Raw genomic sequence first — 54,823 nt, 5'->3', positions numbered from 1 at the left:
GTCGGTAGGAGGCGACCAGCACCGCCAGCAGCACGGCGATCGCCGCGGTGACCGGCAGCGTGAAGCCCAGCCCGTACGACCCGGCGGCGGCCAGCACCAGCACGATCGACTCCGGCCCGTACGCGACCGAGGCCATGGCGTCCAGCGAGAGCGCGGCCAGCCCGCCGAGCGCGCTGAGCCGGTGCCGCTCGTCGCCCGCGCCGGTATCAGGCGGCGCGGGTTCGGCCGTGGCTGCCGGGGTGGTGGCGCTGGACATCGGACGGGACCTCCGCAGTCGGTAGTTGGTCCGATCCTGCGGTCCGCGCGCCCACCGCCCGGGGGCCCGTACGCGTTCCTGACGCCGCCGCGAGTGGCCTTGACACGCTCTTGACGGGGCCGTCACGCCGCGTCGGCCCCGTCCGGTGGCTGTTGGCGGGGGTGGGGCGAGCCGTTGTCCCGGCGGTCGCCGGCTGGGAAGACGATCAGCTCTGTCGAAGGACTCCCACCCCCGGGCAACCACTCTGCTGCCTGCAACCCGTAATTGCAAGCAATGTGCAATAAGTCCACCCGCCGCCCGACCCCGGGCCGGGCCCGCCCCGGGTCCACCCCGAGCCCGCCCCGAGCAGACAAAACAGCCCCCGATCCGCGTTTCCGCAGATCGGGGGCTGTTCTCTATCCTGTGGCTGGTGCAGGGTTCGAACCTGCGTAGCTTGCGCGACAGATTTACAGGCCGCTGACTGGGGCTGCGCTGACCAGGCGACTCCCGCTCGCGGACCGGACCTGTTCCGCCCCTGGTCCGGATCATGGTCTCGGCAACCCACTTCCAATCCACTTCCGCGAGCACCTGAGGGGCCGCGTCGGGCAGCGATCTCCGCTGCCCGACGCGGCCCTTCTGTGTTTCAGCTCACGCCCCGTCGGCCGGGCCGCCGACACCGAGGTCGAGCCGGGCCTGCGCGTGGTAGGCGTTCAGCAACCCGATCAGGGCTACTCCGTTCGAGACCTCGGTGCGTTCCCTGGCTGCCACCTCGGCCTCCCACAGCGCGACGTTCACCGCCCTTGCCGCCTCGACCGCGGCCGGACTGGCCAACAAGACGAGCGTCTCGAAGAGCGTCGACCGCTGGATCTCCGCCTGCTCCATCGTGGCCAGGAACTCCACCCGCTCCATCGACCCCGCCGCGGCTTCTGCCGCCCGCTTGGCGACTGCGGAGATCTCCTTCACACAGGTCGCGTACTGCACGTAGGTGTCGAGCTTCCGCTCATCCCACCGCGCGGCCATCAGCCGCCGATGCTTGGTCCGCTCCGCCCACCCGGTGGCCACGAACGAGGTGAGCGCCCCCAGTAGGACACCCACCAGCGTGACGATCTGAGTAATCACCACCCAGAACCTACCGGCGCCACACACCCCACAGAAGAGCACGGCCCTCGCGACAAGCTCGCTACGGAGGCGTCCCCGTTGCGGTGAGCACCCAAGTCGAACCGGCAACTAGCAGGTCAGTTTTCTACTGTTCGATAGCTTGCTGATTCCGGCGCTATCCGCTGGATGACCTGCACCATCACAGCCATGCATGGGATTCCAAAAAGCTCAGCCCCTCCGGCACGTGCTGGCGTAGCATGCGATACAGCCCCAGTGATGCTGTGAGTCGAATGATCAGAGAGGGGAATTCTTCGTGGCGGGACTCTCGCGAGCATCGGTGAAACTTTGGACTTCCATGAAGTCATTTGTTCCGTCCAGGATGGTTCAAAAGATCTCATTCGACAAGAATGCAAAATTTCCCGACTTGTCCGTAGATCTGGCTCCACTAACAATTGTTTGTGGGCCACACGGGTCCGGAAAGAGCACCATCCTCAGCTATATCGCAGAGGGGCTGCTGAGAGGAGCGACACACGAGGATCACCCTCCCTTCATGGGGGCGCGAAGAGCTCCTGGACCCAAGACTCTTGCCGGATCCTGCACTCTTGATCTGCATATCAACGGAGAGCACAAGGTCGTAGTTAGAGACTTGGAGAAGAGTGTCAAATACGGCGAATCGTGGCCAGATTTGGACCTATACCCGATCATTTATACACCCCTAGCAACCCCAGCTGATATTCACGTTTTCTTCCAGGATATGATTTCCGATTTCACGGAGTATCGGGAGGGTGGGGAAATTGTCCAAAAGCAGGCCGACCTGAGTGCACTTCGTGATATTTTGGGCATCTCATACGCCGAGGTCATTTATTTTCCCGTTCGGACGGACACGCACGGGCCTGTCGAGCCTTACGTAAAGGCACGCTCAGGAAGCAAGTGGATTAGCTCCTATGATATGAGCTATGGCGAGCTCTATGTACACAAGTTGCGCTGGGAGATGCAGTACTCCCGAGATTCCGTCTTCATTATCGACGAACCTGAGGCACATATCTCTCCGCGCGGGCAAGCCGCCCTTATGGATGAGATCGCGAGACTTGCCAGGGCATACGACACCCAAGTGATCATCGCCACCCATTCTCCAGACTTCATCCAGAGGGTTCCAGTGGAGTGGGTCCGCGCCTGCGTTCGATCACCATCCGGGTCTCTCATTTTCAAGCCAAGAAACCTCTCCGATATTAGAGAACTGTTGGGGCGCGAACCCCGCGTATCGGGACTTCTGCTCGTTGAAGATGAAGTCGCTGCTGCGACACTTCGAATGATTCTCAGCGCGGCGTCGTTCCCACGAATGAGCGAGCTGGAGATCGTCCCATCGGGGGCCTGGCAAGACCTAGTGCTAGCCGAATCAGCGCTGTCCAATGCGAAGCGCTTGCGCGTTGTAGCAGTCCTTGACGGCGACCAGCGAAATAATCCAAAAATTGCAAATCACCTAAGCTTCCTTCCGGGCGAGGAGGCACCGGAGAAAGTTTTTGTCGGCTACGCAATCGGCAGGCCGAGTGAGCTCGCCGAGCGTCTTGGGTGCGCCATCGAAGACGTCAATATTGCGATTTCCGAGACGATGGGACTCGAACATCATCTATGGCTTCGAGCGATTTCGCGACGGCTGGGTCGAGAGTGGTCACACTGCCTGAGAGTGGCATTTGAGATGTGGCACTCCGACCCCTTGAATTCTGGAAAGGCTGCCGATCTGAGCCGGGAAATTGCCCACAAGGTGTTTGGTTGACGCCGCCTCGGTTTCTTATTCGGCGTGAGCGACCAGCGCGTCAGCGATGAGATCCATGGATTTCACGACCACCACGGCCCCGACTGCGGCCAGCTTCGCATCCTTTCCGGGCTTGTTCGCGTAGCCGATCGTGGGAACACCAGCCGCTTCCCCAGCCTCAACGTCGCGGACCGCGTCACCGATGAAGACGCAGTGCTCCGGACCGACGCCTGTAGCCTCCATCGCGTCGAGCAGGAGGCGCGGGTTCGGCTTCATGGACGATGGGTCGCCCGGGGCGCGTCCGAAGACGCCAGCCACGTAGCCACCAAGGCCGCGCTCGGCGAGGTAGGTCTCGATAGCCGCGCCCGCGTTGTTGCTAACCACGGAGACCAGGCGGCCGGAGCCGGTGCAGGCACGGAGAACCGATTCTCCGCCCAGGGTCGGTCGGGCCAACCGGACCGCTTCGGTCTCCAGCGCGGCCAGCGCAGCATCCGCGCTCGCCGTGAGATCGGGCCGGGCGTCCGCGACCAGCCGGAGCAGGGCGAGCGGGTCGCTCTCCTCCTCGGCCCCGGCCGGGGCCTGCTCGCCCGCGGCAAGCAGGCCCTCACGGAGTCGGCGCGCAACCTCCGGGGCGGGGAGGCCGGCGAAGACCGAGCAGACCGGGCCGTCGAAGTCGAGGAGGATGTGCTTCACCGGCCGCAGCACGTCAGCGAGTTGCTGAGGGGTGGCGGTCATGACTGCCGCTCGTACGCAATCGTGCCCCACACGCTGTCGAACCACATCTGGGCCTGCTGGACGTACTGCGATCCGAGCGAAGCGTCGTCCGGCCCGGCGACGTGGTGGAACAGGGTGGTGTCCTTGCCGGTCACGTCGTAGAAGGTGTGGGCGTCGTCGTTGATCGTCACGGTGCGCTCGCGGAGCGGGTAGAAGCCGAAGAACGCCTCCGTCCGGTTCAGGATGTACAGCTTGAACAGGCTGGATGCCCGATGGACTTTGACCTGGACAGTCGCCTTCTGGACGAGGCCCAGCTCGGCCAGCATCTCCACCGAGTGCGCGATGCCGCCGGCGTTCGTCAGGGCGATGTTCCGCGCCCGCTCCCGAAGGGCGACCTCGTCCTGCAATCCGTCGACCAGGACCGGCACGGCCATCGGCGCCGTGGTGTCCGGCAGCAGCAGCCGGACCGTGATCGACTCGGGCGCGAACCGGCCGGAGCGGACCTTGTCGAGTGGCTCCTGCAGCGCGTTGTGCAGCGTTTCGCTGGAGAACCCGGCGAAGTCGAGGGTCACCTGCTGCTGCTCGAAGGCCGCTTCAAGGTGAGGCCGAAGCCCGACCGGCCGAGAGGTGCGCTCCCGCACGAACGAGCCGCTCCCCTGGCGGGTCACGATCAGCTCCTCGGTGCGAAGTTCGTCGAGCGCCCTGTCCACCGTGCCGCGCGCCACGCCGAAGTGCTTCGCCAACGCAGGGCCTGAGGGAAGTTTGTCGCCAGGCTGGAAGCCCGGCTGCTTCGTGAGGATCGAGGCCCGCAATGAGCCTTTGACCTGCTGATACGGAGGACGGGGGTCATTCGGATCCAGGGCCATGAACCCATGCTAGAGGAGGTGTCCAACACGAGCGAGAAACCCAACTCTCTTGACCTGCTTAAGCAGGTTCTCTATGTTGAGCATGTCGCACCGAGTGAGACAGGGGCGACACAGAGGGGCCTTCTTTGGGCTGCTCTGACCTGCACAAATGCGCCCATGAATGGCCGGCTACTGCCGGGTCTGGGGCGAAGGGGCCCGGGATAGATCGGGCCGAGGCACCCGGCGCCTTGGCAGTCCGGAGGGCAGCCGAAAGGCGCGCCGTCCACGCCTGAACGGGAGCACGCTCCCCAAGAGGACGGCACTTCGGGCCCTGCTCCGCTTCGGCGGGCGGGGCCCGAGCTGTGAACGAGTGACTTTGGCCCGGCCCTTCCGCTCGCGGTTGGGCCGCGGCCATGGCTACTCGTGCACCACGAGTAGCTGGGCCCGCATGAGTTGGGCCGCCGTGCTCCCGGCCAAGGAAACGCGCGGCGGCCCTCGGGCCCACCCCTACGAGAGAGGAGGTAGCCCCGTGAGGACGATTGTTGCAGGCCAGCTGGCCTTGGACGAGGACGAGTTCGCCGAGCTGGCGCTCGGTCTCGCCACGGACTCGGAGTTCACCCGGCTGTTCACCGGTGTACCCGGTGAGAGCACGGTCGAGCGCGAGGCCCGGATGGACGCCGCGTCGGACATCGTGGCGGACCTGCGCCGGGAGGACCCGGTGCTGGCCGCCTACGCCGAGCGCCTGCTGAGCATGGCGCCGGTGCCGCTGCGGCGCCCGGCCGTCATCCACCGCACCGCCGGCGCCGAGCAGGTGGCGGCGTGACCACCATCATCGGCTCGACCTGGCACCGGGACCCCGCGTTCGGCATGGTCACCCGTCACCCCATGCCGACGGTGGCCCTCCACACGACCACGTACCGCATCCTCGACCTGCCGGACGCGCTGCTGCGCGAGGAGATCGCGGTCCACGAGGCCGGCCACGCGGTCCTCGCGCTGCACCTCGGCATGCGGTTCACGGTCGTGGCGGTCGACGACGACCTCGGCCACGGCCCGGACACGCCCAGCGGTCGTATCGAGGTCCCCGGCGTCCTCACCGCACCGGCCGCCGACGTCATGCTGTTCGCCGCCGCCGGTGAGCGGGCCGAGGACCGGTGGCTGCGCGAGGCCGGCCTGTGGACCCCGGCGCGCGCGTGGGTGGTCGAGATCCTCGCCGAGGGCGACCGGGACGCCATCGCCGAGTACGCCCGCCGCCTGCACCCCAACGGCCTCACCTACGGCGTCAGCGACGACCCGAGCCGGGACCTGGCCGCCCTCCACGACCAGGCGGACGCCCTGCTCGACACGCTGTGGGACCGGGTGACGGCCCTCACCGCCACCCTGACCCAGCGCGGGCGGCTGACGGAGGAGCAGGCCGCCGAGGCCGCCGGCTTCTCCCCGGAGCGGGGGTGGCAGCGGTGAGCGACACCCTGAGCAGCACCGGCTGGCACTTCGACGCCGAGACCGGTCTGACCACCCGCAACGCCAAGCCGACGACGACCGCCGCGACGCCGCTGTTCGAGGTCCTCGCCCTGCCGGACGACCTGCTGCGGCAGGCCATCTCGGTGCACGAGGCCGGCCACGTCGCGGTCATGCTCCACCTCGGCATCCCGTTCAAGGGCGTCGCCATGCGGGACGACCTGCGCGCGGCCCTGAACGGCGGCAACACCGCCGAGGTCGACGTCACCAACGGCTTCTCGGTCCCGCTCGCCGGCGGCCTGGTCATGTTCGCCGTCGGCGAGCGAGCCCAGGACCGGTGGCTGCGCGAGACCGGCCGGTGGACCGCCACCCGGGGCTGGGCGGCCGAAGCGGGAGCCCTCGGCGACCGCCGCGAGATCTACCGGGCCGTCCGCGAGGCCTTCGGCAAGGACCTCACCTTCGGGGCCTCCGACGACCCGTGCCGGGACCTGGCCGCGCTGCACGACCACACCGACGCCCTCCTCGACACGCTCTGGGACCGGGTGATGGCCCTCGCCGAAGCCCTGGACCGGCGCGGGCGGCTGACCGCCGGGCAGGCCGCCGAAGCCGCCGGCCTCTCCCCGAAGGCGGTGTGGCAGCGGTGAGCGGGCTGAACGACTTCCGCGCCGAGCGGCGCGCCGACCAGCAGGCCGTCCGGGCCGAGGACCGGGCGGACCGGCGCGAGGAGCGCGAGCAGAAGCGGATGGACGCCGAGGCGGCCCGCCAGCGGCGCCAGGCCGACCAGCGCGCCGCCGAGCAGGCTCGGGAGCGGCGGCGGGCGGCGCGGGCCGCGCGGTTCGGCCGGGTGACCGGCTGGGTGACGGCGAACCCGGCGAGGGCGTTCGTCCGCTTGGTGCAGGCGTGCTCGATCGTGCCGGCCGTGGTCTCCCAGGTCACCGCGCTCGACCACGCGAACGTGATGCTGCTGCTCGCGGTGCTGCTGGCCGCGATGCTGGAGGGCGGCGCATGGGCGCTGGTCGCCATGGGGGCCCAGGCCGAGGGCGAGCGCTCCACCCACACCTACCGCCTCGGCGCCTGGGCCGCCGGTGCTGTTGCCGCCGGGATCAACTTCGCCCACGGCTGGACGCAGTACCCGCACCACCACTGGGTGGCGTTCGTCCTCGCGCTGTCCAGCGTCGGCGCCGTCTGGCTGACCGACCTCCAGACCCACGGCGGCCGCGGCCCGACCACCGCCGAGAAGAAGACGGCGAAGGAGCGGGCCGAGCACGCCCGCCGCCGGGCCGAGCACCACCCGAAGGTGCGGGCCGTCGCGGACCGGCTGCTGTCCGCCGCCGCCTACGGAGCGTTGTCGCCGGACGAGGCGTGGCGGATCGCATGGGAGTACGTCCACGGCGTCACCGTCCCCGGGCTGACGGCCGAGCTGCTGGCCCAGCGGCTCAACGCGAGGGCCCGGGTGGCGGAGCTGAGCGCGCTGCCGGCACCGGCCGACCTGTGGCCGGGAATGCCCGACGACCCGTTCCCCACCCTCACCCTCCCACTGCCCTCCGGACCGTCCGACGGCGTCTACCTCGACACCGTTCCCGACGCGCTCCGGAACGCTTCCCCGATCACGACGGAAGCGCTCGAAGCCCTTTACGGAAACGGGTCGGGCGTACCCGTACCGAAGCCCGAAGAGCCCCGCGAGGAACCCCCGGCCGAGGACGGCGGGAACGCTTCCGCCCCGGCCGGGGAACGGCCCCTCGACCCGGCCGACCTCGCCCGGGTGCGCGTGCTGGCCGCCGACCTCGCCGCCGACGGCGAGGAACTGTCGACCCGCAAGGTCCGCACGCTACTCGGCTGCCGCAACGAGACCGCCGTCCGCCTGCGCGCCGCCGTCGAGGCCGAGCGCAACCGCCCCGGCAAGGAGAACGCACAGTGACCACCGGCGCCGACACCCGCCACGACCTCGACAAGCCCGTCACCGACCGCTGAGGGAGCGCGTGATGCAGCTCTTCCGCCGAAGCCAGCAGCGCAGGGCCGCCGCCGTCCGCCGCGCCGACCGCGAGGTCCAGCGCCAGATCGACAGCCTCCGCACCAGCAAGAGCACCACGGCCTGGCACTCCGCCCCGGCCCCCCGCTCCTGGTGGCGCTCCTCCTGACCACCCCTCGGGCCCGGCTCCGGCCGGGCCCCTCGCCCAAGGAAGACTCCATGGCCTACACGCTGTGCCTGCTGTTCCTGGTGGTCGACGCCGTGATCGCCGCCCTGTGCATCCGCGAGCTCATCCGCCGGGGCGGGTGGGACCGATGACGATCCCCCCGCCGCCGTCCGAGCCGCCCACCGCCGGCATGCCCGCCCCCGGCCCCGAGCCCGTGGCCGAGTGGTGGCGCAAGTCCGGCCCCGTCGTCCCCCCTCCGGCTCAGCCCCCGACCCCGGGTCTGCCGGACACCACCGTCCACACCCCGATCCCGATCGCCGCCACCCCCGCCGGACCGCCCTCGATGGAGGCTGCCGCCGAGGCCTTCTGGGCCCCGGCCGGCAGGCTCTTCGCCGAGCAGGCCACGGCCATCGCCTCCCAGGTGGGAGAACAGATCGGCCAACTCCTCACCGAGACCGAGGCCCAGCGCACCGCCCGTCAGCAGGTCGAGTACGAGGAGATGCTCGCGGGCCAGCGGGCCCGGATGGACGCGGCGCTCGGCGCGGTCGGGGAGACCGCCCAGGAGCGCTCGGCTCGCCACCGCACCGAGGACATCCTCACCCCCAGTACGCCCGGCCACCGAGACGACCTCGTCGGCCTGGTCGACCTCCTCGCCGACCGGCTCTCCGAGACCCCGGAGGGCCGGGCCGCCCGCCTGGAGGCCCAGCGCGAGCTGGAGAAGCAGCGCGCTCGCGTCCGGGAGGACGCCGCCCGCGCCGCGGCCGGGGAGACCCCTGCCCAGCGCGACCTGCGCCACCGTCAGCAGAGGCTCGCCGACCAGCGCGAGGCCAAGGTCCGGGCCCGCCGCCAGTACCGCAAGGCCGCCCGTGCCACGGCCGGGTCCTCCGACCGCACCCGCCGCTTCCGCCGCTGGTGCGTCCTCACCGCCATCAGCGCGGTCGGCGGCTACGCGACCGGCCTGGTCGAGCTGATCACGCCGGGCGGGCCCTTCGTCGGCCTGCTGCTGGCCGGTGCCGGCTGGGCCCTCGACCTGCACCTGCGTGACCGGGGCCGCCTGCGCGTGAGCGAGGTCTGCCGCCCCGGGCCCCTCCTGATCCTGATCGCCGCGCGCATCCCGGTCGCCTCGGGCCTCGCCGTCGCCACCGGCATCGCCCCGCTCTTCGCCGCCCTCCCCCTCTTCTGACCCAAGGAGATACACACCATGAGCAGCCTCATTGCGCTGGGCACCGGCGGCGCCGCGACCCTGACCACCGTCTACCTCTACGCCGGTGTGCGCGGCAAGAACAAGATCAACGTGGCGGACGAGCACGTCCCGTACTGGTCGTTCGGCATCGGGCTCCTGGCCGCGAACGCCGGCGAGGCCTTCCAGCAGCTCGCGGGCATCGGCCAGCAGCTCAGCACCTCGTTCCAGGACAACGCGGCGCTGGGGGAATGGAAGACCGGCGCGACCGCCGGCCTCCTGACCATTGTGGTGTTCGGGTTCAAGGCCCGCCCCTGGAAGGACGCGATCTGCGGGGCCGTCGCCCCCAGCCTCTACGCGGCCGCCGGTGGCCTCTGGGCCCTGCCCGCCTCGATCTTCAGCGGCCTGCTCACCTCGTTCGTGAAGTGATGACCATGGAAAAGATCTTCCCGACCGAGAAGCTGATCCCGACCCTCCTGTGGCCGTTCACCGGCCTGGCCACCGGCACGCCCGTCCTCATCCGCAAGCTGACGGCCCCCCAGCGCGAGCGCCGCGCCGAGGCCGCCGAGCTCCAGACCCGGCAGGCCGAGCTCGACGCCCAGGCCGCGAAGGACGCCGAGGCCGCGTTCAAGAAGAAGCTCGCGGAGGCCGACCCCGCCAAGCGCCCCGCGATGCTCCAGGCCCGGGAAGCCGCCGCGGTCGCGGCCCGCCAGGTCGAGCTGGAGCTGGCCAAGGCCTCCCGCAAGGAGAAGCGGAGCCGGGCGGGTGACGCCGCCGGTGCCGCCGCCCTGGTCCTGATCGTCGGAGGACCGCTGGTCTGGTCCCTCGCCCGCCCCCTCATCGAGCCCGGCATCGGCCTCCTGATCGGAGCGTGGTGGATAGCCGCCCTAATCCACGCCCCCACCCCCGACAAGACCACCCCGGCCGAGGCCGACCAGGAGGACCAGGACCAGCCGGCGCCCCCCGCCACCGAGGCCACCGAGGAGGAGCCCGCCGAGAAGGACCGCCAGGAGACCCCCAAGGCGGCCGACCCAACCCCCGCCGACGCCCGCCACGCGGTGGCCCTCCTGGGGGCCGGCGGCACCCACGTCGCCCTCACCGCCGTGACCGCCCATCTCGCCGCCGCACACCCCCTCTGGAAGCGGTCCGGGAAGGCCGTCCGCGCCCTCCTCCACGAGGCCGGCATCGGGGTCCGAGGAGGGGTCCGCATCGAGGGCATCAGCGTGCCCGGCATCCACCACGACGACGTCCCCCCGCTCCCCTCCCCCTCCGACAGCACCCCTGAAGGCGTTGTTGTCGCAGGTCAGAGCAACAACAACAACCACAACAACGCCCAGCAGTAGTCCACCCAAGAGGGGTTCGTCATGCGCACCGACCCCGACAACCCCGCCCGAACGATCATCGTCGGCCGCACCAGCGCCGCCTGATCCACTACCACGAGAGGCACCTGCCATGACCGACCGCTGGCCCGACAAGACCGTCCCGGAGTTCACCACCGAGGAGCTGTGCGCCGCCATCAAGCAGCACCAGGACGACCCCGACCCCGTGACCCAGGGCATCGTCCGCAGCTGCATCCGGGAGTGGGAGCACCGCCACGGCGTCCCCCAGAGCTGACCCCACGCCCCGCTCCACCGGAGCCCCCGTCAGCGCCCGCCGACGGGGGCTGACGGGGGCTCCGGCACCGGCGGCCCGGACTGCCTCCCGTCTCCGTCCTGGCGCCTGCCACACGGCCTCGCCCAGGTCTACGTCACGTACGGCTCTCTGCCGCCCGCCGACCACGTCCCCTGCTCACCCTGCGCGCCCGCACCAGCCAGCGCACGCCCACGCCCCGGAAGCCTGAAAGGCCCACCATGGACGACGACTTCGACATGTGCGACTTCGCCGACTACCCGACCCGCGAGGAGGAGAAGGCGCACGAGATCGCCCTCGACCTCGCCGACGAACAGCGCCACGCCGAGAAGGACGAGGCCACCGGACCGACGCCCGGCCACACCGAGCTGTGCGAGGGCTGCCGAGGCTCCGGCACCGGTTACGAGGACGAGGTCTGGGACAACGAGGCCCAGGACGTGGTCGTCGTCGACTACGGGGACTGCCCCGAATGCGGCGGCTGCGGCTACTACGACTGCAACGGCACCTGCGAGCCCCAGTACGCCGACGAGCACTGACCCGGCCTGCCCGACCGGCCGTGCCGCCCGGGACCACCGCCGCAGCCAGCGGCCGGGGCCCGGACGGCGCGGGGGACCGGCAGACCGCTCCCGCACAGCACGAAGCCCCCCACCAACCATCGATCCGCCAAGACAGGCGGTTGGTGCGGGGCCGTGCATCCCTCATCAGAGATGGGACCCAGCATGCCCCAGTTCGACCACTCCACGCTCGTCATCGTGGATAACCTCGCCGACCGGCGGGACGCCAGCGACGGCCACTCCCGCTACGGCGCCTACATCGCCCACCACGCCGACCTGTTCCACGAGGATGGCGAGCCGCTCCGCCAGGTCGAGTTCGCCGCCGCCGCGTGGCGCACCGCCACCAGCCCCGTCATGGCCCCGGCCTACGCGGCCGTCCGGCCCGACATCGACCGGGTCGAGGTGTACGTCGACCACGACGGCGGCGTTCAGTTCTGCGCGAAGGTCGGCCTGCGGCACAACGCGCTCGCCAACCTGCCCACCAGGTACCCGCTGGACTGGGAGCGCGCCCCGTGGTCCCGCCCCGGCGAGTCGTGGCCCGCGCTGGTCACCCCGGAGCGCGCCGACCGCCCCGCTGTCCTGGTGACCGCCTCCGTGCTCCTGCCGATCCCCGCCACCATCCTCGCCGCCCCCACCACGGCCCGGCCCGGCCGCACGCTCACCAACGAGGCCAAGGCCGTCGTCGCGGCCCTGGCCGAGCACGCCAACCGCAACCTCGCCCCGCTCGTCACCGAGCTGCTGGGCAGGGCGAAGTGACCCGGGTCCCGCCGCTGGCCTGCGCCGACCTGTGGCGGGCCGTCCTCGCGGCAGCGGCCGGCCGCTGCCAGTGCCGGGGAACCTGCGGGAAGACCCACGACAAGGACGGCGGGCGCTGCCCCGCCGTTCACGGCACCTACCAGGCCAAGCAGGGCCGGGGCTGGGTGCGCCTGCTCGCCGCCCCGGCCGACCCCGCCGCGCTGCTGCTGCCCCCGCACCAGGCCGCCGCGCTGCCCAACCAGGCGCTGGCCGCCTGGTGCCGGCACTGCCACGACGCCACCCTCCGCGCCGTCAAGGCTCAGCACGCCACCGCCGCCCCGGCCGTCGAGCCGGACGCCCTCTTCGACTGACCTGCCCCCTTCGGGCGGTCCGCGCCCGAAGGCCCCGCCGGGGCTCGGGCCGCCCGCTCCTCACGAAAGGAGCCCACAGTGAGCACCGAGTACGCCGCCGTGATCCCGTTCCGGCCCGAGCCCTCCGAAGTCAAGGCCGCCGAGCAGGCCGTCATCGGCGCCGCCCTGCTCGACCCCGCCCAGATCCCCGCGCTCGCCGCCCAGCTCGGCGACCCGGGCGTGTTCTACCACCTCGCACACGAGACGGTCTGGCGCGCCATCACCCGCATGGCGGCCAGCGGCGAGCGGCCGGTCGACCCGATGCTGCTGGCCGAAGTCCTGCGCGGCCAGGGCGACCTGGGCCGCATCGGCGGGCCCGGCTACCTGCACACCTGCATCCAGGCCACTCCCACCGCCGCGAACGGCGAGTACTACGCCGAGATCGTGCGTGTGGCCGCCGAGCGCCGCCGTATCAACACCGCCACCAGCCGCCTCGCCCACATGGCCGGCGACGACCAGACCGACCTCGACGCCGTCCGCACCGCCGCGCTCGCCGCCCTCGCGGACCTCGCCTCCGGCGAGACCTGGCTCGACCCCGTTCCGCTCGGCTCGCACGGCGCCCTGCCCACGTTCCCCGTCAAGGCCCTGCCCGGATGGGTGGGCGCGTACGTGGAGGCGGTGGCGGAGTTCACCCAGACCCCGGCCGACATGGCCGCCACCATGTCCCTGGCCGCGCTGTCCACCGCCGCCGGCGGCCGGGTGAACGTGGAGATCCGGCCCGGCTGGCGCGAGCAGTCGAACCTCTACCTGGTGTGCGCGATGCCGCCGGCCAGCCGCAAGTCCGACGTGTTCGCGTTCATGACCGGCCCCGTCTACCGGATCGAGGACGAGCTGCGGGCCGAGGCCCGGGCCCGGATCATCGAGGCCGAGACCGCCAAGGAGACCGCGCTCGCTGAGGTCGAGGCGCTCATGGCCAAGGCCCGCAAGAACCCGGACCTCGACCGCGCCCACCTGGTGGCCGAGATCTCCGGCGCCCGGATGCTGGCCGACGAGATCGTCGTTCCGCCGAGCCCGCGGCTGACCCTGTCCGGGGACATCACCCCCGAGACCGTCACCCACCAGCTCGGCGTCCACCGCTGCCTGGCCGCGCTCTCCCCCGAGGGCGACCTCTTCGACAGCATCGTCGGCCGCTACAGCAGCAAGCCCAACCTCGGAGTCTTCCTCCAGGCCCACAAGGGCGAGCGGCTCCAGGCCGACCGGATCACCCGCGAGCAGCCCACCGTCGACAAGCCCGCGCTCACCATCGGGGTCACCCCGCAGCCCGCCGTCCTCCAGGAACTCGGCGCCGCCCCCGGCGCCCGCGACCGCGGCCTGCTCGCCCGCTTCCTGTACTCCCTCCCGCCGTCCAACCTCGGCTACCGCAAGATCCGCACCACCCCCGTCCCCGAACCGGTCGCCACCACCTACGACGTCCGCCTGTCCGCGCTCCTCCGAGCCCTCACCGCCCTGGACGAGCCGATCGTCGTCACGATGACCGAGGCCGCCGACCTCGCCGTAGAGAAGCTCCAGGAGAAGTTCGAGGTCCAGCTCCGCCCGGACGAGCCGCTCGCCCACATCAAGGACTGGGCCGGCAAGCTCGTCGGCCACATCGCCCGCATCGCGGTCCTCCTCCACCTCGCCGACCAAGTCGGCGGTGACTGGCGTGCGCCCGTCGAGGCGGGCACCGTCGACCGCGCCGCCGAGATCGCCGAGTACTACACCGCCCACACCCTCGCCGTCTTCGACCTCATCGCGGCTGACCCCGCCACCGAGGACGCCCACGCCCTCCTCCAGTGGCTCCAGCGGCCGAAGAAGGACGGCACCCACCGCACCCACATCAAGGCCCACGACGCCGTCGCGTCGTCCCGGCGGTTCAAGAAGGTCGTCGATGTCGAACCCGCGCTCGCCCTCCTCGAACAGCACGGCTGGCTCCGCACCGACCAGCCCCCTGCCAGCAGCCAACGCGGCCGGCCTCAGGCTGTCACCTACCGCGTCCACCCGGCCCTGAGCACCCCCGCGGACGCGAACCCGCTCACGTAACCGTCAGGAACGTCAGGACAAAGCCCTGACCTGGCGATACGCCGCCGGACGAGCGGTCAGGGCACGTCAGGGCTGTCAGGGATAGCCGAGATCCCCTGACAGCCCTGACAACCCCTGACGCCCGATCAGGAGCCGTATCGGCAGGTCAGCGAGTTCCCCTGACATGCCTGACGCCTTCCGCCCTCCATCGCCGCCCGCGAGAGGGCCCGCAACACTTCGCAGCCACCCTCCCCACCCCCAGCAGGAGACTTCGCCATGCCCAAGCGCGAACTGCTCAAGCTCCCCGTCGTGCTCGCCGAACTCGGCATGTCCCGTGCCGCCTTCTACCGGATGCGCGCCCGGGGCCAGGCTCCGCGCCTCATCAAGCTCCCCAACGGGCAGGTCCGGGTCGACCGGGCCGACCTGGACGCCTGGCTGGCCGCCTGCGAGGTGGCCGCCTGATGCCCACCTCCTACAAGGTCACCTTCTGGGACCACCGCCACCGTCCGGACCGCCGCAAGCCGTGGATGGTCCGGTGGACGGTGAACGGCCGGGAGTTCTCCGAGTCCTACCTCACCAAGACCCAGGCGGACGGCCGGAAGGCCGAACTGCTCGTCGCGGCGGCCTCCCACCAGCCCTTCGACACCGAGACCGGCCTCCCCCTCGCGGAGCTCCGCAAGCGCCAGGAGGAGCAGAACTCCGTCACCTGGTACCAGCACGGCCGGAACTACGTCGAGGCCCGCTGGGACGGCGCCCCGGCCAAGACCCGGACGACGTGGGCCGATGCCCTGGCCAGCGTCACGTTCGAGCTGGTCAAGAGCAAGACCGGGATGCCGGACAAGCCGCTCGTGCGGCGCGCGCTGTACGGCTGGGCCTTCAACGTGAACCGTTGGACCGACGAGCCGCCGGCCGACGTCGCCAAGGCCTTGGCCTGGGTGGCGCGGAACTCCGTGGACGTGTCAGAGCTGGCGGACCCGAGGACGGTCCGCCGCCTGCTCGCCGCCCTCTCGGTGAAGCTCGACGGCACCAAGGCCGCCGCCTCGACCACGCTCCGGAAGCGCCGGATCCTGAACCACGTCCTGGGCCGCGCCGTCGAGGACGGCCTGCTGGCCGCCAATCCGCTGCCGTCGGTGCAGTGGCAGCCGCCCCGGACCGAGGAGGAGGTCGACCCGGAGTACGTCATGAGCCCGGAGCAGGCCGCCGCGATGCTGGAGGCGGTCGGCCGGCAGGGGAGGCGCGGGCCGCGGCTGGTGGCGTTCTTCGGGTGCATGTACTACGCGGGCATGCGTCCGGGCGAGGTGGTCCACCTGCGCAAGGACCGGTGCGTCCTGCCGGCGGAGGGCTGGGGGAAGCTCAACCTCAACGGGAACAGCCCGCGCGTCGGATCGTCCTGGACCGACAGCGGGGCGTCGCACGACCCGCGGGGCCTGAAGCACCGGGCGGAGTCGGCCACCCGGCCGGTCCCGATCCCGCCGGAGCTGGTGAAGCTGCTGCGGGAGCACATCGAGCAGTACGGCACCGCGCCGGACGGCCGGCTGTTCCGGACCTTCCGGAACGGCATGGTGCAGGAGAGCGGGTACGGCGTCGTCTGGGCCGCCGGGCGGGCGGAGGTGTTCAGCGAGGAGGAGCGGGCCACGCCGCTCGCCAAGCGCCCGTACGACGCCCGGCACGCCGGGATCTCGCTCTGGCTGGCCTCCGGCGTGCCGGTGGCCGAGTGCGCCCGGCGGGCGGGGCACAGCATCGCCGTCCTGCTCCGGGTCTACGCCAAGTGCATCCACGGCGACGAGGACCACGCCAACCGGCTCATCACCGAGCGGCTCCAGCGGCGGGCCGCACCGGGCAACCGCTGAACCTGGTCCGTGCCTGGTCCGGAACCGCTGGTCAGGACTGGGATTCAGGCGAAACGAGGTGAGACAAACCGCCCGAAACGACCATCCGGCGTGACTGGTATTCGAGCACAAGAAAACGGCCTCTGATCTGCGTTTCCGCAGCTCAGAGGCCGTTTCTCTATCCTGTGGCTGGTGCAGGGTTCGAACCTGCGTAGCTTGCGCGACAGATTTACAGTCTGCTCCCTTTGGCCGCTCGGGCAACCAGCCAGGATTTTCGTTTCCCGGGGTGTTCGCCCCGTTCGACTTGGTAAACCATACCCGATGCCGGGGGGTGCTCCGCCACTCGATAGATCACACGATGATCAAGGAGTCTCGGGTGCCTGCTACGGGCGGGGCCGGTGTGGCGCTGGATAGGCTGGGCCTGCGGGCGCCCCGGCGGGGCGGACCCGTGCCAGTGAAGACCAGAGCATCAAGGAGACCAATACCCATGGCCGACTCCAGTTTCGACATCGTCTCGAAGGTCGAGTGGCAGGAGGTCGACAATGCGATCAACCAGACCTCCCGCGAGATCGCGACGCGCTTCGACTTCAAGAACGTGGGCGCCGAGATCAGCCGCTCCGGCGAGAAGATCGAGATGAAGGCGAACGGCGAGGAGCGCGTGCGCGCCGTCCTCGACATCCTCCAGACCAAGTTCGTCAAGCGCGGCCTGTCGCTGAAGGCTCTGGACGCCAACGAGCCCCAGCTCTCCGGCAAGGAGTACAAGATCTTCGCCAACGTCAAGGAGGGCATCACCACGGAGGACGCGAAGAAGGTCGCGAAGATCATCCGTGACGAGGGCCCGAAGGGCGTCAAGGCGCAGGTCCAGGGCGACGAGCTGCGCGTCAGCTCGAAGAGCCGCGACGACCTCCAGGCCGTGCAGGCCCTGCTCAAGGGCAAGGATCTGGACTTCGCGATCCAGTACGTGAACTACCGCTGACCCTCCGGTCGGCCGGTCCGACGGACGACGGCGCGGCCCCGCTCCCGGGTTCGGGAGCGGGGCCGTTCGCGTGACCGGGGCGGTCCCGGCGGCCGCGTGGGGGCGGTCCCGGCGGCCGGGCAGGGGCGGGTCAGGCGGTCGGCTCCGCCCAGCCGCCGGTGGTGCGGTGCCGGCCCAGGCCGACCGACTCGAACTCGTCCACCCGGCCCTCCTCGGTGTGCGCGCCGAGCCGTCTGAGGGCGCGGGAGATCGGGGTGCCCTCGGCCGGGGACGCCTCGAACTCGCCGATGGTGAGCGGGCCGAGGTCGACCACACCGTCCGCCCAGACGGCGGCGCGCTGGGTGCCGCTGCCGCCGAAGTAGTCCGCCTCGACGCAGGCGATCGGGCCGGCCTTCGACCAGGCGGCCAGCCGGAGCTCGAAGCCGTCCGAGTGCCAACCGAACCCGGCCCCGCCGGCGCGCCTGCGCGCGGTGCCGTCCCCCTGGAGCGCGGCGAGGACGGCGGGGGTGACGGGGAGCAGCGCCAGCCCCTGCGCCAACGGCACCACCCTGGCCGCCGGAACCTCCGCCGACGCCACCGTCAACAGCTCCAATGTTCCAATCAGCGCCTGGAGTTCGTAGGACATGGCGGACATGGTGTCCCACCGCACCGACAGTCGGCCCGGAATTTATGATTCCGTGCCCGGTCGGAGACCGTAGAGCAGACTACGGGGCCGCATGACGGCTCAAGCCGCCTCTCCGGTCACCCGCTCGGGCGCCTGCGGCATGCGGTGGCCGCGACACCCGGATGGACTGGCCCGGTACGGCCTCCACCGGCCCCTCCCCTTGTCTCCCGCGCAGCCGGGTGCTTCCGTCCGGGCCGTACGCAGGAGGACCGCATGCGTTCCACGGACACACCCCCGCCGCACCGGACGACCACGACCACGGCCACAGCCACGGCCGCCGCGCTCCGCGGTCTGACCCGCGGTCCGGCCCGCGTCCTCCTCCGCCTCGTCCCGGCCCTCGTGCTCCTGCCGCCGCGCGCCCCCGCCCCCGGCCGGGCCCGCGGCGCGCCCCGCCGGGCCCCGGCGCGGCCGCCGGAGCCGCTCCGGCCCGCCGAGGGGCGGCCCGCCCGCCGTCCGGATCGCGCCGGTCCCTCCCCGAGGGCCTCGCCGACTCGGCGCGGAAGTGATGGAGTCGACCCGATGGCGTCTCAGCCGAGCCCGTCCGGCCCCCGAGGAGGAACCGTCGTGCCCCGTCCCTTCACCGTCGAGGACCACACCGCCCGGATGGCCCGGGCCACCGCCGAGGCGACCGCCGCCGGGCTGGCCGGCCTGGTCGTCGCCCCCGGCCCGGACCTGGCCTACCTGTGCGGCTACACGCCCACCGCGGTCACCGAGCGGCTGACCGCCCTCGTCCTCACCGCCGGACGCGAACCCGCCCTGGTGGTCCCCAAGTTGGAGCGTCCGGACGCCGAGAAGGCGGTCGGCGCCCCGGCCGTCCGGCTGCTCGACTGGTCCGACGGCGAGGACCCGTTCGCCACCGCGGGCCCGCTGCTCGACCCGGCCGGGCGGTACGGCGTCTCCGACAACACCTGGGCGCTGCACCTGCTCGGCTTCCAGGCCGCGCTGCCCGGCGTCTCCTTCAGCTCGCTCACCGCCAGCCTGCCGATGCTGCGCGCCGTCAAGGACGCCGAGGAGGTGGACCGTCTGGCCGCGGCCGGCGGCGCCGCGGACGCCGCCTACCGGGGCATCCTGGAGGTCCCCTTCGCCGGTCGCCGGGAGACCGACGTGGCCGCCGACCTCGCCGCGCTGCTCATCCAGTACGGGCACAGCCAGGTCGACTTCACCGTGGTCGGCTCCGGCCCGAACGGCGCCAACCCGCACCACGAGGCCGGTGACCGGGTCATCCGTACGGGTGACACCGTGGTGCTGGACTTCGGCGGCCTCAAGGACGGCTACGGCTCCGACACCACCCGGACGGTGCACGTCGGCCCGGACGTCCCGGACGAGGTGCGGAAGGTGCACGAGCTGGTCCGGTCGGCCCAGCAGACCGCCTTCGAGGCGGTCCGCCCCGGGGTGCCGTGCCAGGAAATCGACCGGATCGCCCGCCGGGTGATCACCGAGGGCGGGTACGGCGAGTACTTCATCCACCGCACCGGCCACGGCATCGGCACCACCACGCACGAGCCTCCGTACCTGGTCGAGGGCGAGGAGCGGCCGCTGGTGCCCGGCATGTGCTTCTCGATCGAACCCGGGATCTACCTGCCCGGCCGGTTCGGGGTGCGGATCGAGGACATCGTCACCGTCACCCCGTCGGGCGGGCGCCGCTTCAACAACACCCCGCACGAGTTGGGCATCGTGGCCTGACCACTCCTGACCATGCCTGACCGGATCCGACCGGGTTTCGGCCCGGGCACCCGTCCGCTCGTCGAACCACCTGTCGAACCAACGTCGAACCATCCGTCGAACCGGGTGTCGACCGGATCGGACGTTCTTACGAACCGGTCATATTTCACCCAGAGACCTCCAAGTTTGGGTTGCTAGTTTCGGTGCGCATGACCAAGACCCTCCCCCCGGCCCCGCACGACGTGCGGGCCGGGCAGCCGCGCCCGGTGCCTCCGCCCCGCCCACGCGTGACGGGCTGGTCGAGACTCCGGTGGCTCGCCTGGCCGCTCTACCTGACGTGCTTCCTCTGGTTCCTGCGCACCGAGGGCATCCCCGCGGCCAACGACGTGCTGTTCCTCTGGCTGATCGCCGCCCTGCTGACCGCCGCCGTGCACAGCGGTCACGGCCCCCGCGGCTTCCTCCTGGTCCTGCGCGACTGGGTCCCGGTCATGGCCGTGGTGTGGACGTACTCGCTGCTGCGCGGCTACGGCGCGCACACCCCGTGGGCCCCGCACTGGCTGCCTCAGCTGCGTTTCGACGAGGTGCTCGGCTTCGGCGAGACCTGGACCGTCCGGCTCCAGCACGCCCTCTACACCCCCGGCTCTCCGCACTGGTACGACTACGCCGCGGTGGCCGTCTACCTCTCGCACTTCTTCGTCGTCTTCCTGCTGCTCGCGGTGCTCTGGCGGCGTGCCCACCACCGCTTCCGGCAGCTGCTCGCCGCCTACCTGACGCTCACCTTCGCCGGCTTCGCCACCTACCTCCTCTACCCGGCCGACCCGCCGTGGCTGGTCTCCCAGGAGGGCAACCTGCCGCACCTGTCCCGGGTGGTCTGGGAGGTGATCTCGGTGAGCGGGCTGCCGCAGGCCGACTCGCTGCTGGAGAACGGCAGTCAGTTCGCCAACGACGTCGCGGCGATGCCCTCGCTGCACTCCGCCTACCCGGCGATGCTGCTGTTCTTCTTCTGGCCCACCGCCAAGCGCTGGCTGCGCGCGGTGCTGGTCGCCTACCCGCTCGCGATGACCTTCACCCTGGTCTACGGCGCGGAGCACTTCATCATCGACGTCTTCGTCGGCTGGGCCTACGCGGCCGTGGTGGTGTTCGGACTGCGCCGGCTGCACAACCGCCGGGCGGTCACCGCGGTTTCGGCTTCGGCTGCGGCCTACTCGTCGGCTCCGGCTCCGGCTCCGGCTCCGGCCACGACCGAGAGCACGGCCAAGGACAGGGCAGACTTGGCCGGGTGAACCCGAGCGCACCGACGAAGCCCACCGCCGAGCAGCTGCAGGCCGCCAAGGACGGCACCATCCCGGACGTCTCCGGGCCCGGGCTGCGGGTGCTGTTCTGCGGCATCAACCCGGGCCTGTGGTCCGGCGCCACCGGGCACCACTTCGCCCGCCCGGGCAACCGCTTCTGGCCCGCCCTGCACCGCTCCGGCTTCACCGCGCGCCAGTACCGCCCGGACGAGCAGCAGGAGTTGCTCGCACTCGGCCTGGGCATCACCAACGTCGCCCCGCGCACCACCGCCAAGGCGGACGAACTGACCGCCGAGGAGCTGCGCGAGGGCGGCGCCGCGCTGCGCGAACGGGTGCTGCGGCTGCGCCCGCGAGTCCTCGCCGTGCTCGGCATCGGCGCCTACCGGACGGCCTTCGGGCAGCGCCGGGCCGTGCTCGGGCGGCAGCCGGAGGGCATCGGGGACACCGAGGTGTGGGTGCTGCCGAACCCCAGCGGCCTCAACGCCCACTACACCCTGGACGGACTGGCCGAGGAGTTCCGCAGGCTCCGCGAGGCCGTCGACGGCTGAGCCCCGGACAGCCGGGCCTCGGCGGCCCGAGCCGCTGACGGCTGAGCCGTCGAGGCCCGACCGGCCGGGGGCCGGGCCGCCGACAGCCCTTCCGGCAAGGGCAGTTCGCGCAGCTCGCGGATCAGTGCCCGGACGGCGGCCGTCCCGGCGAGCTCGGGCGTGGTGACGTACCCGACGGAGCGGCTCGGCGGCCGCGGCCCGAGGTCGGTGACGGCGAGGGCGGCCGGAGCGCCCAGCAGGGCGGTCCGGGGCATGATCGCCATGCCGAGGCCCTGGGCGACCAGCGAGAGGGCCACCGTGTCGTCCTCCACGTCCACCGTCGCGGGCGGGATCCAGTCCTGCCGCCGCCACCAGTCCCGGGTGTACGAACCGCAGTTCTCGTCCCAGTCGACCAGCGGGAGCTCGCGCGGCGCCGGGTGGCCCAGCGGGTGCGCGAGCGCGTACGACTCCTCGTACAGCGGCACCGCGACCAGACCGGGGACGGCCGGCGGGCCGCCCGGGTCGAGCGTGGCCAGCCCCAGGTCGGCGCGCCCGTCGGCGACCTCCCCGGCGGTGCCCCGGCCGATCTCCCGGACGATCCGGACACGGGTGCCGAGCCCGGGGTGCCGCTCGGCCAGCCGGGCCAGGACGGACGGCAGCAGATGGGCGGCGGCACTGCGGAAGGCGGCGATCCGCAGCGTGCCGGTCAGCGGCCCGGCCGCTCCCGCGCCGCGCACCTCGGGGCCCATCGCGTCCAGCAGCCGCAGGATCCGGCGGGCGTACGCCACCGCCCGCGCGCCGCCCTCGGTGGGGCGTGCGCCGTGGCGCCCACGGTCGAAGAGCACCGTGCCGAGCTTCCGCTCGCAGGCGCGCACAGTGTGCGAGACGGCGGACTGGGTGGTGCCCAGGCGTGCGGCGGCCGCCGTGAAGCTCCGCTCCTCCTCGACGGCGACCAGGGTCCGCAGTTCGTGCGGGGCGAGATCGGTCATGCGCCCGAACCTATCCCGACCGTCCGGCGATCCATCGATCCCGCTCATGGATGCCGCCGTTCCATCGGCGGCAGCCTCTGCCCGGCCGCTCCCGCGCTTCCTACGGTGATCACGTCCCGCCATCACCCGCCCCCTGGAGCAGCACCCGATGTCCCGTCCCACCGTCCACGCCGTCCACCTGGTGTCCCGCCCCGACGGCGCGCCCACCGCCGCGAACTTCGCCTTCGTCGACGAGACCGTCCCGGCCCTCGCAGCGGGCGAGGCCCTGGTCGAGAACCTCTACCAGTCCGTCGACCCGTACATGCGCGAGGAGATGGAGGAGGGCGGCTGGGAGCTGCACGCCCCGCTGGAGGGACGCACCCTCGGCCGGGTGGTGGAGTCCCGGGCCGACACCCTGCCGGTCGGGGCACTGGTCCAGCATCGCCAGGCGTGGCGCACCCACTCGGTGGTCACCGTGGAGCGGGCGAGCCTGCTGCCGGAGCTCGCCGGTGTCCCGCTCAGCGCCCACCTGTCGGTGCTCGGCGGCACCGGCCTGTCCGCCTGGGTGGCGCTGACCAGGATCGCCCGGCTCAGGGCCGGCGAGACGCTCTTCGTCTCGGCGGCCGCCGGCGGCGTCGGTACCGCCGCCGGACAGCTCGCCCGGCTGCTCGGCGCCGGCCGGATCGTCGGCAGCACCGGCTCCGCCGCCAAGGCCGCCCGGCTCGTCGAGCGGCTCGGCTTCGACGCCGCCTTCGACTACCACGACGGCCCGATCGCGGACCGCCTGCGCGAGGCCGCCCCCGAGGGGCTGCACGTCTACCTGGACAACGTCGGCGGCGACCACCTGGAGGCCGCCATCGGCGCCCTGCGCGAGCGCGGCCGGATCGCCTGGTGCGGCGCGGTCGCCCAGTACGACCGGCTCGGGGACCAGCCGGCCGCGCCGCGCAACCTCTTCGACGTGGTCGGGAAGAGCCTGCGACTGGAGGGCTTCCTGGTCCGTGACCACCTCGACGCCCGGCCGGAGCTCTACGACTTCCTGGTCCCGCACCTGCGCTCGGGCGCCGTCGTCCCGGACGAGACGGTCGTGGACGGCTTCGAGCGGGTGGTGGACGCCTTCCTCGGCATGCTGCGCGGCGCCAACACCGGCAAGATGCTGGTCCGGATCGCCGACTGACCCGGCTCCGGCCGGCTCACCGTGCTCACCCCGGCGGCCCTCACCCGGGCAGGCAGGCCAGTTCGAGCGCGGCGAGCCGGGCCGGGTCGGCCACCACCTCGTAGCCGGCCACCCTGCCGTCGGCGACCGCCAGCCGCAGCACCAGCCGCAGCCGCCCGCCCGGGGCGATCAGGATGCCGGGCACCCCGTCCACCAGCGCCACCGCGCCGTAGCGGGCCCGGCGGCCGAAGACCGTGGTCTCCCGGGCGACGGTCCCGGCGCCCCGCGCCACCAGGGCGCGGCCGGGCCCCAGCGCCGCCGGATCGGCCCGGCGCACCACGTCCGGGGCCAGGACGGCCAGCAGCTCCGCCATGTCCCCGCCCCGGGCGGCGGCCAGGAAGGCCTCCACCACCCGCCGGTGCCCGGCCAGCGGCTCCGGCGGCAGCGCGGCCGTCCCGCGGACCCGCTGCCGGGCCCGGCTGGCCAGTTTCTTGGCGGCGACCGGGGTCCGCCCGACGATCGGCGCGATCTGCTCGAAGGGCACCGCGAAGCCGTCGTGCAGCACGAAGGCGACCCGCTCGGCCGGGCCCAGCCGGTCCAGCACCACGAGCAGCGCCCGGCCCACCGACTCGACCAGCAGCGCCTCCTGCTCCGGCTCCGGGCCGTCGCCGACCGTGTCCGGCAGCGCCTCGCCGGTCGGTTCCTCCCGGCGCGCGGCGCGGGCCCGCAGCAGGTCCAGGCAGATCCGGGAGACCACTGTGGTCAGCCAGCCGGGCAGGTTGCCGATCTCGGCCGGATCGGCGCGGACCAGCCGCAGCCAGGCCTCCTGCACGGCGTCCTCGGCCTCGCCGGTCGAGCCGAGCATCCGCTGGGCGATCGCCCGCAGCCGCCCGCGCTCGGCCTCGAAGCGCCCGGCGAAGCTCCCGGCCTCGCCCTGCCCGGCCTCGCCGCGCTCCGCCGCCCGCCCTGCCGTCGCGGCCTCCGACCTCGCGTTCCGGTCCATCGGTCACCTTTCCTCGACGCGGCTCGTCACCGCTATGACGACCTGTCCTCCACCGAGGTGACCAGGAGACCCCCATGGCCTCCGCCACGCTGCTCCACCTGGACTCCAGCATCAGCCCGTCCGGCTCGGCGAGCCGTGCCCTGACCGCCCGCTTCGCCGACGCCTGGCGCGCCCGGCACGGCGCCGCCGTCCGGCACCGGCACCACGACCTGGCCGCCGACCCGGTGCCCCCGGTGGACGCCGCCTTCGACGCCCTCGGCCGCCGCGTCGAGCGCAAGGGCATCCTCCCGCTGGACGACATCGGCCGCCTCGCCGAGGGTCCGGACGAGGTGGGCGAGTGGGAGCGCAGCCGCCCGCTGATCGAGGAACTGCGGGCCGCCGACATCCTGCTGGTCGGCAGCCCGATGTACAACTACACCGTCTCGACCGGCCTGAAGGCGTGGATCGACCGGGTCACCTTCCCCGGCGTCCACCACGACCCGGAGACCGGCCGGCCGCTGCTGCGCGAGACCCGCGTGGTGGTCGTCGCGGTCCGCGGCGGCGGCTACGGGCCGGGCACGCCGCGCGCCCACTGCGACTTCCAGGTCCCGTACCTGCGGGCGTACTTCGACCGGATCGGGATCGCGCCGGAAAACCTCCACGTGGTCACCGCCGAGCTCACCAGGGCCGCGGACATCCCGGCGCTGAACGCCCTCCAGCCGCTCGCCGCCGAGTCGCTGGCGGCCGCCGAGGCCGCCCTCGACGAGTTGGCCGCGACGCTCCGGCCGCGGCCAACTACAGCGGGGTGACGGCCTTGAGCACCACCAGCAGGGCGATGGCGGCGTTGAGCGCGCACAGCGCCGACGCCGCCGTACCGATCGCCGCGACCATCGCCGCCAGGCCCGCCGGGGTCTTGGCCGGCGGCCAGTTGCGGGAGGTCGGCACCGGGCCGAGCAGCGCGGCGACCCGCCGCGGCACCGGACCGGCCGCGCCGGCCGGGGTGGCGAAGGCCGCGAAGCCGGGCACCGGGGCGGCGTGCGAGACCAGGGCCGCCCGGGCCACCGCCCGCGCGGTGATCCGGCGGTCCCCCACGGCCTGCGCCGAGTCCTCGTCCGCCCACCGCTCAGCGCTGTACGCCACCGCGTCCTGCAGGGGCCGCAGGAACGGATTGACGCAGGCGGCGAGCTGGGTGGCCAGCAGGTACCGGTGGTGCCGGTGGCGCAGGTGCGCCCGCTCGTGCGCGAGCAGCGCCTCGCGCTCGTCGGCGGCCAGGCCGTCCAGCATCCCGGTGGAGACCACCACCCGGCCCGGCGAGCCGGGCAGCGCGTAGGCGTACGGGCTGCGGTCCGGCAGCACCGCGAGGTCACCGGACCCGCCCGGCGCGGCGGGCAGCCCGCTCAGCGCCCGCCGGGCCCTGGTCCGCACCCGCAGGTGGCGGACGACCGTCCGGGCGCAGGCGAAGCCCACCAGGGCCAGCAGCCACATCGCGGCCGTGCCGACCGTCTCGTGGTACGGCAGCGCGGCCCGCACCTCCGGGTCGGACCAGCTGTCCGGCAGCGGGTTGCCGGGGATCTGCGCGGTGCCCACCACGCCGATCAGGCCGAGGCAGAGCACGCTGCACACCGCCATCACGGCGCTGATCACGGTCATCAGCCGGGCCGCGCCGCGCGGGTGCAGGTGCTGCTCGGTCAGACGCGCGATCGGGACCGCGGTGAGCGGCAGGACGAGCGGGAGGAAGACGAAGAGGCCCACGGGTCAGCCCTCACGGTCGGGCGCTGCCGGATCGGCGGACGCCGCGTCCAGCAGCGCCCGGAGCAGTTCCTCGTCGTGCGGCAGCAGCGCGCTGACGAAACTGGCCAGGACGGCGTCCCGGTCCGCCTCCCCGTCGAGCATCCGGCGCATCCGCAGCGCGGCCAGCCCGGCGGCGTCCGAGGAGGCCTGCCACAGGTAGGAGCGGCCGGAGCGGGTCCGGGTCACGGCGCTCTTGGCGTGCAGCCGGGACAGGATGGTCATCACCGTGGTGTACGCCAGGTCGCCGTCCAGGCGTTCCTGGACCCACCCCGCGGCGGCCGGGCCGGGCGCCTGCTGGAGCACCGCGAGCACCTGCGCCTCCAGCTCGCCCTGGCCGCGTCGCCGGGTCGGCGCGTCCCCGGTCGTCGGGGCGTGCCTCTGGTCTGCCATGACGGCCCACTCCCTCCGGATGCCGCACCCGGACCGCCGGGCGCGGGTTCATCCTAACGAGCGCGGGGCCGCGCCGACCCGGTCGGAGGCGGGGGTTCGGGGGCGTACGGCGCCCGGTGGCCCTACCGGACCTGGCCCGCCATCCGCTCCAGGCGGGCGATGCGCTCGGCCATCGGCGGGTGGGTGGAGAAGAGCTTCGCGCCGGCCTCGCCGGGGCGGAAGGGGCTGGCGATCATCATGTGGCTCGCGGTCTGGAGCTGCGGCTCGGGCGGGAGCGGCAGCTGCCGGGTGCCGGCGTCGAGCTTCCGCAGGGCGCTCGCGAGGGCGAGCGGGTCGCCGGTGATCCGGGCGCCGTCGGCGTCGGCCTGGTACTCGCGGGAGCGGCTGACCGCCATCTGGATCAGGCCGGCCGCGAGCGGGCCGAGGATCATGATGGCGAGCATCCCGAACAGTCCCGGGCCGTCGTCGTCCTCGCTGCGCCCGAACGGGATCAACCAGGCGAAGTTCACCAGGAACATCACCACCGAGGCGAGCGCCCCGGCCACCGAGGAGATCAGGATGTCCCGGTTGTAGACGTGGCTCAGCTCGTGCCCGAGCACGCCCCGCAGCTCGCGTTCGTCCAGGATCCGCAGGATGCCCTCGGTGCAGCAGACGGCCGCGTTGCGCGGGTTTCGGCCGGTGGCGAAGGCGTTCGGGGCCGGGGTCGGGGAGATGTAGAGGCGGGGCATCGGCTGGCGGGCCGAGGTGGAGAGCTCGCGGACGATCCGGTACAGCCCGGGCGCCTCGAACTCGCTGACCGGCCGGGCGCGCATGGCCCGCAGCGCGAGCTTGTCGCTGTTCCAGTAGGCGTAGGCGTTGGTCCCGAGGGCGACCAGCAGGGCGATCACGAAGCCGGTGCGGCCGAAGAGGCTGCCGATCACCAGGATCAGCGCCGAGAGGCCTCCGAGCAGGACGGCGGTCCTCAGTCCGTTGTGCCTGCTGTGCACGTCAGGCCCTCCATTGGTGCGGTGGGGAAGCCCTTTCTGCCTCGTCCCTCTTGCCCGGTCAACGGGTGGGGCCGGGGACCTTGTTCCCTTGTGACCGACGCGACACCGCCGGGCCGCACCCCCGACGGTGCCGCTGGACCGCCCCGCGGCACCGCGGCCCGGTCCGGCCGGCACTCAGAACAGCGAGCCGCCCGCCACCTGGAGGACCAGCTGCGGTGCTACCGAGAGGACCACGGCCGCCGAGGCGGTGAGCCCCAGGGTCGCGGTGAGGCTCACCGGCAGGCGGTGCCCGGCGGTGGCCTCCCCGAGGGGCGCGTCGCCCGCCGGGGCGAACAGCCGGGCCGTCCACAGCAGGTAGTAGTACAGGGCGACGACCACGTTGACGGCCATCACCACGGCCAGCCAGCCCAGCCCGGCGTCGACCGCCGCGCGGAACACCACGACCTTGCCGAACAGGCCGATCACGCCCGGCGGCAGCCCGGCCAGGCAGAGCAGGAAGAAGGCGAGCGCCAGCGCCGTCCAGCGGTTGCGGGAGAACAGACCGCGGAAATCGTCCACGCTGGTCCCGGCGCGGCGGCCGACGGCGGCGACCACCCCGAAGGCGCCGAGGTTCACCACGCCGTAGATCAGCGCGTACGCGGCGGTGGCGCCGAGCGGATCGACGCCGGTGGGCGCGTAGCCGGCCGCGGCGAGCGGCACCAGCAGGTACCCGGCCTGGCCGACCGAGGACCAGGCGAGCAGCCGCACCGCGCTGTACCGGGTGTCGAAGCGCTGCCGCAGCGCGCCGACGTTGCCGACGGTCATGGTGACGGCGGCCAGCACGGCGAGCACCAGGCCCCAGGTGTGGGCGTACGGGCGGAACGCGACGGTGGTGGCGAGGGCGAGCCCGGACAGGCCGGTCGCCTTGCCGACCACCGAGAGGTAGCCGGCCACCGGCAGCGGGGCGCCGGTGTAGGTGTCGGGCACCCAGAAGTGGAACGGGACGGCGGCGACCTTGAAGGCGAAGCCGACCAGGGTCAGCACCGCGCCCGCCTCGGCCAGCGGCTTGAGCTGCCCGGGGGCGTGCTCCAGGCCCTGGGCGACGGCGCCGAGGTGCAGGCTGCCGCTCGCCGCGTAGACGAAGCCGACGCCGAGCAGCATCACGGCGGTCGCGGTCACCGAGGAGACGAAGAACTTCAAGGCGGCCTCCGCGCCCCGGCCGTCCCGGCGCAGCGCCACCAGGGCGAAGGCGGGCAGCGAGGCGACCTCCAGGGCGATCACCATGGTGGCGAGGTCCCGGGAGGCGGGCAGCAGGGCGGCGCCGGTGGCGCTGGAGAGCAGCAGGAACCAGTACTCGCCGCGCGGCAGCTTCTCGCTCTCCACCGTGTGCGCCGACAGCAGCGCCGCGATCAGCGCGCCGCCGAGGGCGAGCAGCTGGAACACCAGGGCGAAGTGGTCGGCGACGTACGAGCAGCCGCCGTTGTCAGACCCCCCTGCTACGTTCTGCACACAGAAGGTCGCTCGGGGTGATCCGCCGGTGAGGGGAAGGAGCGCGATGAGGGCGAGGGCGAGTCCGGCCGCGGTGAGGCGGCCGAGCCACCGCTTGTGCCGCTCGGGCAGGAACAGGTCCGTGAGCAGCACGGCGAGGGCGGCCACGGCGGCGATCAGCGGGGGCGCGATCGCCACCCAGTCCACGGACTGGATCAGGCTGCCCGGGTTGGCTACGGCGAGGGAGGTCACAGTGTGCTGCCCCGTGGAGTGAGGTCCGAGTGCGGCGGTCTGGGCTGCGAGCACGGTCAGCCACCCCCGAGGAGGTGCTTGACGGCGGGATCGGAGAGGCCGAGCAGCAGCGCGGGCCAGAGGCCGGCGAGCAGGGTGAGCGCGGCCAGCGGCGTCCAGCTGACGGCCTCGTACGGGCGCAGGTCGGCGAGCTCGGCCACCGGTGCGGGCTGCCGGGGGTCCCCCATGCAGACGCGCTTGACCACGATCAGGAGGTACGCGGCGGTGAGGAGGGTGCCGAGGCCGGCCAGAACCATGTAGGTGACGAAGGCGGGGCGCGACAGGCCGTCGGCCGGGTCGAACGCGCCGAACATGGCGAGCAGCTCGCCCCAGAAGCCGGCCAGGCCGGGCAGGCCGAGGCTGGCGACGGCGGCGAAGGCGAGCAGCACGCCGAGCCGCGGGGCCCGGCCGTACAGGGCGGCGCCGGTGCTGCCGGCGAGGGTGTCGAGGTCGGCGGTGCCGTAGCGGTCCTTGAGCGCGCCGACGACGAAGAACAGCAGACCGGTGATCAGACCGTGGGCGATGTTGGCGAACAGCGCGCCGTTGACGCCCACCGGGGTGAGGGAGGCGATGCCGAGCAGCACGAAGCCCATGTGGCCGACGGAGGAGTACGCGATCAGGCGCTTGAGGTCGCCCTTGGCGCCGGGGCGCGCGAGCGCCAGGCAGGCCAGTGAGCCGTAGACGATGCCGACGGCCGCGAAGGCGCCCAGGTAGGGGGCCAGCGTGGCGGCGCCGTCCGGCACGACCGGGAGGAGGACGCGGACCAGGCCGTAGGTGCCCATCTTCAGCAGCACGCCGGCGAGCAGCACCGAGCCCACCGTCGGGGCGGCGGTGTGCGCGTCGGGCAGCCAGCTGTGCAGCGGCCAGGCGGGGGCCTTGACCGCGAGCCCGACCAGGATCGCCAGCGCGGCGATCACCTGGGTGGTGTGGCTCAGGCCGCTGCCGTGCGCGGTGGCCAGGGCCTGCATGTCGAAGGTGCCCGCCTTGCTGCCGATCAGCAGGAAGCCGAGCAGCATCACGGCCGAGCCGAGCAGCGTGTAGAGGATGAAGCGGTTGGCGGCCGGCACCTTCGCCCCGCTCCCCCAGCGGGCGATCAGGAAGTACATCGGGATCAGCACGATCTCGAAGGCCACGAAGAAGAGCAGGAGGTCCAGTACCGCGAAGGTGGCGAGCATGCCGACCTCGAGCAGCAGGAACAGCCCGACGAAGGCCTGCGCCGACGGGACGTCCGCCCCGTCCGGCAGTCGCTTCTCCGAGTACAGCGCGCAGAGGAAGGTGAGCAGCGCGGTCAGCACGACCAGCGGCAGCGAGACGCCGTCCACGCCGAGGTGGAGGCGCACGTGCAGGGCCGGGATCCAGGACACGTCGGTGGTGGCCTGCATCCGGGCGGGGTCGCCGTGGTCGAAGCCGGCCGCGAGGACGACGGTGAGCAGGAACACCGCGCCGGTGACGACGGTGTTCAGCCGCAGTGCCCGCCGGTCGGCCACGGCCCGGTCCGGCCCGAACACCGGCGCCAGGGTGAGTGCGGCACCGAGCAGCGGCAGCACCAGGAGGGCGATGAGGACTGCGTTCATCGGGGGCTCCCAGCAGCGGTCGAGGGGACGGAGGTGGAGGAGAGCAGCACCGGCTACACCGCCACCAGGACGGCCAGCAGGACGACGGCGGCCAGCAGGGCGCTGAGGTACGTCTGGGCGTTGCCGGTCTGCGCGAGCCGGACGGCCCGGCCGAGCAGGTTGGCGCCCGCCCCGCTGCCGCGCACATAGGTCTCGACGACCTCGCGGTCGAGGAAGCGGACCAGCTTGGCGGCGGCGCCCACCGGGCGGACGAACAGCGCGTGGTACAGCCGGTCGACGCCGAAGCCGTGCCGGGCCGGGCCGAACAGCGGGCCGAGCAGGGTGCGCCCGGGGTCGGCGACGATCACCTCGGCGGCCGGGGCGGCGCCCTGCTCGGGCACCCGGCCGGCGACGGCCGGGGCCGGGCGGCCGGTGCCCAGTCGGGCGGTCGCCGAACGCCAGGCGCCGTACGCGGCGAGCGCGCCGACGACGGCGAGCCCGGTTCCGGTGACGGCGGTGACGGCGGAGGGCCGCAGCGAGCCGCCGTCCAGCAGCGCGGGCAGCCAGTCCGAGCGCAGGCCGGCGATGCCGAAGCCCATGGTCGGCACGGCCAGCACCCACAGCGGCCAGCGCATCGCGGGCGGCTCGGCGGCGGCCGGGTCGGCCTCGTCGAGCTCGGGCGAGTACGGCGCGTCGGCCTCGTGGTCGGCCGCGACGGTGCCGCGGTCGGCGGCGGGCAGCACCTGCGGGGCGGCCGCGGCGGCCCCGGCCGGGCTGTGGAACGCGACCAGGAAGAGCCTGGCCGCGTACGCGGCGGTGAGCAGCGCGGTGAGCCCGGCGGAGATCAGCACGATCCACCCGGCGGCCTGCGGCACCGCCGAGGCCGGGCCGAGCCCGTTGGTCAGCGCTTCGCCCTTGGCGGCGTGCTCGGCGGCGGTCAGCACCGCCTCCTTGCTGAAGAAGCCGGAGAACGGCGGCAGCCCGACCAGGGCGACCAGCGCGATGCCCATCGTCCAGTAGGCGTCCGGCACCCGCTTGCGCAGCCCCGGGATGCGGGACATCGCGGAGATCGAGTTGGTGTGCGCGGCATGGATCACCACACCGGCGGCCAGGAAGAGCAGCGCCTTGAACGCGCCGTGGCTGACCAGGTGGAAGACCGAGGCCTCGCGGTCACCGCTGGCCAGCGCGCCGGCCATGTAGCCGAGCTGGCCGACGGTGGAGTAGGCGAGCACCCGCTTGAGGTCGTCCTGGGCGAGCGCGCAGAGCGCCGAGCCGATCATCGTCACGGCGGCCATCACCGCGAGCACGACCAGCGCCGCGCCCGACAGCAGGAACACCGGCAGCAGCCGGGCGACCAGGTAGATGCCGGCCGCGACCATGGTGGCGGCGTGGATCAGCGCGGAGACCGGCGTCGGGCCGGCCATCGCGTCCGGGAGCCAGGTGTGCAGCGGGAACTGCGCGCTCTTGCCGGCCACACCGGCGAGCAGCAGCAGCGCGGTCAGCGTGGGGTGCCCGAGCCGGCCCTCCGTCGCGGCCGCCAGCACGTCCGTGACGCGGAAGCTGCCGGCGTCCGCGCCGAGCAGGAAGATCCCGAACAGGAACGGCACGTCACCGAGCTTGGTGACCAGGAAGGCCTTCAGCGAGGCCGAGCGGGCGTCCGCGGTCTCCCAGTGGTGGCCGATCAGGAAGTACGAGCACAGGCCCATGACCTCCCAGCCGACCAGCAGCACGATCAGGTCGCCCGAGTAGACCACCAGGAACATCGCCGCGGTGAACAGCGAGACCAGCGCCGCGTACGAGGGGTAGCGCGGGTCCTCCTTGAGGTACGCGGTCGAGTAGACCTGGACGCAGGTGGCGACCAGGCCGACCAGCACCGAGATCAGCGAGCTGAAGCCGTCCAGGTGGAGCGCGAGCGCGATGTCCGGGCCGCCGGTCGGGGTGAGCCGGGTGGCGGCGTCCAGCGTCTGTCCGGTGCCGAGCTGGAGGACGACCACCAGGGCGAGCACCGCCGAGACGGCGACCGGGACGATCGCCAGCGGCCGGGCCAGCCCGGGCGCCTTCTTGCCGACGGCCAGGGTCGCGGCGGCGCCGAGCGCGGGCAGCGCCGGGACGAGTACGGGCAGGGCGAGGTTCATGCGGCGGCCTGGCCCTTCAGTGCCTCGGCTCCGACCGGCGCCTCGGCGTCGACCGGCGTCTCCTCGACGGCGAGCGCCTCGGCCGGGTCGCCGAGCGCGGTGGCCCGGTCGATGTCCGCGGTGCCCCGGGCCCGGAACAGCAGCAGGACGATGGCGAGCCCCAGCCCGATCTCGGCGGCGGCGACGGTGATGGTGAACAGGGTGAGCGCCTGCCCGGCGTGCAGCGAGTCCCGCAGCCAGGCGTCGAAGGCGACCAGGTTGAGGTTGACGGCGTTGAGCATCAGCTCGACGGACATCAGCACCAGGACGGCGTTGCGCCGGGCGAGCACGCCGTACACGCCGACGCTGAACAGCAGCGCGGCGAGGACGGCGGGGTAGGCGAGGTGCATCAGCCCTCCTGCTCAGAGGTCGACGGCTCAGAGGTCGACGGCTCGGCGGTCGGCTGCTCCGCGGTCGGCTGCGCCGCGGTCACCGGCTCGGCGGTCACCGGAACCGGCTTCGGCGTCGGCGTCGGCGCCGTCGCCGTCGCGGCGACCGTCCCGTTGGACCCGACCGGCCGCCCGGCGCGCAGCCTGCCCGCCCGGGGCGCCGGCACCCGCCGCTTGGAGCCGCGGGACAGCACGATCGCGCCGACCAGCGCCGCCAGCAGCAGCACGGACAGCGCCTCGAAGGGCAGCACCCAGTGCCGGAACAGGCTGGCCCCGGTGACGGCGGCCGAGCCGCCGCCCTGGCCGAGGTCGATCCAGGAGGTCCGGAAGGCGTCGACCACCAGCGTGACCAGCGTCCCGGCCGAGGCCAGCGCCACGACCAGCGCCACCCAGCGGTTCTTGGAGTCGGCGTCCGGCGAGCGCCCGATCGGCGCCTTGGTGAGCATCAGCCCGAACAGCACCAGGACGACCACCGAGCCGAGGTAGATCAGCACCTGCACCCAGGCGATGAACTCGGCCGTGAGCAGCAGGAACTCCACCGCCAGCCCGCCGAGCGCGACCACCAGCCAGAGCGCGGCGTGCACCAGCTGCCTGGTGGTCACCGAGACCACGGCCGAGCCGAGCACGGCGATGCCGACCAGCAGGAAGACGATCTCCTGCCCGGTCGGGGACAGGAACGAACGGGCGGCCGGCTCCAGGGAGCCGGTCGCCGCGAGAAGCGTGGTGGCACCGATCACGCGTCGTCACCCTTCTCCTCGGTAGCCGCTGCCGCGGCGGCCGCCGCGGCAGCGGCCGCCAGCTTGTCCGCCGCCTTGCGCGCGGTGGCGATCTCCTTGGGCTCCTCGGCCGCCGGGTCCAGCGCCGGCGGCGCGGGGACGGTCCACATCCACTCGCGGAGCTTCTCCCGCTCGTGGGTCAGCTCGTGGATGTCGGTCTCCGCGTACTCGAACTCCGGCGACCAGAACAGCGCGTCGAACGGGCAGACCTCGATGCAGATCCCGCAGTACATGCAGAGCGAGAAGTCGATGGCGAACCGGTCCAGCACGTTGCGGGTGCGGGCCCGGGCGTTCGGCTCGGCGGCCGGCAGCGTCTCCTTGTGGGAGTCGATGTAGATGCACCAGTCCGGGCACTCGCGCGCGCAGAGCATGCAGACCGTGCAGTTCTCCTCGAGCAGCGCGATGACGCCGCGCGAACGCGGCGGCAGCACCGGCTGCACGTCGGGGTACTGCGCGGTGACGCTCTTCCTCGTCATCGTCCGCAGCGTCACGGCCAGGCCCTTCGCGAGCCCGACACCGGGAAAACTCATGCGCCCACCTCGCTACGCTCGGCAGGGGCATTCGCCCATCCGCACCTAACGATGATTCGCTCGCTCATGAGATCGCCACCTTGATGATGCCGGTGAGGGCCAGCTGGACCAGCGCGAGCGGGATCAGCACCGTCCACGCGAAGCGCATCAGCTGGTCCTCGCGCAGACGCGGGTAGGTGACCCGCAGCCAGATGACCACGAAGGCCAGCGCGAAGGTCTTGAGGATCATCCAGAGCCAGCCGAGCTGGTCCGGCAGCGGTCCGTGCCAGCCGCCCAGGAAGAGCACCGCGGTCAGCGCGGACACCACCAGGATGCCCACGTACTCGGACAGCAGGAACAGGGCGAACCGCAGGCCGGTGTACTCGGTGTACGCCCCGAAGATGATCTCCGAGTCGGCGACCGGCATGTCGAACGGCGGCCGCTGGAGCTCGGCCAGACCGGCCGTGAAGAACACGAACGCGCCGATGATCTGCCAGGGCAGCCAGTACCACTCCCAGGCGTCCACGATCCCGGGCAGCGACAGCGTGCCGGCGGCCATCGCCACCGAGGCCGCCGCCAGCACCATCGGCAGCTCGTACGACATCAGCTGGGCGGCCGTGCGCAGCCCGCCGAGCAGCGAGAACTTGTTCGCCGAGGCCCAGCCGGCCATCAGCTTGCCGATCACGCCGACGCCCATCACGGCCAGCACGAAGAACAGGCCGGCGTCGACCGCCTGGCCGACGAAGCCGTTCGGGCCGACCGGGATCGCCAGCAGCACGAAGAGGTACGGCAGCAGCGAGACGGCGGGCGCCAGCTGGAAGATCCGGCGGTCCGCCCCGGCCGGGACGATGTCCTCCTTCTGCGCGAACTTCACGCCGTCCGCGACGAGCTGCGCCCAGCCGTGGAAGCCGCCCGCGTACATCGGGCCGAGCCGGCCCTGCATGTGCGCCATGACCTTGTGCTCGGTCTGGCCGATGACCAGCGGGAAGACGAGGAAGACGACGAGGGTGGCGACGCAGCGCAGCACCGTGTCGAGCAGGTTCACGCGCCGTCTCCGTCCTGGTCGGCCGCTCCGGCCGAGGTCTCGTCCTGCTGCCCGGCCGGCTCGCCCGGCTCGCCCGGCTCGCCCGACGGTTTCTCACCGGACGGCTTCCCGTCCGACGGCTTCTCGTCGTGGGCGGGCACCGGGTTGTGCCAGGGCGCGTCCGCGGACCGGGGCGCGTCGGACGGCCGGGGCCGTACCGGAGCCGCGGGCCCGGCCGTCGGCTCGGCCGCGGGCTCGACGGCCGGCTGGTCGGTCCCCTGGCCCGCCGCCTGGCTCGCCGACCCCTCCGACACCGACCTGGTCCGCCGCGGCCGGTCCGTCCGCACCGGCGGGGCGCCCTCGGCCGGAGCCACCGCGGGGGCCTCGGCGGCCGCCTGGCTCGCCGACCCCTCCGACACCGACCTGGTCCGCCGCGGCCGGTCCGCCCGCACCGGAGCGCCGCCCTCGGCAGCGGCACCGGTGGCGGCACCGGCACCGGCGGCCGCCCGGGGCGTCCGCGCCGCCGCACCCGCCGCCCGCGCACCGCGCGCGGGCCGCTCGGCGACCGGCGGCAGGGTGCCCTTGAGCGGCCCCCACTCGTTCGGGTCCGGCACACCGGCCGGCTGCATCTTGCGCCGGGCCGGCCCGCCGCCGTGGTCGGACTCGCCCGGCTCCTTGGCGCCCGGCCAGTCCTTGGCGACCCGGGCCGCGAGCACGAACTCCTTGCGCAGCGGGTGTCCCTCGAAGCCGTCCGGCAGCAGCAGGGTGACCAGGTGGGGGTGCCCGGGGAAGTCGATGCCGAACATCTCGTGGGTCTCGCGCTCGTGCCAGGCGGCACCCGCGTACACCCCGACGGCGGTCGGCAGCGCCGCCCCGTCGCGCGGCAGCCGGGTGCGCAGCGCGAGGTGCCGCACGCCCGGAGCCTCGACGGCGGCCAGGTGCGCGACCACGGAGAAGCCGTCGGCGAGCTCGTCGACGGCGCTCAGCCAGTCGAAGAAGCCCAGGCCCAGGACGTCGCGGGCGTTGGTGAGCGCCTCGATCCAGTGCTCGGCCGGGACGTCGACGGTGGTCAGCCCGTACGCCTCGGCGCCGGTCGCCCACTCCCCGACCGACGCCGCGTACTGCTCGGCGGAAGTCACGAGGCCCCTCCCTCGGTCGAAGGGCCGGCTCCCCCGGTCGGAGTACCAACCCCGGAAGCGGCCTGCGGCCCGGCCACCAGCGGGCGGCGCAGCGCCGCCGCGGGCGTGGTGTAGCGGTCCGGCAGGGACTCGGCGGCGATCTTCTCCTGGAGCTTGAGGATGCCCTGGAGCAGCGCCTCCGGCCGCGGCGGGCAGCCGGGCACGTAGACGTCCACCGGGATGATCTGGTCCACGCCCTTGGTGACCGAGTACGAGTCCCAGTAGGGCCCGCCGGAGTTGGAGCAGGCGCCGAAGGAGATGACGTACTTCGGCTCGGGCATCTGCTCGTAGAGGCGCTTGACGGCGGGCGCCATCTTGTCGGTGACGGTCCCGGAGACGATCATCAGATCAGCCTGACGGGGGCCGGGTGCGAACGGGATCACACCCATCCGGATGAAGTCGTGCTTGGCCATGGACGCGGCGATGAACTCGATCGCGCAGCAGGCCAGCCCGAAGTTGAAGCACCAGAGGCTGTAGCGGCGCCCCCAGTTGAGCACCACCTTGACCGGGTCCGGCGCGAGCCGGGCCAGCGGGCCTATGCCGCGGCGCTCGACGGCGCCGGGGCGCGCCGGGTCCGGCAGGCCGAGCGGGACGGGACCGCCCTGCGCGCCGCCGTGGGAGTGGGAGTGCGTCACGTCCATTCCAGAACACCCTTCTTCCAGGCGTACAGCAGCCCGACCGCGAGGAAGCCGATGAACAGGAACATCTCGATCAGCGTTCCGGCGCCGTACCCGGCGGACGCGAAGACGGTCGCCCAGGGGAACAGGTAGATCGCGTCCACCGCGAAGATCACGTACAGGAAGGCGTACACGTAGTAGCGGATCTGGGTGTGCGCCCAGTCCTCGCCCACCGGGTCCACTCCGCACTCGTAGGCGAGGAGCTTCTCGGGCGAGTACACCACGGGTCGCAGCAGCCGGTTGGCGGTGAACGCCACGGCGACGAAGAGCACCCCGACGACGGCCAGCAGGCCCATCGCGGCGTACGCGTCGAAGTAGCCGCTGCCGACCGCCGGGTCGGCCACGACGGCAGTCGCGTGCTTCCCCTCCATGCCTTCGCCTCCACCTCGGCCGTGAACCCGCCCTCAGGACAGTTCTACGACGTTTGCTCTCACAGGCCCAACCATGGCCAAAGCGTGAGTCTAAGGGGACCCCCGCGCTCCACCCGAACCCTGCCCGCTCCGCAAGACGGCCGCTGGACACCCCGGCGGACCTCCGGCACCCCGGCCCGGGGGTGGGGTTAACCCCCGGCTGGGAAGATGTATCACCCCCATGGCACCCACCGCCCGGCGTTCGGGAAGCTTGGTCCACCCGCACGACGAAGAGGGACGGTAGATCCGGATGAAGCCGCTGCACCGCGCCGTGGACGCCATCAAGGAGCAGGACGCTCGGATGGAGCGCCCGCCGCTGTACGGCACGAGGATGTGGCACCAGGTCGGCCGACTGCTGCTCAACCTGCCGCTCGGCGTCTTCGGCTTCGTCCTGGCCGTGACCACGCTGTCGGTCGGTCTGGGGCTGTCGATCACCGTGGTCGGCCTGCCGCTGCTGGCCGGCGGCCTGGCCGTCTCCCGCTCCCTGGGCGCGCTGGGCCGGCAGCGGGCCCGGGCGGCGTACGGCTCCGGGATCGACGAGCCGGAGCCGGTGAAGCCGCGCCGCCCCGGGGTGGTCGGCTACACCATCGCCCAGCTCACCGACCTGCTGAACTGGCGCTCGGCGCTCTACAACGTGCTGATGCTGCCGTGGGGCGTGCTCAGCTTCGCGCTGAGCCTGGTCTCGGTGATCGTGCTCTGGCCGGTGCTGCCCTGGGTGGTCCGCGGGCTGGCGGCGGTCGACCGCATCCTGATCGAGTCGCTGCTCTTCCCGGGCGCCCTGGCCGAGCGGGTGCGCGAGCTGGAGGACGACCGCGGCACCGTGGTCGACACCGCCGCCGCCGACCTGCGCCGGATCGAGCGCGACCTGCACGACGGCGCCCAGGCCCGGCTGGTCGCGCTGGCGATGGACCTCGGCATGGCCAAGGAGCGGCTGCGCGAGGTGGAGACCGAGGACGACGTGGCGGCCGCCGCCAGGATGGTCGACAACGCCCACGGCGAGGTGAAGCTCGCCCTCCAGGAGCTGCGCGACCTGGCCCGCGGCATCCACCCGGCGGTGCTCACCGACCGCGGCCTGGACGCCGCGCTGTCCTCGGTCGCCGCCCGCTGCACCGTCCCCGGCGGCGTCCGGGTGAACGTCGACCTGACCGGCGCGGACGGGCAGCCCGAGCGCCCGGACTCGGCGGTCGAGGGCATCGCCTACTTCACCGTCAGCGAGTTGCTGACCAACGTCTCCAAACACGCCGGCGCCCGCTCCGCATCGGTCGAGGTCTGGCGCTCGGACGACCAGCTGATGGTGCTGGTCCAGGACGACGGCAAGGGCGGCGCGGCCCCCTACCCGGGCAGCGGACTGGCCGGACTGGCCGAGCGGATCCGCGCGGTGGACGGGGTCTTCCTGGTGGAGAGCCCCGACGGCGGGCCGACCACCGTCACCGTCGAGCTGCCCTGGCGCACCCGCACCGCCCGCCGCTGACCGTCCCTCCCCCGGAACACGGCAAGGCGCCGGGACCCTGTCGTGGCGCGGACGGGGTCCCGGCGCCGGTCCGGTACGGCACCCGGCCCGCTGAACCCTTGCGCGGCGTGCGGCCCGGCGTCCCCGCACCGGGGCTCAGGGCGAGGTCTGGGCGGGCGCCAGTTCGCCGAGGGTGACGTCGACGGTCCTGGTCTCGCCGTTCCGGATGTACGTGACGGTGGTCTTGCTGCCCGGGCTGAGCGCGGCGAGAGCGGTGGTGAGCGCGTTCAGCGAGTCGACCTGGGTGTCGCCGATCTTGGTGATGACGTCCCCGACCTGGAGCCCCGCCGAGGCGGCCGCGCCGCCCGGGGTGACCGCCACGATGACCGCGCCGGTGGGCTGGAACTGCTGGTTGAAGCTGCTCCGGGCGGTGATGCCGAGCGCGGCCCGGCCGGAGTTGGTGACCTTGCCCTGCTTGATCAGCTGGTCGGCGATGTTGGTGATGGTGCTCGCCGGGATGGCGAAGCCGATGCCGGAGGCGGCCGCGCCGTTGGTCTGCGGCTCGGTCGCGGCGAGCGTGTTGATCCCGATCACCTTGCTGTCCAGGTCGGCCAGCGCGCCGCCGCTGTTGCCCGGGTTGATCGCCGCCGAGGTCTGCACCATGTTGCTGATCGTGGCGCCCGGCGACCCCGGGCCCTGGGGCTCGGCGACGGTCCGCCCGATGGCCGAGACGATGCCCTGGGTGACGCTGCTGGACAGGCCCAGCGGGCTGCCCATGGCGAGGGTGATCTGGCCGATCTGGACCTTGCTCGAATCGCCGAAGCTGGCCGGTTTGAGACCGCTCGGCGGGTTCTTCAGCCGGATGACCGCGAGGTCGGAGTCGGGGTAGCTGGCGACCAGGCCGGCGTCCAGCGCCGTGGTGCTGTTGGCGAGGGTCACCGTGAAGCCGGTCGCGGTGCCGACCACGTGGGCGTTGGTGACGATGTCGCCCTTGTCGTCGTAGACGATCCCGGACCCGAGGCTGTCGCCGGTGGTGATCTGCACCACGGAGGGCAGCACGTTGGCGATCACCGCCTGGTAGGCCTCCTGCAACTGGGTCCCGCCGTTCGTCGAGGCGGTCTGCGGGGAGCCGGCGGTCGTGGGCGAGGCGGTGGCGGCGAGGGTGGACGAGGAGGACGAGCCGCTGCTGCACCCGGCCGGCGCCAGCACGGCCACCAGTGCCACCGCCAGGACCCCCGGCAGCCGCCGGCCCCGCGCCCACGGCCCGATCGACCGCGGTCCGGCGGGCGGGGGGCTGGTGTGTTCCTTGTGACGGCGCACCTGGCTGCCTCCGATTCGTCACCGCGCCGAGCGGGCGCAGTCATGAGCGCACGGAAATCCTTGTCAGGTTTTCACCGTTTTGTCCGCCTTGTTACCCTGACTCGCCCGAACGTGGCGATCGAATCCGAACGCCTAGGATTCGGGCCATGACTTGGTTGATCACCGGCGGTGCCGGATACATCGGCGGACACGTCGTCCGACAGCTGCTCGACGCCGGGGAGCGCGTCGCTGTCCTGGACGACCTCAGCACCGGCGACGCCTCCCGGCTCCCGGCCGGCGTCCCCCTGATCGAGGGCTCCACCCTGGACCGCGCCGCCCTGGACGCCGCGATCCGCGAGCACGGCGTCGAGGGCATCCTGCACTTCGCCGCCAAGAAGCAGGTCGGCGAGTCCGTCGAGCAGCCGTTCCTGTACTACCGCGAGAACATGATCGGCCTCCAGACCGTCCTGGAGGCCGCCGCCGAGGGCGGGGTGAAGCGTTTCCTCTTCTCCTCCTCCGCCGCGGTCTACGGCATGCCGGACGTCGACCTGGTCACCGAGTCCACGCCCTGCGCCCCGATGAGCCCGTACGGCGAGACCAAGCTGGCCGGCGAGTGGCTGGTCGCCGCGGCCGGCAAGGCCCACGGCATGTCCACCGTGGCCCTGCGCTACTTCAACGTGGCCGGCGCCGCCTCCCCCGAGCTCTCCGACGCCGGGGTGTTCAACCTGATCCCGATGGTCTTCGAGCGGCTCACCGCCGGCGAGGCCCCGCGGATCTTCGGCGACGACTACCAGACCCCGGACGGCACCTGCGTCCGCGACTTCATCCACGTCTCCGACATCGCCTCGGCGCACGTCGCGGCCGCCAAGCGGATGGCCGCCGACCCGGCCGGCGCGACCTCCCTGGTGCTGAACATCGGCCGTGGCGAGGGCGTCAGCGTCAAGGAGATGCTGGAGGTGATCGGCAAGGTCACCGGCTACGACACCGCCGCCGAGGTGACCCCGCGCCGCCCCGGCGACCCGGCCCGGGTGGTGGCCTCCGCCGACCTGATCCACCGCGAGCTGGGCTGGACCGCCCGTCACGACGTGACGGAGATGGTCTCCTCCGCGTGGGACGGCTGGTGCAGCCGCCACCCCGGGGCCCGCAAGGCCTGATCCGGCCCGACCCGGCCGACCGGCCCGGCGGTGTCCGCCCCGCGCTTCAGCGGGCGGGCACCGCCGTGCCGTAGAAGGCGTCCAGCGCGTACACGCAGCGGTCCTTGGAGCCGACGAAGACCCGGCCGCCGACCGCCACCGGCGAGCCGGTGAGCTCGCCCTTGGTGCCGAGCTCCCAGCGCAGCTGACCGCTCGCCAGGTCCAGGGTGTGCAGCGAGTGGTCCCGGCTGCCCAGGTGGACCAGGCCGTCGGCCACCGCCGGGGAACCGACGATCTCGCCGCGGGCGGTGTAGCGCCAGCGCTCACGGCCGGTGGCCGCCTCGAAGGCGTACAGCACCTCGCCGTTGCCGACCAGCACCATGCCGTCCGAGACCACCACCGGGTCGGCGCCCTGGCGGCGGCCGGTCACCCCGCGCCAGCGGTCCAGGCCGGTGGCCGCGTCCAGCGCGTAGACCGTCCCCAGGTAGTCGGCCACGTAGACCGCGTCGGCGTCCAGGGCGGGCGGGGTGAACAGCACCACCGGGGCCTCGAAGCGCCAGCGCTCGGCCCCGCTGGCCGCGTCCAGCGCGTACACCCGGGTGCCGGCCGACACGTACAGCACGCCGCCGCGCTCGACCGGGTGCGAGGGCACGTCCTCGCCGACCTGGAAGGACCAGCGCAGGCCCGCGCCGCGCGGGTCGACGCAGCGCAGCCGACCACCGCCGTAGTAGTAGGCGGCGCCGCCCACCAGGACCGGTCCCGACTGGGGGTTCTCGTAGTCCTGCTGGGCGTCGTCGGCGCGCCACAGCTCGGCGCCGTTGGCGGCCGAGCGGAGCTGGACGCCGCCGCCCCTGATCCCGCAGCAGAGCACGCCCTCGGCGGCGGAGAGCGAGTACACCCAGCCGTCCAGCGAGGTGCGCCAGCGCTCGGTGCCGTCCGCGGCGTCCACCGTGTACAGGTGCGGGCCGTCCGCGGCGTGCACCCGGCCGGCGTCCACCGCGAGCGCCCAGGCGACGTCCCTGGTCTTGTAGCGGCGCTCGCCGGAGGTGATGTCCAGCGCGTGCACCTCGAAGCTGGAGACGAAGAGCGTGCCGTCGGCGACCACCGGGGTGCCCCAGACGTCGTTGGACATCCGGAACCGCCAGGGACGCCAGCGGGCGACCGGCGGGGGCGGCGGGGTGGGGGCCCGGCGGACCCAGTCCGTCGTGGCCGGGGCGGTGTTCGGGCCCGGCTGCTCGTACTCGGCCCGGGGCCCCGGACCTATCCGCACCGACGCGCCGGACAGCTGCACCTCGACGGAGCCGCCGGTCGGCGCCCGGTGCCGGTTCGGGGAGGCGATCTTCGCGGTCGGGATCTCGGCCTCGGAGGCCTGGCCCGGCCGCGGCAGGCTGTGCACCGGCCCGGCCGGCGACTGCGCGTGCCGCCCGCCCGGGTTGGTGCGCGGGTCGGCCGGTGCCGGGTGCTGCGGCGGGACGTGCGGGGGCGGCGCCTGCGGGTGCGGGGGCGGCTGGGGCGGCGCGGCCACCGGGCGCGGCGGCGGGGCGGCCGGGCGGCGGCCCCGCTTGCGCTCGATCAGCTCCAGCGCGTCGACCGGCAGCCAGTCCCCGGCCTCGCCGGAGGCGTCGTCCCGGGAGAAGAGGAGCGGGGCCAGCTCGGTCTGGATCTGCGCCGGGGTGGGCCGGCGCTCGGGGGCCTGCTGCATGCACGCGCGAACCAGGTCCATCAGCTCGGGCGGCATGCCGGTCAGGTCCGGCTCCTCGCGCAGCAGCTGGAACACCGTCTCGACCGGGTTGGTGCCCCGGTAGGGCGGGTGCCCGGTGGCGCAGAAGACCATCAGCGAGCCCAGCGAGAAGACGTCGCTGGCGCCCCGGACGGTCCGGCTGTCCCTGGCCTGCTCGGGGGACATGTAGGCGGGCGTGCCGACCGCGACGTTGGTCATGGTGAGCCGGGTGCTGGACACGCCGGCGGCGATGCCGAAGTCGATCACCTTCGGGCCGTCCTCGACCACCAGGACGTTGGAGGGCTTGAGGTCGCGGTGGATCAGCCCGGCCGCGTGGATGGACTGGAGGGCCTCCGCGATGCCGGCGACCAGCCAGCGGGTGGCCTCCACCGGCAGCGGGCCGCACTCCTCGACCAGGTCCTCCAGCGAGGGGGCCGGGATGTACGCGGTGGCCAGCCAGGGCACCCGGGCGTCCGCGTCGGCGTCCACCACGGCCGCGGTGTAGAAGCCGCCGACCGTCTTGGCCGCCTCGATCTCACGGGCGAAGCGGACCCGGAACAGCTCGTCCTCGGCCAGCTCACCCCGCACGGTCTTGATGGCCACCCGTCGCCCCGACGCGGAACGCGCCAGGTAGACCAGCCCCATCCCACCCGCGCCGAGCCGCCCCAGCACCTCGAAGGGCCCGATCCGCCTCGGATCGTGCGCCGTCAGCTGGTCCACTCCGCTGCCACCTCCCCGTTGTCCGCACCCGCCGCGTGGTGCCGGACCCGATTCTCCAATGCCGCCCCACGCATATCCAACCTCCCCCACCCGCCGGAACACGCCGTTCGGGCCCGGACGGCGCCCCGGACAGGCCCCTGACCAGCGAGGACGGAACGGCCGGATCCTGACGTCCGCTCCGGGGCGGCTTGCGCGCGGAGCCGCGGACCGTCCACTTCCGGACGACACCGCGATCCTCGGCCATCGTCACGCTCTGTCACTCGACCACCCCTCAGCGGACTCGCCGTCACGCTGTGAGGTCAAAAGCACACGGGGGGGCTTCAACAGGGGCTTCGAGGCCCGGTGAATATCCGTCCGAAGCGGTTCATGACGCTATAACCGACCCCCCGTGCGGAGTAATAGTCGCATCACCGAATCGCGCCAAGATCTTGCCACGGTAAGCTGACGGCATGACAGGACAAGTTCGCACCGTCGACGGTCGCGTCGCCGGGCGACGCGGACAGGAGACGCGGCAGAAGCTGCTCGATTGCCTCCGCGAGATGCTCAGCACGTCGCCCTATCGGGACGTCAAGGTCATCGACGTCGCCCGTATGGCGGGTACCTCCCCCGCGACCTTCTACCAGTACTTCCCGGATGTCGAGGGCGCTGTCCTCGAAATCGCCGAGGAAATGGCCAAGGACGCCGACCAGCTCAAAGAGCTGGTGGCCGGAAAGTCCTGGGCAGGGAAGTCCGGACCGACCACTTCGGAAGAACTGGTCGACGGATTCCTCGCCTTCTGGCGCAAGAACGACGCCATTCTCCGAGTGGTCACGCTCGGTGCCGCCGAAGGGGACAAGCGGTTCTTCAAGATCCGCATGACGGTCCTCAACGCGGTCGCCAAGCCGCTCGCCGAGGCCGTCAGGGAACTCCAGGCGAAGGGCCAGGCCGACAAGTCGCTCGACCCGAACGCCGTGGCCGGGGCCCTGGTCTCGCTGCTCGCTTCGGCGGCCGAGCACCAGAAGGCCTTCACCTCCTGGGGCGTCAAGGTCAAGGACCTCAAGCCCAACCTCGCTCCCCTGGTGTACCTGGGCGTCACCGGCAAGAAGGCGCCCAAGTAGGACCGTCCTCCGATCCACCATCCGCTCCGCGCGCAGCCCCGGCCTCCTGTCCGGGGTACGACGGACGGCGGCCGTGTCCTCGGGGGAGGTCCGCCGACGTACCGCACGCGCGCCAGACATGCCGGTGGGCGGGCACCCGTGACAGGGTGCCCGCCCACCGGCGTGTTCGGGTCCGGACGGCGCCGCGGCACCTCCGGGCGGCCCCACGGGGCCGCGCGGGGCCGTGGCGTCAGGGGCAGCGCACCACCTGGCCGGCGTAGGCCAGGCCGCCGCCGAAGCCGAAGAGCAGGACCGGGTCGCCGGGCGAGAGCTCGCCGCGCTCGACCAGCTTGGAGAAGGCGAGCGGGATCGAGGCGGCCGAGGTGTTGCCGGAGTGGACCACGTCCCGGGCCACCACCGCGTCCTCGCCGAGGCCCAGCTTGCCGGCGATCGCGTCGATGATCCGCAGGTTGGCCTGGTGCGGGACGAAGCCCTTCAGCTCGGACGGGTCGATCCCGGCCCGCTCGCAGGCCTGGCGGGCCAGCGGGGCGAGCTGGGTGGTGGCCCAGCGGAAGACCGACTGGCCCTGCTGGCTGATCACCGGGTCCCAGCCGGTGATCACCACGGCGTCACCCCGCTCCGGCTCCGAGCCCCAGACCACCGGCCCGATGCCGGGCTCGGCGCCGTCCTCCTGGGCCTCGACCACCGCGGCGCCCGCGCCGTCACCGAAGATCACGCAGGTGGAGCGGTCGGTCCAGTCGAGGGTGTCGGACATCCGCTCGGCGCCGATCACCACGGCCCGGCGGGCCGCGCCGGCCCGGATCGCGTGGTCGGCGGTGGCCAGGGCGTACGAGAAGCCGGAGCAGACCGTGTTGATGTCGTACGCGGCGGGCGAGCGCACGCCCAGCCGGGCGGCGACGGCCGCGGCGGTGTTGGGGCTGCGCTCGATCGCGGTGCAGGTGGCGACCACGACGAGGTCGATCTCCGCCGCCGTCCGGCCGCTGTTGGCGAGCGCCTTCTGGGCGGCCTCGGTGGCGAGGTCGACCAGGGTCTCGGCCTCGGCGATGTGCCGGGTGCGGATGCCCACGCGGGTGCGGATCCACTCGTCGTCCGTGTCGACCAGCGCCGCCAGGTCGTCGTTGGTGAGGACCTTGGGGGGCTGGTAGTGGCCGAGTGCCACAATGCGCGAACCGCTCATACTGCCATGGAACCGGGTTACCCGCTGGTCAGCATGGTATGACCGGTGACAGGATCCGCCCCCTCGATCTGTAGGAGGTCGACAAGGGCCCTTGCGGCGCCCGGGTTCCACGTACGCCGAGGTCAGGCGGCCAGAGTGGGTGCGTCGCCCATCACGATGACCGGGTGGGCCGCCGGGTCCAAGGTGCGGATCAGCTGGGCCATCTTGTCCTCGGGGATCGACACGCAGCCGTGGGTCGGGCCGTCGTGGTCCACGTGGAGCCAGATGCCGCCGCCCTTCTTGGGGCCCATCGGGCGGCGCGGGTCGAGCGGGGACTTGCCGGCGACACGGTTGTAGTTGATCGCGACCACGTAGTCGAAGGAGCCCTCCAGCTGGTCGCCGAAGAAGCCCGTGCCGGAGACCACGAAGCTCGGGTCCTTGTCGTACGGGAGCTTGCCGCCCGGATCCGCCTTGCGGCCGCCCGCGTCGGTGAGGCCGAAGACGCCGATCGGGCTGCGCAGGTCGCCCTCGTTGTGGTCGGCGGTCCAGCCGTTCTTGCCGTTGTGGCCCTGCCAGGTCTCGCCGGCCAGCCAGCGGCCCTCGGGGGTGCGGGTCCAGAGGGTGACGGTGTTCTTGTCGGTGTTCTTGTCCTGGCCGGAGGCGACCACGACCTGGGTGGTCTCGGCGGGGATCTTCGCGGTGAAGGTCGCGCCGAGGCCGGGTATCGCGGCGACCGAGCCGTCCGCGCGGGTCTGGCTGCGGTCCGCGGCCGGGGCGGCGGCCTTCCGGTCGGAGGCGGCCTGGACGGCCGCCGGGGCCGGCTGGTCGGGCTTGCTGACGCCCTCCGGTCCCGGGCCGTCGGCGGCAGCGATGCCGGGCTTGGCGTCGTCCTGGCCGACGGCGTACCAGCCCGCGGTGGCGGCGACCAGCAGGGCGGTGCCGGCCATCATGGCCTTGCCGTGACGTTTCTGCTTCGCCTTGCGCCGCCGTCCCCGGGCGGCCGCCCGGGAAGCCGGCGCGGGCGCGACGGGCGCGGCGGCGAGCACGACGGGCTCGGGCTCGTAGGAGACCGGCTCGTAGGAGACCGGCTGGTAGGCGGCCGGCTCGTGGGCGACGGGCTCGTGGGCGACGGGCGCCGCGGCGGGCTCCGCCTCGTGGTAGACGGACTCGGAGAACGGCTCGGCGACGGGCTCGGCCTGGTACGCCTGGTACTGCGGGTACGGCTGGCCGTACGCCTCGTAGTACCCGTCTGACGCCTGGCCGTACGGCTGGTACTGGCCGTAGTCCTCCTGCCGGACCGGCTGCTGGTACGGCGGGAAGCCCTCGTACTGCTGGTGCGGCATCAGGTCGACCGGCTCCTGCGACGGCTGGTGCGGCGGGTACGCGGTGGCACGATCAGAACCGGACATGCCTTCGATCCTGCCAAACGCCGTACCCGTTGGTAAACCCGGGCCTCGTGCGGAGGCCGTGAAGACAACCGCCGCCCCGGCCTTCGATCGGCCGGGGCGGCGGGTGGATCCGCGGGTGGGGCGGGTCAGAGGCGCATCGCCTGCGGGGACTCACGGCGCATCGGGTCCGGGCCGTCGTACTCGCGGATGATCTCGTAGCGGGTGTTGCGCTCCACCGGGCGGAAGCCGGCGTCGCGGATCAGCCCGAGCAGGTCGTCACGGCCGAGCTTGTTCGGGGTGCCGAAGTTGTCCGCGTCGTGGGTGATCTTGTACTCGACCACCGAGCCGTCCATGTCGTCCGCGCCGTGGCTGAGCGCCAGCTGGGCGGTGGTGACGCCGTGCATCACCCAGAAGACCTTGACGTGCGGGACGTTGTCGAAGAGCAGCCGGGAGACCGCGAAGGTCTTCAGCGCCTCGGCTCCGGTGGCCATCTCGGTACGGGCCATCAGCTTGTTGCGCACGACGCCGTCCTTGGAGTCGTGGAAGTCGTGCTGGTAGCGCAGCGGGATGAAGACCTGGAAGCCGCCGGTCTCGTCCTGGAGCTCGCGCAGCCGCAGCACGTGGTCCACCCGGTGGCGGGGCTCCTCGATGTGGCCGTACAGCATGGTGGCGGGCGTCTTGAGGCCCTTGCTGTGCGCGAGGCGGTGGATCCGCGACCAGTCCTCCCAGTGGGTGTCGTGGTCGACGATGTGCTGGCGGACCTCCCAGTCGAAGATCTCCGCGCCGCCGCCGGTCAGCGACTCCAGGCCGGCGTCGATCAGCTCGTCCATGATCTCGTCGGCGGACAGGCCGCTGATCTTCTCGAACCAGTGGATCTCGGTGGCGGTGAAGGCCTTCAGCGAGACGTTCGGCAGCGCCGCCTTCAGCTCCCGCAGCGAGCGCGGGTAGTAGCGCCACGGCAGGGTCGGGTGCAGGCCGTTCACGATGTGCAGCTCGGTGAGGGACTCGCTCTCCATCGCCTTGGCGAGGCGGACGGCCTCCTCGATGCGCATCGTGTACGCGTCCTTCTCGCCCGGCTTGCGCTGGAACGAGCAGTACGCGCAGGACGCGTTGCACACATTGGTCATGTTGAGGTGGCGGTTGACGTTGAAGTGGACGACGTCGCCGTTCTTCCGCGTCCGCACGTGGTGGGCCAGCCCGCCCAGCCAGGCCAGGTCGTCGCTCTCGTAGAGCGCGATCCCGTCCTCGCGGGTCAGCCGCTCACCCGCGTAGACCTTCGCCTCCAGCTCGCGCTTGAGCCCTGCGTCCATGCGGTGCCCCGCCTCCTCCGACATTCGGTTCCTTGCCGGAACGAGGTTACGCCTATGCCCGGAGCAGCTCGGCGAGCAGTGCCGGGTCGACGTTGCCGCCGCTGACCACGGCCGCCACCACCTGGCCCCCGGTCTCGGCGGCGCGGTGGAAGTAGGCGGCCGGGGCGACCGCCCCGGAGGGCTCGGCGACCAGCCGGCCGCGGCGGGCCAGCACGGCCACGGTGGCGCGGATCTCGTCCTCGGTGACGGTGACGATGTCGTCCACGTAGGCGGTGACGTGCTCGAACGGCAGCACGCCGAGCGACGGGGTGCGCAGCCCGTCCGCGATGGTCCGGTAGGTGTCGGCGACCGGCCACTCGACCAGGCGGCCGGCCCGCAGGCTGGCCCGGGCGTCGGCGGCCAGCTCGGGCTCGACGCCGATCACCCGGATGCCGGGGCGGGTGAGCTTGAGCGCGGCCGCCGTGCCGCCGATCAGGCCGCCGCCGCTGACCGGCACCAGGACGGTGTCCAGCTCGGCGGGGGCGTCCTCGGCGATCTCCAGGCCGACCGTGCCCTGCCCCGCGATGATGAACGGGTCGTCGTACGGGGGGACCCAGACGTAGCCGTGCCGCTCGGCCAGCTCGGCGGGCAGGGTGTCCCGCTCCTGCGGCGCGACCAGGATCACCTCGGCGCCGAACGAGCGGGTGGCCTCGACCTTCACCGCGGGCGAGGTGTCCGGCATCACGATCACGGCCTTGATGCCGAGCGTCCGGGCCGCGTACGCCACCGCCTGCGCGTGGTTGCCGCTGGACTGGGCGACCACGCCCCGGGCGCGCTCGTCCTCGGTGAGCGCGGCGAGCCGGTTGTAGGCGCCGCGGGTCTTGAAGGCCCCGGTCGGCTGGAGGTTCTCGGGCTTCAGCCAGAGCCGCCGCTCCCCCTCGGCCGCCCAGGGGGCGGGAACCAGCGGGGTGCGCACGGCGACCCCCGCGATCCGCTGCCGAGCCGAGCGCAGCTCCTCCAGTCCGACCAGTGCCATGCGTCACTCTCCTACAGGAGGAAGTTCACTCACCCGGTTCTCCCACTTCGTGGAGAGTACGACGGTGGTGCGGGTCCTGGCCACGCCCTTCGTGCCCGAGATCCGCTTGACCACCGACTCCAGGCCGGCCACGTCGGCCACCCTGACCTTGAGCATGTAGGAGTCGTCGCCGGCGATGAACCAGCAGTCCTCGACCTCGTTGAGGTCCTTCAGCCGGAACGCGACGTCCTCGTGGTCCGCCGCGTCGGTGAGTTGAAGGCCGATCAGGGCCGTGACGCCGAAGCCGAGCGATGCCGGGTTGACCGTCGCCCGGTAGCCGGTGATGACCCCGGCCTGCTCCAGGCGGTTGATCCGGTCCGTGACGCTCGGGCCGGAGAGCCCGACCAGGCGGCCCAACTCGGCGTAGGACGCGCGGCCGTTCTCCCGGAGCGCCTGGATGAGCTGTCTGTCCACCGTGTCCATATACCGTCCGCGTCCTTCCGAACCTCGCCAGACCCACAGATCATTATCCGGATTCAAAGGCGCCTCGCGCCGAACGACCCGGATATCGCAGAGAAGATACTCTCCCGCCCTCGGTCTCCTTACTCCCCCTCAGCCGCAGCGCCCTCGCCGTCGGCCGTCTTGCGGGCGGCCGCCCCCAACTCCCCTTCCCAGCGCAGGTACAGGGAATGCGGCACGTCGACGGCGTCCAGCACCCGTCCGGCCACGAAATCCACGAGTTCGCGCACGGTGGAGCCGCCGGCGTAGAAACCGGGTGAGGCGGGCAGGACGACCGCCCCCTGTGCGTCGAGCTCCACCAAGTGCTTCAACGTCACCCCGTTGAGTGGTGTCTCGCGCACGCAGACGACGAGCGGACGGCGCTCCTTGAGGGTGACGCTGGCGACGCGCTGCAGCAGGTCCTTGCTCAGGCCGAGCGCGATCCCGGCCACCGCGCCGGTGGTCGCGGGCACCACCAGCATGCCCTTGGCCGGGTACGAGCCGCTGGACGGGCCGGCCGCGAAGTCCCCGGCGGGCCAGTAGCGGACGTCGTCCAGCCCCCGGTCGCTCCCCAGCCAGGCGGCGAGGTCGGCACGCCAGTGGGCGTCCCGGAAGGAGATGCCGGTCTCGTCCAGGATGGTGAGCCGGGCGGCGCGGCTGACGATCAGGTCCACCGCCTCGCCGGCGGCCAGCAGCGCGCGGATCACCGAGGCCGCGTACGGCGTTCCCGACGCCCCGGAGACCCCGACCACCCACGGCTGACGCTTCGCAGTTCCCATGGGGCATTTCTATCCGGCCCCGTCCGCTCCGCTCACCAGGGCCCTCGCGGCGGGCCGGGTGACGCCGGGAACCGGGGGGTCCACGGGGTGGACGGGGACTGGGAGGATGGGCGCATGGCAGCGACCCTCGTCGACCTCACCCATCAGGTGACCACCGCGATGCCGGTCTACCCCGGCGATCCGGCCGTCCTGCTGGAGCCCGCGCTCACCACGGCCACCGCCGGGGTGAACGTGCTGGCCCTGCACCTCGGCTCGCAGTCCGGGACGCACGTGGACGCGCCGTACCACGTGGACGTCACCTGGCCGACCCTGGACGGGCTGCCGCTGGAGCGGTTCACCGGCCCGGCCGTGGTCGCCGACCTGCGCGGGCTGGAGCCCCGGACGGCCGTCACCCCCGAGCTGCTGGCGCCCACGCTGGAGCGGGCCGCCGAGGGCACCGTCCTGCTGCTGGCCACCGGCTGGGCCCGGCACTGGGGCACCGACGCCTACCTCGCCCACCCCAGCCTGACCCCGGCCGCCGCCGAGGCGATCGTCGCCGCCGGGGTGCGGACGGTCGGGGTGGACGCGCTCAGCGTCGACCCGACCCCCGACCCGGGCCCGGGCGATCCCGCGGTGGCCGCCCTGCTCGCCGACCTCACCGACGAGCACGACCACGGGACCGCCGACGAGCCCTCGCTCGCCGCGCACCGGGTGCTGCTGGGGGCGTCCGGCGGCGGGGTGATCGCCGAGAACCTGACCGACCTGCGGCCGCTGCTGGCCGCCCAGGAGGCCGGTCTGCCGGTGGAGGTCTCGCTGTTCCCGCTGCGGCTGGTCGCGGCGGACGGCGCGCCGGTGCGGGCGGTGGCCCGGCTGGGCTGACCGGGCGGTACGCCTTGCGGTACTTGGTCTAGACCATCCCCCGTCAACGCCAGTACGCTTTCCGGCCATGGCTGAGATCATCGGAGTGATCGAGCGACTCTGGCGCTACCCCGTGAAATCCGCCGGCGGCGAGCGGCTCGACTCCGTCGAGGTGGACGAGCGCGGCCTGGCCGGCGACCGCCTCTACGCCGTCCGCGACGCGGCCGGCAAGCTCGGCTCGGGCAAGAACACCCGCCGCTTCCGCCGGATGGACGGACTGCTCCGCCTCTCCGCCCGACTCGGCCACCGGATCGACGGACCGGAACTGTTCGACCCGCTCGGCCGCCCGGTCGACCGGCCGAACGCCTTCCTGCGCGCCTACCTCCAGCGCGAGGACGTCGAACTCGCCCGCGAGGACGCCGCCTCCCACTTCGACCGGCTGCCGGTCAGCGTGCTCAGCACCGCCACCCTGGACTGGGTCCGCGAGGCCGTCCCGTTCGCCGTGATCGACGAGCGCCGGTTCCGCCCCAACATCGTGCTGCGCACCCCGCCCGGCACCCCGCCGTTCGTCGAGGACGTCTGGCTCGGCCGTCAGGCGTCCGGCGAGGCCCCCGGCAGCGCCCGGCTCTCCTTCGTCGCGTCCAGCGAGCGCTGCGCGATGACCGGCGCCCCGCAGCCGGGGCTGCCGCACGCGCCGGAGATCCTCAAGGCCGTCGTGCACGCCCACGACGGCCTGCTCGACGCCCTCGCCGAGGTCGCCGCCCCGGGCCGCCTACGGGTCGGGGACCGGCTGCTCCTGGGCTGACGGGCGCCAGGCACTGCAGTCTGCCGATCACGGCCCTCCTCGGGGCGCGTTGCCGTCGCCCCCGGATTCTGCCGCCCCCGCCTCCGGGAGGGCGACCGCGCGCAGGTAGGCGCCGACGAAGATCTCCACGGTCTCGTCCATCGAGGGCAGCCCGGCGCCCGGCACGGGCTCCAGCACCGGCCGGATCAGGACGTGGTTGAGCAGCGGGCCGAGGAGCAGCTGGACCAGCACCGGGGTGGGCAGCGGTCTCAGCCGACCGGCCCGGACGTGCGGCCGCAGCAACCGGTCGAGACCGGCGAGCAGCCGCGGCAGGTTGGCGGCCATCACCCGGGCGGCGGGGCCGTCCGGCCGCCCGAGCAGGTCGGCGAAGACCGCCGGGACGATCCGCGGCTCGTGCGTGAAGGCCGCGACGAAGACGGCGTGCAGCGCCCGGACGGTGCCCTCCAGGTCCTCCGGCGGGTCCCCGGCGAGGGCCTCCAGGTCGGGCAGCGCGGAGTGCCGCTCGAAGACGGCGGCGAGCAGGCCGTCGCGGCCCTCGAAGACGGTGTGCAGGCTGGGCAGCGAGCAGTCGGCCCGGTCCGCCACCGCGTCCAGGGTGACCCCGGTCAGGCCGCGCTCGGCGACCAGCAGCGCCGCCGCCTCGATCGCGCGCTCGCGCACCGGCGGCCGCCCGCCCGGATCGGTCCCCGACTCCCGGACCGCCTCGTCCAGCGCCGCCCGGGAGCCGCCGAGCCTGCGCAGCAGCGTGCTGCGGGAGATCCCGGCCGTCGCGGCGATCGCCGTCAGCGGGACGTCGGCGACGTCCTGGCCCCGTTCCTTCGCCGCTGTGAGGGCGGCCGCCACCAGCTCCTTCATGTGAGGCATCGTACTACTTGACACCTGAGACGGTTCCAGAGACTCTATATGTGCAGGTTCCATACGGACGGTGATCATTCGAACACCGAAAGGGGAGAGCCATGAGCGTCGTGATCTCCGGAGGCGGGCCCGCCGGAATGATGCTGGGCCTGATGCTGGCGCGCGCCGGCGTCGAGGTGACCGTGCTGGAGAAGCACGGGGACTTCCTGCGCGACTTCCGCGGCGACACCGTCCACGCCTCCACCGTGCGGCTGATGGACGAGCTCGGCCTCGGCGAGAAGTTCGCCGCCCTGCCGCAGAGCCGCCTCGGCAACCTGGTGGTGCGGTCCCCCGGCGCCGGCCCCGTCGCGCTGAGCGCCTACGAGCGGCTGCG

57 protein-coding genes and 1 tRNA gene (2 of these 58 only partly in view) are annotated in these 54,823 nt (G+C 72.8%); 28 read left to right on the top strand and 30 right to left on the bottom strand.

The window, feature by feature from the left end:
- Both ACIQ87_RS14545 and ACIQ87_RS14540 read right to left on the bottom strand, forming a co-directional pair.
- Positions 1-256 carry the beginning of an APC family permease gene (locus ACIQ87_RS14545; protein ID WP_402405977.1) on the bottom strand. It extends 1,574 nt beyond the left edge of the window, so 256 of the gene's 1,830 nt are visible here — the first part of the coding sequence; its start codon is at positions 254-256; its stop codon lies beyond the left edge, outside the window.
- A gap of 627 nt (positions 257-883) precedes the next feature.
- The gene (locus tag ACIQ87_RS14540) at positions 884-1,354 is read right to left on the bottom strand and encodes a hypothetical protein (protein WP_402405975.1); all 471 of its coding nucleotides are present in this window, start codon (positions 1,352-1,354) and stop codon (positions 884-886) included.
- Between the two features lie 334 nt (positions 1,355-1,688).
- Here ACIQ87_RS14540 and ACIQ87_RS14535 point away from each other — a divergent pair, with 334 nt between their 5' ends.
- The gene (locus ACIQ87_RS14535; protein WP_402405973.1) at positions 1,689-3,107 is read left to right on the top strand and encodes an AAA family ATPase; all 1,419 of its coding nucleotides are present in this window, start codon (positions 1,689-1,691) and stop codon (positions 3,105-3,107) included.
- Between the two features lie 15 nt (positions 3,108-3,122).
- On the opposite strand, the gene ACIQ87_RS14530 is transcribed toward ACIQ87_RS14535, so the two are convergent.
- Entirely contained in the window at positions 3,123-3,821 is a 699-nt protein-coding gene (locus tag ACIQ87_RS14530) for an HAD family hydrolase (protein WP_402405972.1), read from the bottom strand.
- Positions 3,818-4,666: a GntR family transcriptional regulator gene (locus ACIQ87_RS14525; RefSeq protein ID WP_402405970.1), complete on the bottom strand. Its 849-nt coding sequence runs from the start codon at positions 4,664-4,666 to the stop codon at positions 3,818-3,820. Before ACIQ87_RS14525 ends, ACIQ87_RS14530 begins: the two co-directional genes overlap by 4 nt.
- Positions 4,667-5,174: 508 nt before the next feature.
- Between ACIQ87_RS14525 and ACIQ87_RS14520 the strand changes: the two genes are divergently transcribed.
- From ACIQ87_RS14520 to ACIQ87_RS14450, 15 genes are all read left to right on the top strand, one after another.
- Positions 5,175-5,468: a hypothetical protein gene (locus tag ACIQ87_RS14520; protein WP_402405968.1), complete on the top strand. Its 294-nt coding sequence runs from the start codon at positions 5,175-5,177 to the stop codon at positions 5,466-5,468.
- Positions 5,465-6,103 (top strand): hypothetical protein, encoded by a 639-nt coding sequence (locus tag ACIQ87_RS14515; protein ID WP_402405967.1) that lies wholly within the window; start codon positions 5,465-5,467, stop codon positions 6,101-6,103. Before ACIQ87_RS14520 ends, ACIQ87_RS14515 begins: the two co-directional genes overlap by 4 nt.
- Positions 6,100-6,744 carry a hypothetical protein gene (locus ACIQ87_RS14510; protein WP_402405965.1) on the top strand — a complete coding sequence of 215 codons (645 nt, stop codon included), beginning with the start codon at positions 6,100-6,102 and terminating at the stop codon, positions 6,742-6,744. The genes ACIQ87_RS14515 and ACIQ87_RS14510 overlap by 4 nt, the downstream gene beginning before the upstream one ends.
- Complete coding sequence (locus tag ACIQ87_RS14505) at positions 6,741-8,018, top strand: hypothetical protein (RefSeq protein ID WP_402405963.1); 1,278 nt, start codon at positions 6,741-6,743, stop codon at positions 8,016-8,018. Before ACIQ87_RS14510 ends, ACIQ87_RS14505 begins: the two co-directional genes overlap by 4 nt.
- Positions 8,019-8,082: 64 nt before the next feature.
- Positions 8,083-8,238 (top strand): hypothetical protein, encoded by a 156-nt coding sequence (locus ACIQ87_RS14500; protein WP_402405962.1) that lies wholly within the window; start codon positions 8,083-8,085, stop codon positions 8,236-8,238.
- Positions 8,239-8,383: 145 nt separating this feature from the next.
- A complete protein-coding gene (locus ACIQ87_RS14495; protein ID WP_402405960.1) occupies positions 8,384-9,418 on the top strand; it encodes a hypothetical protein in 1,035 nt (344 codons plus the stop codon).
- Between the two features lie 18 nt (positions 9,419-9,436).
- Positions 9,437-9,844 carry a hypothetical protein gene (locus ACIQ87_RS14490; RefSeq protein WP_402405959.1) on the top strand — a complete coding sequence of 136 codons (408 nt, stop codon included), beginning with the start codon at positions 9,437-9,439 and terminating at the stop codon, positions 9,842-9,844.
- Positions 9,845-9,849: 5 nt separating this feature from the next.
- Positions 9,850-10,758 carry a hypothetical protein gene (locus tag ACIQ87_RS14485; RefSeq protein ID WP_402405958.1) on the top strand — a complete coding sequence of 303 codons (909 nt, stop codon included), beginning with the start codon at positions 9,850-9,852 and terminating at the stop codon, positions 10,756-10,758.
- 109 nt (positions 10,759-10,867) lie between these two features.
- Entirely contained in the window at positions 10,868-11,029 is a 162-nt protein-coding gene (locus ACIQ87_RS14480; RefSeq protein WP_402405956.1) for a hypothetical protein, read from the top strand.
- Between the two features lie 236 nt (positions 11,030-11,265).
- Positions 11,266-11,580 carry a hypothetical protein gene (locus ACIQ87_RS14475; protein ID WP_402405954.1) on the top strand — a complete coding sequence of 105 codons (315 nt, stop codon included), beginning with the start codon at positions 11,266-11,268 and terminating at the stop codon, positions 11,578-11,580.
- A gap of 183 nt (positions 11,581-11,763) precedes the next feature.
- Positions 11,764-12,354, top strand: coding sequence for a hypothetical protein (locus ACIQ87_RS14470; protein WP_402405953.1), 591 nt, complete (start codon positions 11,764-11,766; stop codon positions 12,352-12,354).
- Entirely contained in the window at positions 12,351-12,704 is a 354-nt protein-coding gene (locus ACIQ87_RS14465) for a hypothetical protein (RefSeq protein ID WP_402405951.1), read from the top strand. Before ACIQ87_RS14470 ends, ACIQ87_RS14465 begins: the two co-directional genes overlap by 4 nt.
- Before the next feature lie 78 nt (positions 12,705-12,782).
- The gene (locus ACIQ87_RS14460; protein WP_402405949.1) at positions 12,783-14,762 is read left to right on the top strand and encodes a DUF3987 domain-containing protein; all 1,980 of its coding nucleotides are present in this window, start codon (positions 12,783-12,785) and stop codon (positions 14,760-14,762) included.
- A 255-nt stretch (positions 14,763-15,017) separates the two neighbouring features.
- Positions 15,018-15,203 (top strand): AlpA family transcriptional regulator, encoded by a 186-nt coding sequence (locus ACIQ87_RS14455; RefSeq protein WP_280675284.1) that lies wholly within the window; start codon positions 15,018-15,020, stop codon positions 15,201-15,203.
- On the top strand, positions 15,203-16,591 hold the full coding sequence (locus ACIQ87_RS14450) for a tyrosine-type recombinase/integrase (protein ID WP_402405947.1): 1,389 nt from the start codon (positions 15,203-15,205) through the stop codon (positions 16,589-16,591). The genes ACIQ87_RS14455 and ACIQ87_RS14450 overlap by 1 nt, the downstream gene beginning before the upstream one ends.
- Before the next feature lie 165 nt (positions 16,592-16,756).
- Here the strand turns inward: ACIQ87_RS14450 and ACIQ87_RS14445 are convergent.
- Positions 16,757-16,837 (bottom strand) — tRNA-Tyr (locus ACIQ87_RS14445).
- A 220-nt stretch (positions 16,838-17,057) separates the two neighbouring features.
- On the opposite strand from ACIQ87_RS14445, the gene ACIQ87_RS14440 reads away from it, so the two are divergent.
- Entirely contained in the window at positions 17,058-17,546 is a 489-nt protein-coding gene (locus ACIQ87_RS14440; protein ID WP_049652087.1) for a YajQ family cyclic di-GMP-binding protein, read from the top strand.
- A 130-nt stretch (positions 17,547-17,676) separates the two neighbouring features.
- On the opposite strand, the gene ACIQ87_RS14435 is transcribed toward ACIQ87_RS14440, so the two are convergent.
- A complete protein-coding gene (locus ACIQ87_RS14435; protein ID WP_402405945.1) occupies positions 17,677-18,171 on the bottom strand; it encodes a hypothetical protein in 495 nt (164 codons plus the stop codon).
- Positions 18,172-18,729: 558 nt separating this feature from the next.
- Between ACIQ87_RS14435 and ACIQ87_RS14430 the strand changes: the two genes are divergently transcribed.
- The 3 genes from ACIQ87_RS14430 (at position 18,730) to mug (ending at position 21,712) form a co-directional block, all read left to right on the top strand.
- Positions 18,730-19,893: an aminopeptidase P family protein gene (locus ACIQ87_RS14430; RefSeq protein ID WP_402405943.1), complete on the top strand. Its 1,164-nt coding sequence runs from the start codon at positions 18,730-18,732 to the stop codon at positions 19,891-19,893.
- 188 nt (positions 19,894-20,081) lie between these two features.
- Positions 20,082-21,155 (top strand): phosphatase PAP2 family protein, encoded by a 1,074-nt coding sequence (locus tag ACIQ87_RS14425; RefSeq protein ID WP_402405942.1) that lies wholly within the window; start codon positions 20,082-20,084, stop codon positions 21,153-21,155.
- The gene (gene mug, locus ACIQ87_RS14420; RefSeq protein ID WP_402405941.1) at positions 21,152-21,712 is read left to right on the top strand and encodes a G/U mismatch-specific DNA glycosylase; all 561 of its coding nucleotides are present in this window, start codon (positions 21,152-21,154) and stop codon (positions 21,710-21,712) included. Before ACIQ87_RS14425 ends, mug begins: the two co-directional genes overlap by 4 nt.
- Here mug and ACIQ87_RS14415 read toward each other — a convergent pair.
- A complete protein-coding gene (locus ACIQ87_RS14415) occupies positions 21,652-22,680 on the bottom strand; it encodes a LysR family transcriptional regulator (RefSeq protein WP_402405939.1) in 1,029 nt (342 codons plus the stop codon). The two genes, mug and ACIQ87_RS14415, sit on opposite strands and share 61 nt — an antisense overlap.
- Before the next feature lie 148 nt (positions 22,681-22,828).
- Here ACIQ87_RS14415 and ACIQ87_RS14410 point away from each other — a divergent pair, with 148 nt between their 5' ends.
- Complete coding sequence (locus ACIQ87_RS14410) at positions 22,829-23,833, top strand: NADP-dependent oxidoreductase (protein WP_402405938.1); 1,005 nt, start codon at positions 22,829-22,831, stop codon at positions 23,831-23,833.
- Between the two features lie 40 nt (positions 23,834-23,873).
- On the opposite strand, the gene ACIQ87_RS14405 is transcribed toward ACIQ87_RS14410, so the two are convergent.
- Complete coding sequence (locus tag ACIQ87_RS14405; RefSeq protein WP_402405936.1) at positions 23,874-24,815, bottom strand: sigma-70 family RNA polymerase sigma factor; 942 nt, start codon at positions 24,813-24,815, stop codon at positions 23,874-23,876.
- A 74-nt stretch (positions 24,816-24,889) separates the two neighbouring features.
- Here ACIQ87_RS14405 and ACIQ87_RS14400 point away from each other — a divergent pair, with 74 nt between their 5' ends.
- Positions 24,890-25,603, top strand: coding sequence for an NAD(P)H-dependent oxidoreductase (locus ACIQ87_RS14400; RefSeq protein WP_402405934.1), 714 nt, complete (start codon positions 24,890-24,892; stop codon positions 25,601-25,603).
- On the opposite strand, the gene ACIQ87_RS14395 is transcribed toward ACIQ87_RS14400, so the two are convergent.
- The 13 genes from ACIQ87_RS14395 to ACIQ87_RS14335 all read right to left on the bottom strand — a co-directional run bounded on the left by ACIQ87_RS14395 (position 25,590) and on the right by ACIQ87_RS14335 (position 38,370).
- Positions 25,590-26,546 carry a M48 family metalloprotease gene (locus ACIQ87_RS14395; RefSeq protein WP_402405932.1) on the bottom strand — a complete coding sequence of 319 codons (957 nt, stop codon included), beginning with the start codon at positions 26,544-26,546 and terminating at the stop codon, positions 25,590-25,592. The two genes, ACIQ87_RS14400 and ACIQ87_RS14395, sit on opposite strands and share 14 nt — an antisense overlap.
- A gap of 3 nt (positions 26,547-26,549) precedes the next feature.
- Entirely contained in the window at positions 26,550-26,975 is a 426-nt protein-coding gene (locus ACIQ87_RS14390; RefSeq protein ID WP_402405930.1) for a BlaI/MecI/CopY family transcriptional regulator, read from the bottom strand.
- A 122-nt stretch (positions 26,976-27,097) separates the two neighbouring features.
- Positions 27,098-27,961: a zinc metalloprotease HtpX gene (htpX, locus tag ACIQ87_RS14385; RefSeq protein ID WP_402405928.1), complete on the bottom strand. Its 864-nt coding sequence runs from the start codon at positions 27,959-27,961 to the stop codon at positions 27,098-27,100.
- A 174-nt stretch (positions 27,962-28,135) separates the two neighbouring features.
- The gene (locus ACIQ87_RS14380) at positions 28,136-29,680 is read right to left on the bottom strand and encodes an NADH-quinone oxidoreductase subunit N (RefSeq protein WP_402405926.1); all 1,545 of its coding nucleotides are present in this window, start codon (positions 29,678-29,680) and stop codon (positions 28,136-28,138) included.
- 56 nt (positions 29,681-29,736) lie between these two features.
- Entirely contained in the window at positions 29,737-31,293 is a 1,557-nt protein-coding gene (locus tag ACIQ87_RS14375; RefSeq protein ID WP_402405924.1) for a NuoM family protein, read from the bottom strand.
- A gap of 53 nt (positions 31,294-31,346) precedes the next feature.
- A complete protein-coding gene (locus ACIQ87_RS14370; protein ID WP_402405922.1) occupies positions 31,347-33,407 on the bottom strand; it encodes an NADH-quinone oxidoreductase subunit L in 2,061 nt (686 codons plus the stop codon).
- On the bottom strand, positions 33,404-33,796 hold the full coding sequence (nuoK, locus tag ACIQ87_RS14365) for an NADH-quinone oxidoreductase subunit NuoK (protein ID WP_392867561.1): 393 nt from the start codon (positions 33,794-33,796) through the stop codon (positions 33,404-33,406). Before nuoK ends, ACIQ87_RS14370 begins: the two co-directional genes overlap by 4 nt.
- Positions 33,796-34,572, bottom strand: coding sequence for an NADH-quinone oxidoreductase subunit J (locus tag ACIQ87_RS14360; RefSeq protein WP_402405920.1), 777 nt, complete (start codon positions 34,570-34,572; stop codon positions 33,796-33,798). The genes nuoK and ACIQ87_RS14360 overlap by 1 nt, the downstream gene beginning before the upstream one ends.
- Complete coding sequence (locus tag ACIQ87_RS14355) at positions 34,569-35,141, bottom strand: NuoI/complex I 23 kDa subunit family protein (RefSeq protein WP_392867566.1); 573 nt, start codon at positions 35,139-35,141, stop codon at positions 34,569-34,571. The genes ACIQ87_RS14360 and ACIQ87_RS14355 overlap by 4 nt, the downstream gene beginning before the upstream one ends.
- 64 nt (positions 35,142-35,205) lie before the next feature.
- Positions 35,206-36,165, bottom strand: a complete 960-nt coding sequence (nuoH, locus tag ACIQ87_RS14350) for an NADH-quinone oxidoreductase subunit NuoH (RefSeq protein WP_402405918.1) — start codon at positions 36,163-36,165, stop codon at positions 35,206-35,208.
- Positions 36,162-37,283, bottom strand: a complete 1,122-nt coding sequence (locus ACIQ87_RS14345; RefSeq protein ID WP_402405916.1) for an NADH-quinone oxidoreductase subunit C — start codon at positions 37,281-37,283, stop codon at positions 36,162-36,164. The genes nuoH and ACIQ87_RS14345 overlap by 4 nt, the downstream gene beginning before the upstream one ends.
- The gene (locus tag ACIQ87_RS14340; RefSeq protein ID WP_402405914.1) at positions 37,280-37,963 is read right to left on the bottom strand and encodes an NADH-quinone oxidoreductase subunit B; all 684 of its coding nucleotides are present in this window, start codon (positions 37,961-37,963) and stop codon (positions 37,280-37,282) included. Before ACIQ87_RS14340 ends, ACIQ87_RS14345 begins: the two co-directional genes overlap by 4 nt.
- The gene (locus tag ACIQ87_RS14335; protein WP_402405912.1) at positions 37,954-38,370 is read right to left on the bottom strand and encodes an NADH-quinone oxidoreductase subunit A; all 417 of its coding nucleotides are present in this window, start codon (positions 38,368-38,370) and stop codon (positions 37,954-37,956) included. The genes ACIQ87_RS14340 and ACIQ87_RS14335 overlap by 10 nt, the downstream gene beginning before the upstream one ends.
- Before the next feature lie 340 nt (positions 38,371-38,710).
- Between ACIQ87_RS14335 and ACIQ87_RS14330 the strand changes: the two genes are divergently transcribed.
- A complete protein-coding gene (locus ACIQ87_RS14330) occupies positions 38,711-39,880 on the top strand; it encodes a sensor histidine kinase (RefSeq protein ID WP_402406116.1) in 1,170 nt (389 codons plus the stop codon).
- A 135-nt stretch (positions 39,881-40,015) separates the two neighbouring features.
- Here the strand turns inward: ACIQ87_RS14330 and ACIQ87_RS14325 are convergent, their stop codons facing one another.
- On the bottom strand, positions 40,016-41,089 hold the full coding sequence (locus ACIQ87_RS14325; protein WP_402406115.1) for a S1C family serine protease: 1,074 nt from the start codon (positions 41,087-41,089) through the stop codon (positions 40,016-40,018).
- Positions 41,090-41,325: 236 nt separating this feature from the next.
- Here ACIQ87_RS14325 and galE point away from each other — a divergent pair, with 236 nt between their 5' ends.
- Positions 41,326-42,312: a UDP-glucose 4-epimerase GalE gene (gene galE, locus ACIQ87_RS14320; protein ID WP_402405910.1), complete on the top strand. Its 987-nt coding sequence runs from the start codon at positions 41,326-41,328 to the stop codon at positions 42,310-42,312.
- A 46-nt stretch (positions 42,313-42,358) separates the two neighbouring features.
- Here the strand turns inward: galE and ACIQ87_RS14315 are convergent, their stop codons facing one another.
- On the bottom strand, positions 42,359-44,731 hold the full coding sequence (locus ACIQ87_RS14315) for a PQQ-binding-like beta-propeller repeat protein (RefSeq protein WP_402405909.1): 2,373 nt from the start codon (positions 44,729-44,731) through the stop codon (positions 42,359-42,361).
- A 449-nt stretch (positions 44,732-45,180) separates the two neighbouring features.
- On the opposite strand from ACIQ87_RS14315, the gene ACIQ87_RS14310 reads away from it, so the two are divergent.
- Positions 45,181-45,828: a TetR family transcriptional regulator gene (locus ACIQ87_RS14310; protein WP_049651546.1), complete on the top strand. Its 648-nt coding sequence runs from the start codon at positions 45,181-45,183 to the stop codon at positions 45,826-45,828.
- A 229-nt stretch (positions 45,829-46,057) separates the two neighbouring features.
- Here the strand turns inward: ACIQ87_RS14310 and ACIQ87_RS14305 are convergent, their stop codons facing one another.
- From ACIQ87_RS14305 to ACIQ87_RS14280, 6 genes are all read right to left on the bottom strand, one after another.
- Positions 46,058-47,005 (bottom strand): beta-ketoacyl-ACP synthase III, encoded by a 948-nt coding sequence (locus ACIQ87_RS14305; RefSeq protein WP_402405907.1) that lies wholly within the window; start codon positions 47,003-47,005, stop codon positions 46,058-46,060.
- A gap of 122 nt (positions 47,006-47,127) precedes the next feature.
- On the bottom strand, positions 47,128-48,393 hold the full coding sequence (locus ACIQ87_RS14300) for a L,D-transpeptidase family protein (protein ID WP_402405906.1): 1,266 nt from the start codon (positions 48,391-48,393) through the stop codon (positions 47,128-47,130).
- Positions 48,394-48,518: 125 nt separating this feature from the next.
- Positions 48,519-49,682, bottom strand: coding sequence for an aminofutalosine synthase MqnE (mqnE, locus tag ACIQ87_RS14295; protein ID WP_402405905.1), 1,164 nt, complete (start codon positions 49,680-49,682; stop codon positions 48,519-48,521).
- Positions 49,683-49,734: 52 nt separating this feature from the next.
- The gene (locus tag ACIQ87_RS14290) at positions 49,735-50,697 is read right to left on the bottom strand and encodes a threonine/serine dehydratase (protein WP_402405903.1); all 963 of its coding nucleotides are present in this window, start codon (positions 50,695-50,697) and stop codon (positions 49,735-49,737) included.
- Positions 50,698-50,700: 3 nt separating this feature from the next.
- Positions 50,701-51,159, bottom strand: a complete 459-nt coding sequence (locus ACIQ87_RS14285) for an Lrp/AsnC family transcriptional regulator (protein WP_030055719.1) — start codon at positions 51,157-51,159, stop codon at positions 50,701-50,703.
- Positions 51,160-51,278: 119 nt separating this feature from the next.
- Positions 51,279-51,953, bottom strand: a complete 675-nt coding sequence (locus ACIQ87_RS14280; RefSeq protein ID WP_402405902.1) for a UbiX family flavin prenyltransferase — start codon at positions 51,951-51,953, stop codon at positions 51,279-51,281.
- A gap of 114 nt (positions 51,954-52,067) precedes the next feature.
- Here ACIQ87_RS14280 and ACIQ87_RS14275 point away from each other — a divergent pair, with 114 nt between their 5' ends.
- Both ACIQ87_RS14275 and ACIQ87_RS14270 read left to right on the top strand, forming a co-directional pair.
- On the top strand, positions 52,068-52,811 hold the full coding sequence (locus ACIQ87_RS14275) for a cyclase family protein (RefSeq protein WP_402405900.1): 744 nt from the start codon (positions 52,068-52,070) through the stop codon (positions 52,809-52,811).
- Between the two features lie 67 nt (positions 52,812-52,878).
- A complete protein-coding gene (locus ACIQ87_RS14270) occupies positions 52,879-53,595 on the top strand; it encodes an MOSC domain-containing protein (protein WP_402405899.1) in 717 nt (238 codons plus the stop codon).
- Positions 53,596-53,622: 27 nt separating this feature from the next.
- On the opposite strand, the gene ACIQ87_RS14265 is transcribed toward ACIQ87_RS14270, so the two are convergent.
- On the bottom strand, positions 53,623-54,450 hold the full coding sequence (locus ACIQ87_RS14265) for a TetR/AcrR family transcriptional regulator (protein ID WP_402405897.1): 828 nt from the start codon (positions 54,448-54,450) through the stop codon (positions 53,623-53,625).
- A 101-nt stretch (positions 54,451-54,551) separates the two neighbouring features.
- Between ACIQ87_RS14265 and ACIQ87_RS14260 the strand changes: the two genes are divergently transcribed.
- A protein-coding gene (locus ACIQ87_RS14260; protein ID WP_402405895.1) for an FAD-dependent oxidoreductase crosses the window boundary here: on the top strand, positions 54,552-54,823 show its 5' end (the start). The gene runs 952 nt beyond the window's last position; 272 of the gene's 1,224 nt are visible here — the first part of the coding sequence; it begins with the start codon at positions 54,552-54,554; the stop codon falls past the right edge of the window.

This window comes from Kitasatospora sp. NPDC096204, assembly GCF_044763205.1.
Taxonomy (GTDB): Bacteria; Actinomycetota; Actinomycetes; order Streptomycetales; family Streptomycetaceae; genus Kitasatospora.
The sequence above is the reverse complement of the archived record's forward strand: the minus strand, read 5'-3'. Positions and strand labels throughout refer to the sequence as shown.

Excerpts from the sequence above, each read along its gene's own strand:
- galE (WP_402405910.1), top strand. The coding sequence starts at position 41,326 with ATGACTTGGTTGATCACCGGCGGTGCCGGATACATCGGCGGACACGTC.
- ACIQ87_RS14300 (WP_402405906.1), bottom strand. The coding sequence starts at position 48,393 with ATGTCCGGTTCTGATCGTGCCACCGCGTACCCGCCGCACCAGCCGTCG.
- ACIQ87_RS14440 (WP_049652087.1), top strand. The coding sequence starts at position 17,058 with ATGGCCGACTCCAGTTTCGACATCGTCTCGAAGGTCGAGTGGCAGGAG.
- ACIQ87_RS14330 (WP_402406116.1), top strand. The coding sequence starts at position 38,711 with ATGGAGCGCCCGCCGCTGTACGGCACGAGGATGTGGCACCAGGTCGGC.
- ACIQ87_RS14270 (WP_402405899.1), top strand. The coding sequence starts at position 52,879 with ATGGCTGAGATCATCGGAGTGATCGAGCGACTCTGGCGCTACCCCGTG.
- ACIQ87_RS14375 (WP_402405924.1), bottom strand. The coding sequence starts at position 31,293 with ATGAACGCAGTCCTCATCGCCCTCCTGGTGCTGCCGCTGCTCGGTGCC.
- ACIQ87_RS14410 (WP_402405938.1), top strand. The coding sequence starts at position 22,829 with ATGTCCCGTCCCACCGTCCACGCCGTCCACCTGGTGTCCCGCCCCGAC.
- ACIQ87_RS14335 (WP_402405912.1), bottom strand. The coding sequence starts at position 38,370 with ATGGAGGGGAAGCACGCGACTGCCGTCGTGGCCGACCCGGCGGTCGGC.
- ACIQ87_RS14450 (WP_402405947.1), top strand. The coding sequence starts at position 15,203 with ATGCCCACCTCCTACAAGGTCACCTTCTGGGACCACCGCCACCGTCCG.
- ACIQ87_RS14405 (WP_402405936.1), bottom strand. The coding sequence starts at position 24,815 with ATGGACCGGAACGCGAGGTCGGAGGCCGCGACGGCAGGGCGGGCGGCG.
- ACIQ87_RS14280 (WP_402405902.1), bottom strand. The coding sequence starts at position 51,953 with ATGGGAACTGCGAAGCGTCAGCCGTGGGTGGTCGGGGTCTCCGGGGCG.
- ACIQ87_RS14485 (WP_402405958.1), top strand. The coding sequence starts at position 9,850 with ATGGAAAAGATCTTCCCGACCGAGAAGCTGATCCCGACCCTCCTGTGG.
- ACIQ87_RS14305 (WP_402405907.1), bottom strand. The coding sequence starts at position 47,005 with ATGAGCGGTTCGCGCATTGTGGCACTCGGCCACTACCAGCCCCCCAAG.
- ACIQ87_RS14490 (WP_402405959.1), top strand. The coding sequence starts at position 9,437 with ATGAGCAGCCTCATTGCGCTGGGCACCGGCGGCGCCGCGACCCTGACC.
- ACIQ87_RS14265 (WP_402405897.1), bottom strand. The coding sequence starts at position 54,450 with ATGAAGGAGCTGGTGGCGGCCGCCCTCACAGCGGCGAAGGAACGGGGC.
- ACIQ87_RS14495 (WP_402405960.1), top strand. The coding sequence starts at position 8,384 with ATGACGATCCCCCCGCCGCCGTCCGAGCCGCCCACCGCCGGCATGCCC.
- ACIQ87_RS14480 (WP_402405956.1), top strand. The coding sequence starts at position 10,868 with ATGACCGACCGCTGGCCCGACAAGACCGTCCCGGAGTTCACCACCGAG.
- mqnE (WP_402405905.1), bottom strand. The coding sequence starts at position 49,682 with ATGGACGCAGGGCTCAAGCGCGAGCTGGAGGCGAAGGTCTACGCGGGT.
- ACIQ87_RS14525 (WP_402405970.1), bottom strand. The coding sequence starts at position 4,666 with ATGGCCCTGGATCCGAATGACCCCCGTCCTCCGTATCAGCAGGTCAAA.
- nuoK (WP_392867561.1), bottom strand. The coding sequence starts at position 33,796 with ATGCACCTCGCCTACCCCGCCGTCCTCGCCGCGCTGCTGTTCAGCGTC.
- ACIQ87_RS14290 (WP_402405903.1), bottom strand. The coding sequence starts at position 50,697 with ATGGCACTGGTCGGACTGGAGGAGCTGCGCTCGGCTCGGCAGCGGATC.
- ACIQ87_RS14455 (WP_280675284.1), top strand. The coding sequence starts at position 15,018 with ATGCCCAAGCGCGAACTGCTCAAGCTCCCCGTCGTGCTCGCCGAACTC.
- ACIQ87_RS14340 (WP_402405914.1), bottom strand. The coding sequence starts at position 37,963 with ATGGACGTGACGCACTCCCACTCCCACGGCGGCGCGCAGGGCGGTCCC.
- ACIQ87_RS14310 (WP_049651546.1), top strand. The coding sequence starts at position 45,181 with ATGACAGGACAAGTTCGCACCGTCGACGGTCGCGTCGCCGGGCGACGC.
- ACIQ87_RS14435 (WP_402405945.1), bottom strand. The coding sequence starts at position 18,171 with ATGTCCTACGAACTCCAGGCGCTGATTGGAACATTGGAGCTGTTGACG.
- ACIQ87_RS14475 (WP_402405954.1), top strand. The coding sequence starts at position 11,266 with ATGGACGACGACTTCGACATGTGCGACTTCGCCGACTACCCGACCCGC.
- ACIQ87_RS14285 (WP_030055719.1), bottom strand. The coding sequence starts at position 51,159 with ATGGACACGGTGGACAGACAGCTCATCCAGGCGCTCCGGGAGAACGGC.
- ACIQ87_RS14415 (WP_402405939.1), bottom strand. The coding sequence starts at position 22,680 with ATGACCGATCTCGCCCCGCACGAACTGCGGACCCTGGTCGCCGTCGAG.
- ACIQ87_RS14425 (WP_402405942.1), top strand. The coding sequence starts at position 20,082 with ATGACCAAGACCCTCCCCCCGGCCCCGCACGACGTGCGGGCCGGGCAG.
- ACIQ87_RS14500 (WP_402405962.1), top strand. The coding sequence starts at position 8,083 with ATGCAGCTCTTCCGCCGAAGCCAGCAGCGCAGGGCCGCCGCCGTCCGC.
- ACIQ87_RS14400 (WP_402405934.1), top strand. The coding sequence starts at position 24,890 with ATGGCCTCCGCCACGCTGCTCCACCTGGACTCCAGCATCAGCCCGTCC.
- ACIQ87_RS14390 (WP_402405930.1), bottom strand. The coding sequence starts at position 26,975 with ATGGCAGACCAGAGGCACGCCCCGACGACCGGGGACGCGCCGACCCGG.
- ACIQ87_RS14275 (WP_402405900.1), top strand. The coding sequence starts at position 52,068 with ATGGCAGCGACCCTCGTCGACCTCACCCATCAGGTGACCACCGCGATG.
- ACIQ87_RS14530 (WP_402405972.1), bottom strand. The coding sequence starts at position 3,821 with ATGACCGCCACCCCTCAGCAACTCGCTGACGTGCTGCGGCCGGTGAAG.
- ACIQ87_RS14430 (WP_402405943.1), top strand. The coding sequence starts at position 18,730 with ATGGCGTCTCAGCCGAGCCCGTCCGGCCCCCGAGGAGGAACCGTCGTG.
- ACIQ87_RS14370 (WP_402405922.1), bottom strand. The coding sequence starts at position 33,407 with ATGAACCTCGCCCTGCCCGTACTCGTCCCGGCGCTGCCCGCGCTCGGC.
- ACIQ87_RS14535 (WP_402405973.1), top strand. The coding sequence starts at position 1,689 with ATGAAGTCATTTGTTCCGTCCAGGATGGTTCAAAAGATCTCATTCGAC.
- ACIQ87_RS14355 (WP_392867566.1), bottom strand. The coding sequence starts at position 35,141 with ATGAGTTTTCCCGGTGTCGGGCTCGCGAAGGGCCTGGCCGTGACGCTG.
- ACIQ87_RS14470 (WP_402405953.1), top strand. The coding sequence starts at position 11,764 with ATGCCCCAGTTCGACCACTCCACGCTCGTCATCGTGGATAACCTCGCC.